The sequence below is a fragment of the Lutibacter sp. genome (genome assembly GCF_013139515.1).
Lineage (GTDB): Bacteria > Bacteroidota > Bacteroidia > Flavobacteriales > Flavobacteriaceae > Lutibacter.
Map to the genome: position 1 here is coordinate 1 of NZ_WTAR01000034.1, position 43,071 is coordinate 43,071.

A 43,071-nucleotide genomic window follows, 5' to 3' on the forward strand; every position below is an offset into this window, starting at 1 on the left:
TGATTACAATTAGCTATAAATCGAGTTGCTTTATCTGCTGAATCTGAATAGATTACACCGCCAAATTGCATTTCTTTTTTTGCATTTTTAACAACTTTGCGTTGGTTCGCAACAATTCCTACAGCCCAACCATCTATGCGTGCATATCCACAAATAATTGTTTTTCCGTAGTCTTTTTTATATTCTTCAATTTCAGAATTATCAACTATTCGTTTTATAATTTCGTGCATATCATATTGCTCACTTCTAGAAGAGGGTAATATCCCAAAAATATCTTCAGGGTTTTCAGTTGGCTTTTCAGCTTTAATTCTGTTAAAACCAGCTTTATCAAAATCACCAATTTTATCAACTATATTTCTAATTTTATCCAACGCATCATAATCGTCTTTTGCTTTGTAATCTGTAACCCCACTTACCTCACAATGTGTAGTTGCACCGCCTAAAGTTTCATTATCAATACTTTCTCCAATTGCTGCTTTTACTAAATAGCTTCCTGCTAAAAAAATACTTCCTGTTTTATCAACAATCATCGCTTCATCACTCATAATTGGTAAGTAAGCTCCGCCAGCAACACAACTTCCCATAACCGCAGCAATTTGAGTAATTCCCATACTACTCATAATAGCATTGTTTCTGAAAATTCGTCCAAAATGTTCTTTGTCAGGGAAAATTTCATCTTGCATTGGTAAATAAACACCAGCGCTATCTACTAAATAAATTATTGGTAATTTGTTTTCTATAGCAATTTCTTGAGCACGTAAATTCTTTTTCCCAGTAATTGGAAACCAAGCTCCGGCTTTTACAGTAGCATCATTTGCAACAACAACACATTGTTTTCCTTTTATATATCCAATTTTAACAACGACACCGCCAGAAGGACAGCCTCCATGTTCTTTATACATATCATCACCTGCAAATGCGGCTATTTCTAATGCTTCACTATTTTTATCTAGTAAATAAGTAATTCGTTCTCTAGCAGTTAGTTTTCCTTTTGCTTTGTGTTTTTCTATATTTTTAGTTCCTCCACCTTTATAAATTTTTAAAAGTTTCTTTTTAAGATTACTAGAGAGTAGCTTATTAAAATCTTCGTTTTTATTGAAGTTGATATCCATTATTTTTCGTGGTTTACTGAATGCTAAAGTACAAAATGAATGTTAAATTCTGTTAAATAATTACCGTAGTAATAAATACCTAGGTAAATAAAATATATTTTATGTATATTTGTACTATAAATTAAATAATCTAAACTAAAAAAATGAAAAATATTATAACAATTGGAGGTAGTAATAGTAAAAATTCTATCAATAAAATATTGGCTGAATACACGGGGAGTTTGTTAAATAATGTTCAATTAAGTAAAATTGATTTAAATGATTTTGAATTGCCTTTATTTTCTGTTGATGTTGAAAATGAACAAGGTTTTTCAGAAGGTTTAAAAAAATTAAATACAATTATTGATGAAGCTGATGGATTTATAATTTCTTTGGCTGAACATAATGGTGCTTATTCTGTAGCATTTAAAAATGCATTTGATTGGTTGTCTAGAATTGAAGGAAAAGTTTGGAGAGATAAACCAATGTTACTGCTAGCAACCTCACCAGGAGAACGAGGAGGTGAAACAGCACTTAACATAGCATTAGGAAGATTTCCATATATGGGTGGAAATATTATTGGAAGTATGTCATTTCCTTCATTTTTTGAAAATTTTAAAGAAGATGAGATAACAAATGCGGAACTTAAAGCAACACATTTAAAACTGGTTAATAAATTTCAAAACGCCATATAGTATGGGAGATATTGCGAAAGATATAAATTCAAAGTTTTCAAATGAATGGATAAAAGCTTTAATTAATATAAAATATACAGCAAATTGGTTAGATACTATTGGAAGCGAAGTTTTAAAACCTTACCAAATATCAATTCAGCAGTATAATATTTTAAGAATTTTACGAGGTGCTGAAAAAGCTATTACTGTAAATTCTGTTAAAGACAGAATGATTCAAAAGTCGCCTAATTCTACACGATTAATGGATAAATTGTGTGATAAAGGATTTATTGAAAGAGCGCGATGTGAAAATGATAGAAGAGTAGTTTATGTTGAAATTTCAGATAAAGGATTAAAATTATTATCAAAAATTAATATTGAAGAATTTGATAGTCATCTAAAATCTATAACTGAAGAAGAAGCAAAAATACTCAACAAAATTTTAGATAAAATTAGATAAGCAATGAAAAAAATAATACAAAGAGCCAATGAAAGAGGAACTGCAAATCACGGGTGGTTAAAGGCGAACTTTTCGTTTAGTTTTGCAAATTATTACAATCCAGATAAATTAAATTTTGGAGCATTAAGAGTTTTAAATGATGATACTATTGAGCCAGCAATGGGTTTTGGAAAGCATCCACATGATAATATGGAAATTATTACCATTCCGTTAGAAGGCGCTTTAAAACATAGAGATTCTATGAGTGATACTTGGCTTACTTTAGAAACAGGTGAAGTTCAAATTATGTCGGCTGGAAGCGGTTTAATGCATTCTGAAATGAATAACTCAACTACAGAACATTTAAATTTGTTTCAAATATGGATAGTACCAAATAAGAATGAAGTAACGCCACGTTACGATCAAAAAAGGTTTGATGCATCAGCCAGAAAAAACATATTACAAGTGTTAGTTTCTTCAATTGATAAGAATGAATCTACAGAGAGTCTAAAAATACATCAAGATGCTCAAATTTCAAGAATAGATTTAAGTGAGAATGCGGAATTTAATTATCAAATAAAATCGGAAAATCATGGAGTTTTTGTAATGGTTATTAGTGGTGAAATTACAATTGATAATGAAGTTTTAATAAAACGTGATACTGTTGAAATTTCACAAACTAAAACTATAAACTTCAAAGCTAAAAAGAACTCGGAACTTATTTTCATTGAAGTCCCAATGTTATTTTAATCTCTTTTATTTAAGATTTTCATCATTTCAATAGCGGCCACTTTTCCTTTTTCTTTTACAAAATCTCTTGGTGTTTCATCACCTATTTCGTAAGTAATTGCAGTCGCATTAAAAGTTCTTAAAAACCAACCTTTTGAAACAGGTTGCGTACTGTCGTCTCTAATTTCATTAGGTTTATAATTAGGGAAAGTTGTATCAATTGCACCAAACCAATCATCATAAAAATTTGGAATTGTTGTTCCTTCAATAGTATGACTTGTATAATATAAATCTTCTTGAGTTGAATGAAAATCAATTCCTAAAATAATTTTTCCTTTAGATGTTTTAGCGGCTTTTACAATAGCTTTTGTAACAGCTTTCACTTCTGGCTGTTTATAAAATCCCCAATCTCTATTTAAGTCTATTCCGTTTGCATTGTGCCTCCAATGTCCTAAATCTACACCATCAGGATTTACAATTGGAAATACTAAAACTCTATACTTTAAAAAAAAGGCTTTTGATTCTTCGGTGTTCATTAACATTGTTTCTAAAAAACTTTGAAATGCCATAAAGCCAGATATTTCTGGAGGATGTTGGCGAGAAAGTAACACTATAATTTCCTTATTTTTAGAATCTCCAATATATAAATCTAACATAGGAATTGGTTTTTTTAAAACAGATTTCCCAATAGTTTTATAATGAATCAAGTTTGTGTTTGAATTTATGAGTTCTGAATACCAATTTTTAGTATCGGTTGAAGTAATAATTTCTTGTGCAGCAACTGTTAAAGGCTTTTTAGTTAATGTTAATTTAATAGTATTAATGGAATCTAATAAAAATACATTTTCAGTTGAAATGGGTTTCCATTCAGTTGTTGAAGTTTTTAATTTTGGAATATATCTATGCTCATAATCTTTAGGATATTTAAACTGAACATACATGTTTTTACTAGTTTCAGCCCAAATTTTAAAAGCATAATGTGCGCTATTATTTATAGGTGCATTTTCAGGATAAATTGAAACTGCAATTATTGTATCATTTATTTTTTCAACATTATTTAAACGAGCACCATCAAATTTATTAGACAATTTAATACCTATAGTTTCTAAGTTATAATCTTTTTTAGGTTGAGTAAATATCTTTTTATTACTAGTATCAAAAGGCTTTTCAACAATTACCGGTTTAACAATAGAACAATTTGTAAATAAAAAGCTTAAAAATAAAAAAGAAATAAACTTTAAGGTTGATTTGGATATATTCATTTTAAAATAGATGTGAAGTTGATTTATATGCAATATAATTAAATTTAATTTTAAAATGTACTAATGATTTATACATTCTAATTAATAGTTGTTGAAAATTTGATTTAAAATTATCTTAATAAATCTGTTTTTGGGGTTTTCATTTTATATTTACGATATTTGCAATCAATTAATAAAATTGATAAAAATGAGTTTGATGAATAAAAATACGGTATTGGCTTGGGCAACAGCAGTTATGATAATAGTTGGCTTGGCATTAATTGCTCTTGGAGCATTTAGATATGATGATGTTGCTGGTTGGGGGTTTGCATCCGTAGGAATTGGGTTTTTTGCAATTGCCTGGGTATTTAACGCTTTAAAAGGTAGAGTATAATTAAATTTTAGGTTTCTAAATCAACTAAATAATAAAAAAATATATAATTAACAATGGCTGACGATAAGAAAGTTATTTTTTCAATGTCTGGTGTAAGTAAAACATACCAAGACGCAAATAAACAGGTTTTAAAAAATATTTATTTAAGCTTCTTTTATGGAGCTAAAATTGGAATTTTAGGGTTAAACGGTTCGGGAAAATCAACCTTACTTAAAATTATTGCAGGTCTAGAGAAAAATTATCAAGGAGATGTGGTTTTTTCACCAGGCTATTCTGTTGGATATTTATCTCAAGAGCCTCAATTAGATGAAACTAAAACTGTTTTAGATATTGTAAAAGAAGGTGTTGCTGAAACAGTAGCAATTTTAGATGAGTATAATAAAATTAACGACATGTTTGGCTTGGAAGAAGTATATTCTGATGCTGATAAAATGGATAAGTTAATGGCTCAGCAAGCAGTGCTTCAAGATAAAATTGATGCTGCAAATGCTTGGGAGTTAGATACAAAACTTGAAATAGCAATGGATGCTTTACGTACTCCTGAAGGTGATACGCCAATTAAAAACCTTTCAGGTGGTGAACGTAGAAGAGTAGCGTTGTGTAGATTGTTATTACAAGAACCAGATGTATTATTATTAGATGAACCTACAAACCATTTAGATGCTGAGTCTGTACATTGGTTAGAACATCATTTACAACAATATAGTGGAACTGTAATTGCAGTAACTCACGATAGATACTTTTTAGATAATGTTGCTGGTTGGATTTTAGAATTGGATAGGGGTGAAGGTATTCCTTGGAAAGGAAATTACTCATCTTGGTTAGATCAAAAATCAAAACGTTTAGCACAAGAATCTAAAACAGCATCTAAACGTCAAAAAACGTTAGAACGAGAGTTAGAATGGGTGAGAATGGCGCCAAAAGGTCGTCATGCAAAATCCAAAGCTCGTTTGGCTAATTATGATAAATTAATGAACCAGGATCAAAATAAGTTGGATGAAAAATTAGAAATCTACATTCCAAATGGTCCTCGTTTAGGAAATAATGTAATTGAAGCTAGTGGTGTTTCTAAAGCATTTGGTGATAAATTATTGTATGAAGATTTAAATTTTAATTTACCACAAGCAGGAATTGTTGGAATTATTGGTCCAAACGGAGCGGGTAAAACCACAATTTTTAGAATGATAATGGGAGAGGAAACTCCAGATAAAGGAGAATTCAAAGTTGGTGATACAGCTAAAATAGCCTACGTAGATCAAAGCCATTCAAATATTGATGCAGAGAAAACTATTTGGCAAAATTTTGCAGATGAACAAGAACTGATTTTAATGGGTGGAAAGCAAGTGAATTCTAGAGCTTATTTAAGTCGATTTAATTTCTCAGGAAGTGAACAGAATAAAAAAGTGAGTGCACTTTCAGGTGGTGAACGTAACCGTTTGCATTTAGCAATGACTTTACGTGAAGAAGGAAACGTTTTGTTATTAGATGAGCCAACAAATGATTTGGATGTAAATACGTTGCGTGCATTGGAAGAAGGTTTAGAAAATTTTGCTGGTTGTGCAGTTGTTATTAGTCACGATAGATGGTTTTTGGACAGAATTTGTACACATATATTGGCTTTTGAAGGAGATTCACAAGTATATTTCTTTGAAGGTTCTTTCTCTGATTATGAAGAAAATAAAAAAGCTAGACTTGGTGGTGATTTAATGCCGAAACGTATTAAATACAAAAAGCTGATTAGATAAATAATTAATATGAATTAACTCTCAATGAAAATTGGGAGTTTTTTATATCCATAAGCAATCAGCCGCATCAGTAATTATATGAAATAATAATCCAATAGCTATAATTCTTGTTTTTGGAAAAAACAGTAATCCAACATAAAGAAGTATAGCATAATAGGAGTGAAGTGGATGATAGTTGATACTGCATCGTGTTGCATCGAAAATTGGATTTGCAATTAAATGATCTAAATCAATTAGCATTGTTAGTATAAAAACTAACCATACTTTTTCCCAATTATTTTTGAAAAATAGATAAGCAATAATTCCAGGAACAACAAAATGCATTCCGTAATGTGTTATAAATCTTAAAGTTTCCAAAATTATAAGTTAACAGTTTGACTTTCCAAATAATTTAAAGCATTTGGACCTTCCATAAATAATAAATCTAAGATGCTTAAATTTGAAATAAACCCATGATTTTGTTCAAAAACCTGAATATATCTATTAAAGTTAAATTCATTATTAGACTTGGCTATTACTAAATTTCGTGCATCTAAAAAATCGACTTCTTTATGATATTCTGTAGTTTTTGAAGTTGAAATTTCTAATTGTAAAGCATCCATCATAAATTCATGGCACTTCAAATTTAAGTCTACTAAAAATAGATTTCTTTTTTCAAAAATAGGCAATAAATCATCTATATAAAATTCAAAAAAAGGAGAAGAACTGTAAGCTGTTTGCAATGTTTTTACATGCAGTTTATGCCAATCATCTTTATAATCTATTTTAGTGTCTTTACTTTTTTGTTTAACGCCTTTATTATGTTGTACTGGAACATTTAATAAATGTTTACCATTGGCAGTAGAAATATAACAGCGATTTCTATAGGTTTGTTTTTGATAATTATCTTCTACTTCAAAAACAATTTCTTTAGATTTTGCAATTGCAACGTATTGAATTATTGGTGAAAAATATGTTGGTTGTATTAAAGTCAAACGTTATTCTAATTTTTTACGTTTTCTATAAGAGCTAAATCCAAACCAAATTACAAGTGCTCCTAAAAAATAGTACAAGTACGAAACAGGTTTTCCGCTACCGTGAACAGTTGTAAAAACACGTTCCCATCTAATTTTTTCAGCCAAACCTTTACCGTTACTATTCCAACTAAACCATATAAATACTGGTTTACCAACTACATGGTCAAAAGGTACATAACCCCAAAAACGAGCATCTTCAGAGTTGTGGCGGTTGTCACCCATCATCCAATAATAATTTTGTTTAAAGGTGTATGAAGTAGCTAATTTACCATTAATGTAAATTTCATCACCATTTACTGTAACATTATTTTTTTCGTATTCTCCAATAATTCTTTTATATAAAGGTATTGATGCAGCATTTAATTCAACAGTTTTACCTTCTTCAGGAATATAAATGGGTCCAAAATTATCTCTAGACCAAGCGTATTGTTCGCTATGTGGAAAAACAGATGAATCATAATTCCCTTTAGGGAAAATATCTTTCACAACACTTTTAACATATGGATTGTTTTTAAGTTTTTTAGCATTTGCATCGGTCAGATTTACAGTATATATTCCATTATTACCACCACCTAATTCTGTAGAACCATATCTTGTAATTAAACTATTAGGGTTGAAACCTTCTTTAGCAGTTACAGTATTAAAATATTGTGGTTTTGCTCTGTCAGGTAGTTGTGTTCTATCACCATTAATATAAATATAACCATCTTTAATTTCTAATGAATCTCCAGGAATACCAACACAGCGTTTTACGTAATTAGATTTTTTATCAATTGGTTTATCTATATGAATACGTGATTGATCTCTAAAAAACCGAACGGTATCTGTAGGCCAGTTAAAAACTACAATTTCATTCCTTTTAATATTTTCAAACCCAGGAATTCTAAAATAAGGAAGTTGAGGTTTTTTCAAGTAAGATTTTGTACCAACAAATGGCAAAGAATCATGTACCATTGGTGCTGCAATAGTGGTCATAGGTGCTCTTGCTCCGTAATGAAATTTACTTACAAATAAGAAATCACCTACTAATAATGATTTTTCTAATGATGAAGTTGGAATGGTGTATGGTTGCATAAAATAAGTATGAACCAGTGTAGCAGCAACAATTGCAAAAACAATTGAACTTACCCATTCACCAAGTTCAGTTCTAGATTGTAAACTTCTATCTTCAATATAGTTAGCATCACTTAAATAATTTATGTAATACGTATAAAAACCTAATGTGAGTACTGCTAAAAAAGAATCAATTGTTGAATTTTTACCAAAGCTTCTAATCGTTTCAATCCAAATAACAGGGAACATTAGTAAATTAATGATGGGAATAAATAATAAAATAACCCACCAAGTAGGTCGGTTTATTATTTTCATAAGTACAATTGCATTATAAATAGGAACTATTGCTTCCCATGATTTTCTACCTGCTTTTACATATAGTTTCCAAGTTCCTATAAAATGAACTACTTGAATTATCAGAAAAAATAAAAACCATTGAAACATTGTCATAATTTGTAATTTTTTAATATTATTTAATACCTAAAACGTCTTTCATTGTAAAAACACCCTTTTTATTAACTAGCCATTCTGCAGCAATTACAGCTCCTAATGCAAAGCCATTTCTATTGTGAGCAGTATGCTTAATATCAACAGTGTCAACTTCAGATTTATATTCAATTGAATGTGTTCCTGGTACATCAGAAATACGTTTTGCTACTATAGGTATTTCGGTATCGCTTTTTGTTACATTTAGCGCCCAATTATTTTTTGAAGTATGTTCTATAATTCCTTCAGCCAGTGTAATTGCAGTTCCACTAGGTTCATCTAGTTTTTTTGTATGATGAATTTCTTCCATTGAAATTTGATACTGACTTAAGTTTTTCATCATTTTAGCTAAATACTCATTTAATTCAAAAAAGATGTTTACTCCTAAACTAAAATTTGATGCATATATAAAACCACCATCTTTATCATTGCAAATTTTCTTAGCATCTTCAAATTTATTTAACCATCCAGTAGTTCCACTTACTACAGGAACATTGTTATTTAAACAAGTTGAAATATTTCTAAATGCTACGGATGGGATACTAAAATCAATGGCTATGTCTGCTAGAGTTATATCGTAATTTTTGGTGTTTTCATCAACTTTTAACACAATTTCATGTCCCTTTTGTAACGCAATTTGTTCAATTGTTTTACCCATTCTACCATAACCTAAGAGTGCTATTTTCATGTGTATTTTTAAAATTTAAAATTAAGTTGCGCTCCAACAATTGTTCTGTTATTTGTTGTGTTTTTAATTAATTTAGGACTTATGGTTAAACTATTATCAACATTATGTTGTAATAAATGCGCATTAGTACTAGCTTCAATTATTTGTAAAACATATAAGCCAGCGGTTACTAGTAAAGATAAATCTCTATCTTTTTTATAACCTTTTTGAGCTGATATTAAAGCAGCTTCAGATAAAAATATATTTCCATTTAAACCGTCAAATTCATAAGGTTTTCCTGCTTTCATTAATTTAAAAGCTGTTCTAACTCTATTGTAATTTTTATTGTTTGTACTATAAAAATAAACTCCGGATCCTAGTGCTGCATATACAAAAGGAATTTTCCAATATTTTTTATTGTAAGCTTGCCCTAAGCCAGGTAATATTGCAGAGTAAAAAGCTGCTTTTGATGGCGAAAGAGGATCATAACCCAGTGAATTACCAAATACAGTATCTTTAATTTTTAACACTGCACTTTCTTGAGAGAAACTAGCATTTATAGTTAAATATGTAAGTAGTAAAAATGTATATAACTGTTTTTTAAACACTATTCTAATAATTTTTTAAGCCTATTAAAGTCTTCTTCAGAATGGAAAGGTATTATAATTTTACCTTTGTCTTTACCCGCTAATTTTATATCAATTTTATGACCAAAATATTCACTAAAACTTTTTAGACCTTTAGTAATAAATTTTGGAGTTTCAACAAGTTCAACAGGTTGTTTTTGCGCAGTTGATGTTCCTTCTTTAAGTGTTTTAACTAATTGCTCAGTTTCACGAACTGATAATTTTTGCTGAATTATTTTTTCGTAAATACTTAATTGTTCTTCAGTTTTTTCAATAGCTATTAATGCACGTCCATGTCCCATAGATAAGAAACCATCTCGCATACCTGTTTGAATAATTGGATCTAATTTTAATAATCGTAAATAATTAGTAATTGTAGATCGTTTTTTTCCAACACGTTGACTCATTTTTTCTTGAGTTAAATCAATTTCATCAATTAAACGTTGATAAGAAAGTGCAACTTCAATTGGGTCTAAATCTTTACGTTGTATGTTTTCAACCAATGCCATTTCTAGCATTTCTTGGTCGTTTGCAATTCTTATGTATGCTGGTATTGTTGTGTTTCCAATTAATTTTGAAGCTCTAAATCTTCTTTCACCAGAAACTAGTTGAAATTTATTACCTGTTAATTTTCTAACAGTAATAGGTTGAATTACGCCTAATTCTTTAATTGAACTTGCTAGTTCATTCAATGCTTCTTCATTAAAGTAGCTTCTTGGTTGAAAAGGGTTTACATCAATTAAGCCTAATTCAATTTCAACAATACTACCAACAATTTTATCAGCATTTTTGTCATTTGCTGAATTTATTTCAGAACTTGAATCGTTTAATAAGGCAGATAATCCTCTTCCAAGTGCTTGTTTTCTAACTGCTTTTGCCATCCTTATTATGTTGTTTTAAAATTTCATTCGCTAAATTAAGATAATTTACAGCTCCTTTACTCGTGGCATCATAAGAAATAATGCTTTCACCAAAACTTGGAGCTTCACTTAAACGAACATTTCGTTGAATTATAGTTTTAAAAACCATATTTTGAAAATGCTTATTTACTTCTTCAACAACTTGGTTTGAAAGACGTAAACGAGAATCGTACATGGTTAATAATAAGCCTTCTATGTCTAATTCTGAATTGTGTATTTTTTGTACGCTTTTTATAGTATTTAATAATTTACCTAAACCTTCTAATGCAAAATATTCACATTGTATTGGTATAATTACTGAATCTGCTGCAACAAGTGCGTTTAATGTTATTAAACCTAGTGATGGTGCGCAATCAATTAAAATATAATCGTAATCATTTTTAATTTCTGCAAGTGCTTCTTTTAATTTGTATTCTCTTTTCTCTTTATCAACCAATTCAATTTCAATAGCAACTAAATCTATATGAGCAGGAATTATATCAACATTAGGTGAGTTTGTTGGTACTATTGCTTTTTTGGCTGAAATTGTATGTTCTAATAATTGGTAACTGCCATTTTCTACTTCTTCAACAATAATTCCAAGACCGGATGAAGCATTTGCTTGAGGGTCTGCATCAATTAGCAATACTTTTTTTTCTAACACACCTAAAGAGGCCGCTAAATTAATAGTTGTAGTAGTTTTACCTACTCCACCTTTTTGATTCGCAATTGCAATAATTTTTCCCATAAAAGAATATAGCGTTATATAAAGATGTAAAAATACAATTATTTATGGTTTTTAAAAGCTAATAATGTTAACAAAGAGATAAAAAGCAAAAGAGGTTGAAAATTTTCAACCTCTTTTGCTTTTGTTAGTTTTTAGAAGGAATATTTTCTAAAATTGTAAGTAAATATTTCCAAAATTTTTGAGCTGATTTAATATTTGCTCTTTCATCGGGTGAATGGGCGCCTTGTATTGTTGGTCCAAATGAAATCATATCCATATCTGGATAATTTGTTCCTAAAATACCACATTCTAAACCTGCGTGGCAAGCAACAACATCAGCTTTACTTTCAAATAATTTTTCGTAAGTTTCAGTTAAAACGTTTAATATTTGAGAATTTACGTTAGGTTTCCATCCAGGATATGAACCTGAAAGTGTAACTTGGTAACCTCCTAATTCAAAAGCGGCTTTTAAAGTATTTGCTAAATCAGATTTTGAAGTTTCAACAGATGATCTTGTTAAACATAAAATGGTTATTTCTTCATCTTTAACAATTACACGAGCAACGTTATTTGAAGTTTCAACCAAGTCTTCCATATCATTACTCATTTTAAACACGCCGTTGTGTGCTGCGTAAATTGTATTAAGTAATGTAATTTGACTTATAGTTGTCATTACTTTTTTTGGAACTGTAGTTTCTGTAATTGCAATATCTAAATCAGCTTCAACAGCTTTAAAATCATTTTTTATATCATTAATTATTGAAGTCACTTTCTTTAAAAAAGTATCTTTTTTAGCTTTATAAACTGATATAGTTGCAAAACTTTCTCTAGGAATAGCATTTCTAAGGCTTCCTCCGTTTATTTCTGAAACTCTAATAATTTCTTGAGTTTTGTATAATAAACGATTCATAATTTTATTGGCATTTCCAAGTCCTTTATGAATATCCATTCCTGAATGTCCTCCATTTAAACCAGTTATAGCAATTGAATAACCAATACTATTTGAAGGTGTATGAACTTCATGATATACGTTTTTAGCTGTAATATCAATTCCACCGGCGCAACCAATATCAATTTCATCATCTTCTTCAGTATCTAAATTCAATAATATTTCTCCATCTAAATAACCAGCTTGTAATCCCATAGCGCCTGTCATTCCAGTTTCCTCATCAATAGTAAATAATGCTTCAACAGCGGGGTGTTTTATTTCTTTTGAAGCCAAAACACTCATAATTGCAGCAACACCTAAACCATTATCAGCTCCAAGAGTTGTTCCTTCAGCTTTAACCCAGCCATCTACCACTTTCATTTTAATACCTTCAGTATCGAAATTAAAAATAGTATCTGAATTTTTTTGATGTACCATATCTAAATGCGATTGCATTACAATGGTTTTACGACTTTCCATACCTTTTGAGGCAGGTTTTTTAATAATTACGTTTCCAACGTGATCAACAACTGTTTCTAGGTTTAGTTTTTTTCCAAAATCAACCATGAATTGAATCACTTTTTCTTCTTTTTTTGAACCTCTAGGAACTGCATTTAAATCTGCAAAATTATTCCAAAGTGTAGTTGGTTCAAGTAGTCTTATATCTTTATTCATTTCTTAATTGTTTTAATTATTGTATTTCTAGTACGCTTTCACTTAAAGGTTTTCTTACTTTTTTTAACCCATTCATTACATCGTCTTCGGCTCTAAAACCGACAGGAAGCAATAATACGGATTTTAAATTTAAAGCATTTAAATTTAATAATTCATCAACTTTTTCAGGTATAAAACCTTCCATTGGGCAAGCATCAATTTTTTCAACAGCACAAACGGTCATTAAGTTTCCTAATGTTATATATGCTTGATGTTTAGCAGAAAGTTGAATTTCTTCATTAGATTTGTTTTTGTACATTCCAATTAGTTGATCTCTAAATGTTGAAACAACTTCTTCAGAGGTTCCCCTAGTTTTAATTTCTAAATCAAAATATGCTTTAATATCATTAGTAGTTGTATTGTTTTCAATACATAAAACTAATAAGTGGGAGGCATCTGCAACTTGACGTTGATAATACGAAGCTTCTACAAATTTTTCTTGAAGTTCTTTATTTTGAATAACAATTAACTTAAGTGGTTGTAAACCAAACGAAGTAGCTGTTAAATTAAATGCTTTTTTTAGAGTTTCAATTTGCTGATTTGAAAGTTTTTTTGAAGGATCAAATTTTTTAGTAGCATATCTCCATTCTAAACTGTTAAGTATGTTCATTTTATAAAATTGTTTGCTCACAAAAATAATTTAAAAATACTAAAAACCGAGTAATTTTAGTGTTCAATTTTCATAACTAAAAGTTAATTTTTACTTTTATGAAGTTAAAAACTGCTATGAAAGAAAACTTACTTCAATTTATTTGGAAACTTAAACTGTTTTCATCTAAAAAAATGCGTATCACTAAAGGTAAATCTATTGAAATTATTTCAGTTGGAACTGAAAATTTGAATTCTGGTCCCGATTTTTTAAATGCTAAAATTAGAATTAACAATCAACTTTGGGCTGGAAATGTTGAAATTCATATCAATTCATCAGATTGGTACGTACATAATCATGAAATAGATGAGCGTTATGATGCGGTTATTTTACATGTAGTTTGGGAACATGATATTGAAATTTTTAGGAAAGCAAATTTAGAAATTCCAACGTTAGAACTTAAAAATTATATTTCAAAAAATGTATTGTATAAGCACTCACAACTTTTTTCAAAAGCTAAAAAATGGATTTATTGTGAAAATGATGTTACCGCAGTAGATTCATTTATTGTAAATCATTGGTTAGATCGTTTATATTTTGATAGGTTAGAGCAAAAAGCTATCCAAATTAAACAACTTTTGGCAAAAACTAATAATAATTGGGAGGCTACTTTATTTGTTTTGTTAGCCAAAAGTTTTGGTTTAAAAATTAATGCAGATGCATTTATAAATTTTGCTAATTCGTTTGATTTTTCATTAGTTAGAAAAGTTTCATCAAACAAAGAACAATTAGAAGCATTGTTTTTTGGACAAGCAGGTTTATTATCAAATAATCATGAATCGGAACATTTTAGGAAATTAAGACAGGAATATGATTATTTAAAGTTGAAGTTTAAGTTAACTCCAATTTCAACAGGACAGGTTCAATTTTTTAGATTGCGCCCAAATAATTTTCCAACTATTCGTTTATCGCAATTGGCTTCTTTATATAATTTACACCAAAGTTTATTTTCAAAAATAATAGAACTGAATACCATTGAAGAGTTTTATGAGTTGTTTTCAGTTTCAACTTCAATTTTTTGGGAAACACATTATACGTTTAATAAAACATCTAAGCGTAGCATAAAAAAAATAACAAAACCATTTGTTGATTTGTTGTTGATTAATACAATTATTCCTTTGAAATTCATGTATTTAAAAAGCATGGGGAAAGATGATTTCAGCTCTGTAATTAAAATTATTGAGCAAATTAAACCAGAAAAAAACACTATAATTTCTAAGTTTAAAGAACTCAAAATTAATTCATCAAACGCACTTCAAACACAATCTTTATTACAACTAAAAAATGAATATTGTAATAAACAACGTTGTTTGCAATGTTCAATTGGTAAGGAATTACTTAAAAATTAAGTTTATGATTTGTTAGAATTATAAAAATCTTTTACCCAAGCAACCATTTGATTTTCGGTTAATAGTTTTGAATTAGAAACGCCTTTTAATTTTTTTGCTAATTGCATATTGTTTTTAATTTCTTTTTCAAAAATATTTTTCATTTTTGAAGGACCAAATAGCACCAATGAGTTGCAAGTTTCAACCTCTTTGAAAAGGTTTTTTATAAATTGATTGGTTTGCTCGAGCTTACGGTTTAGTTTATTTTTTTCATAAGTCAAATATTGACCTCCAAATCGGCCAAATTTTTTAGATTCTCCAGCTACACGTTCTCGAGTCTCAATGTTAGATTCAATAATTTTTACGTTGTGGTTATTATTGGAGAGTTTAATAATAACAGCTTGTTTAGTGTCAATCCAAATTCCAATATTTCTTTCCATCATTGGTAATTTTATGTTAAACAATTAGTATTAAGTGTGTTAAAAATTGATATTATAAAATTACGAAAAAAACTGCTAATTTTATTATGAAACTGAAAAAAGCTGTAACAATTTATGTCACAGCTTTTATAGTATAATTTAATTGATTGAATTTGTTTAGAAACAATAGCTAGTTTCAGCAATTACTTTTTCAGCAATAATTTTACGTAATGCTATTGGATTTGGATTGTTTACATATTTTGTAAAACGTTTTAAGCCCATAAGCATCATTCTTTGCTCATCTCCTTCAGAGAAGTAGAGTACAGCTTCTTTTCCAAAATTATTTATTTTTTCAATAGCATTATATAAATTTAACTTTGCCATTGCTACTTGAATTTCTCCTTCTTTTTCAGAACTTAAACTAACAACTTTTTCAGCTTTTAAAATTGCAGATTCAGCCATGTAAATTTCAATCATAACTTCTGAAGCTGCTAAAATTAATTGTTGGTGATTGTCTAAATCAGCTCCATAAGATTGTACCGCTTTTCCTGCAATCATTAAGAAAGCTTTTTTCAACTTTTCAATCATTGCTTTTTCTTCTGATAATAATTCAGAAAAATCTGGAGTATCAAATGATGGTATTCCCATTAAACTATTTCCAACTTCCATGGCAGGTGTAATTAAATCAATTTCACCTTTCATTGCTTTTTTAAGCAGCATTCCAACAGTTAAAAGTCTGTTTATTTCATTAGTTCCTTCATAAATTCTTGTGATACGAGCATCTCTCCAAGCACTTTCCATTGGTGTATCTTTAGAGAATCCCATTCCTCCAAATATTTGAATACCTTCATCAGAAACATATTGTGATACTTCAGAACCAAATACTTTTATAATAGCACATTCAATTGCATATTCACTAAAAGCAGTTAACTCAGCTTCTTGATGAGATTTACCATCAACCAATAAAGTATCAATCATATTTTGAATATCTTTTGCAGCTCTATAAGATCCAGCATCAAGTGCGAATGTTTTGGTGCTCATTTCAGCATATTTTTTCTGAATAGCTCCAAAATTTGAAATTGCTGTTTTAAATTGTTTACGCTCATTACCATATTTAACAGACTCGGTAATAATTCTTCTACTTGCATCTAAACAAGCTGCGCCCAATTTAATACGACCAACATTTAATGAGTTTAAAGCTATTTTAAAACCTTCACCTCGGCCAGCTAACATATTTTCAACAGGCACCAAAGTATCATTAAAAAATACTTGACGAGTTGAAGATGATGAAATACCAAGTTTGTGTTCTTCTTCACCTAATGTTACGCCGTTTGGATTGTTTTTATCAAATTCTAAAATAAATGCAGTGATATTTTTATCATTTTCTATACGCCCAAAAACGATGAAGATTTCAGCAAAACCTGCATTTGAAATCCACATTTTTTGTCCGTTAATTTTATAATGTTTACCATCAGCAGTTAATTCAGCAGTTGTTTTTCCTGAATTTGCATCACTACCAGCGCCAGGTTCAGTTAAACAATAAGCTCCAAATTTTTCACCTGAAGTTAGATAAGGTAAATATTTTAATTTTTGTTCTTTAGTACCGTATAAGAAAATTGGCATAGTTCCAATACCTGTGTGTGCACCAAAAGCAGTTCCTAGTGAACCTGTTGCAGCTGAGATGTAGTCTGTAACTAACATTGTTGAAACAAATCCCATTCCTATTCCACCATATTCTTCAGGAATTGAAACACCTAAAAATCCCATTTCACCAGCTTTACGCATTACCTCTTCAGTTAAAGCATAATCTTTATTTTCAAAACGTTCTTTTAAAGGCCAAACTTCACGGTCAATAAATTCAATAACCGCATCTTTCATCATTTTTTGTTCTTCATTGAACTCTTCAGTGATAAATATATCTTCAGCTTTAATTTCTTTAATTAGGAATTCTCCTCCTTTTATTGTTGCCATTTTAAGTACTATTTAGATTTTTAGATGATTTATTTTAATAATTCGTAAACTCCAGCTGCACCTTGTCCGGTTCCAACACACATGGTAACAATACCATATTTGTTTTTTCTCCTGCGCATTTCGTTAAATAGTTGAACAGAAAGTTTTGCACCAGTACAACCTAGCGGATGACCTAATGCAATAGCTCCACCATTTACATTTACAATGTCTTGGTTAATACCAAGTTCTCTCATTACTGCTAAAGATTGAGACGCAAATGCTTCATTTAACTCAATTAAATCAATATCATTTAATGTAAGATTTGCTTGTTTTAATGCTTTAGGAATTGCTTTTACAGGTCCAATTCCCATAATGCGAGGTTCAACACCAACGGCAGCAAAAGAAACCATACGAGCAATAGGCTCAATGTTTAGTTCTTTCACCATTTCTTCACTCATTACTAAAACAAATGCAGCTCCATCACTCATTTGAGAAGAATTACCAGCAGTAACGCTTCCACCATTTGCAAAAACTGGTCGTAACTTCGCTAAAGCTTCAATTGAAGTTCCTTTACGTGGACCTTCATCAGCAGAAACAATGTAATTTTTTGTTTGTTTTTTTCCATTACCATCTAGAAAAATATTTTCAACAGTAATTGGTACAATGTCATCATCAAAAGTTCCGTTTGCTTGCGCTTCCAAAGCTTTCATATGTGATTTGAAAGAAAATTCATCTTGATCTTCACGAGAAACTTTAAATTGTTGTGCAACTGCTTCAGCAGTTAATCCCATTCCCCAATAATAATCTTCGTGGCCTTCTTTTGCCGATTTGTAGTTTGGAACTGGACGATAACCACCCATTGGAATATAACTCATACTTTCTACGCCACCTGCAATAATACAGTCGGCCATTCCAGATTGAATTTTAGCCACCGCAATACTTACAGTTTCTAATCCTGATGCGCAATATCTATTCACTGTCATTCCAGGAACATCTTCAACTTTTAATCCCATTAATGAAATTAAACGCCCTATATTTAAACCTTGTTCGGCCTCAGGCATTGCATTACCAACAATTACATCATCAATTCTATGTTTATCTAATTGTGGAACATCTTTTAATAAATGCTCAATTGTTTCAGCGGCTAATTCATCGGGTCTTTTAAATCGAAAAACACCTTTTGGAGCTTTACCAACTGCAGTTCTATATCCTTGTACTATATATGCTGTTTTCATTTTTTTAGTTTCTTAAAGGTTTACCAGTTTTTAACATGTGCTCAATACGCTCTAATGTTTTGCGTTCAGTAAATAAACTCATTATTGCTTCACGCTCAATATCTAATAAGTATTGTTCAGATACGTATGTTGGTTCAGATAAATCTCCACCAGCCATTACATAACCCAATTTATTAGCTATTTTTTTATCGTGTTCAGATGCATAACGTCCTTTTTCTAAACTATCAGTTCCAACTAAAAACATTCCTAATGCTTGTTGTCCGTAAACCAACGCTTTTTTAGGAGCAGGTTGTGTATAACCATCTTCTAATAGTTGAATTGCATGACGTTTTGCTGTTGCAATTTGTCGGTCTTTATTAACTACAACTAAATCTTTATGTTCTTTCAAGAAGCCTAAATCAAAGGCTTCATGAGCTGAAGTTGCAACTTTAGCCATTGCTATATTTATAAAATAATCTCGTAATTTATTTAGTTTTACATCATCTTTTAAAACTCCTTCTGAAGCTCTTAAAGCCATTTCTTTTGAACCAGCACCTCCAGGAATTATTCCTACACCAAATTCAACCAAGCCAATGTAAGTTTCAGCAGCAGCAACTACTTTATCTGCATGCATACTCATTTCACAAGCGCCCCCAAATGTATATCCGTGTGGAGCAATAATGGTTGGACACGATGAATAACGCAAACGCATTACCGTATCTTGAAAATATTTTACAGACATGTTTAACTCATCATATTCTTGCTCAACAGCCATCATAAATGCCATTGCTAAATTTGCTCCAACTGAAAAGTTTGGTGCTTGATTTCCTAATATAACCGCCTCGTATTCAGTTTCTGCTAAATCAATTCCTTTATTAATAGCTTGTAAAACTTCACCACCTAAAGTGTTCATTTTAGATTGGAATTCTATATTTAAAACTCCTTTCCCTAAATGTTGAATTGAAGCGCCTGCATTTGACCAAATTGTTTTTGCTTCTCTAATATTGTTAAGAATGATAAAACTATCTTGTCCAGGAATTTTTTCTTGTTTTTTTGAAGGAATTGAATAGTAATATTTAGCTCCATCTTGCACAGAATAGAAATTTTTATGACCATTTTCAAGCATTTCAGTTACCCAACTTGCTACAGAAATATTTTCGGCTTGGATTAACTCAATACCTTTTTCAATTCCAATGGAATCCCAAATTTCAAAAGGACCGTGTTCCCAACCAAAACCAGCTTTCATTGCGTCATCTAAACGATACAATTCATCTGAAATTTCAGGGATACGATTTTGAACATACCCAAACATTGCAGCAAAGTTTTTTCTGTAAAATTCACCTGCTTTGTCTTTTCCTTTTATCAATACTCTAAATCTATCAATAACATTATCAATAGTTTTAGTCATTTCAAGCGTTGCAAATTTTGCTCTTTTCTTTGGACGATATTCTAGCGTATCTAAGTCTAACGATAGAATTTCTTTTTTACCGTTTTCAACAACTCTTTTATAAAAACCTTGTTTAGTTTTACTTCCCAGCCATTTGTTTTCCATCATGGTACTGATGAATTTAGGAAGTTTAAACAAGTCATGAGATTCATCTTCAGTACAATTCTCATAAATCCCGTTTGAAACATGGACTAAGGTGTCTAAGCCAACAACATCAACAGTTCTAAAAGTTGCAGATTTTGGGCGACCAATAACAGGGCCGGTTAATTTATCAACTTCTTCAATAGTTAAACCTAGCTCTTTTACTTGGTGAAATAAACTCATTATTCCAAAAATACCAACTCTATTTCCAATAAATGCCGGTGTATCTTTAGCTAAAACGGAGGTTTTCCCTAAGAATTTTTCACCATACATCATTAAAAAGTCAGTAACTTCTTGTTTGCAACCTGGCCCTGGTACAACTTCAAATAATTTTAAATAACGTACTGGGTTAAAAAAGTGAGTAACAGCAAAATGTTGTTTAAAATCTTCACTTCTGCCTTCGCTCATAAATTTGATAGGAATACCAGAAGTATTTGATGAAACTAATGTGCCAGGTGTACGATATTTTTCAACTTTTTCAAAAACTAATTGTTTAATATCAAGTCGTTCAACAACAACTTCAATAATCCAATCTACATCTTTAATTTTAGAAATATCATCTTCTAAATTTCCTGTAGTAATTCTACTTGCAAATTTTTGATTGTAAATAGGCGATGGTTTAGATTTTAATGATGCTTTTAAACTACCATTAACTATCCTGTTTCGTACTACTTTACTTTCTAGTGTAAGTCCTTTTGCTTTTTCTACTGCGGTTAATTCACGAGGAATAATATCGAGTAACAAAACTTCTACACCAATGTTTGCAAAATGACAGGCAATACCTGATCCCATAATACCGGAACCAATTACTGCAACTTTTTTTATTGGTCTTTTCATTGTTTATTGGATTTATATTTTTATTTAGACGAATTAATACCAAAAACTTTTTTATCAATTATCAGCTTATTTATTGTTTCTGTAACTTCAAAAAAGTTTTTTATTTTTTCTTTAGAGATATTTTTTTTCACGGTTTCATTAAATTGAATCACATGTTCACGTGATGTTGTTCTTTTTTCAATGCCTAATTTTGTGAGTTTTATTAGAACGCTTCTGCCATCTTCAGGATTTTTTTCTCTATAAATAAATCCTTTTTCATCCATGTTTTTAAGAATACGAGAAAGGCTAGTTGGTTCCATTCCCATTAACGGACCTAAAGCTGTTGAAGGCGTTCCTTGCTCAATATCAACGTTTAACAAAACAAAAGCACTTGCCATTGTGCTATCAAATTTCCCCGCTACTTCATTGTACATTTTTGCAACTGCTTGCCATGTAGCTCTTAACGCATGATCTATGGTTTGTTCTTTTTGCATTTTCAAATATATAAAAAAATACTATGCACGCATAATAAATTAAAAAAATATTTGTGTAACGTTTTTACTTGTTTAATTAAAAAAAAAAGAATAAGTTTAAAATCACTTAACTTAAACTTAAATTTATGGGAACTAGAGAACTTATTGGAAAAGTAATTTTGCAAGAAAATGTTGATACGGTTGATGGAAATAAAATTCCAAAAACTTTTGTTATTAATGTTCCAGACCCATATAAATCATATTACAGTAGGTTTACAGATGTTGAAAAACCTATTTCGGTATTATTTGTTACTAAAAATCCAAATTCGTTTGAAAAAATATTGCGTGTTACACAAAAAATTAATGAGCAAAACAATTTAAAATTGTCTGGTGCGAAATGTGAAGTAACTATTAATTCAAGAAAATTAAATGCAATTAGGGTAAAAGGGATTAATAGATTTACTGAAGTTGAGAAAGTACAACAATTGTATAAAGATTCAGGTTTTGAATTTGTTAAAAGCGAAAAATTTACAAATACTGAAGCGGTTATAAGAGTAAATAGATTTTTTGAGATTAGTGAATTAGAAAAAGGGGTTTTTAAATCTGAAATTGAAGACGATGTTTTTTACGTTGAAACACCTAGATTTATTGAATGGAACGAATTTAAAAGAATTACAATTGAAGTAAAAAACAATATTACTGATAGTAATTATGATGTTGCAAAAGGTATATTTTACATAAATGGAAGTATAACTGAAATTATTCGTATTGTAAAACCAAAAGCTACTGTTGACTTTTTAAAAACAATTCAACAAAAATATATTGAAAGACTTTAGTAATTTTAGTAAAAGTTTAAGTCAATTTTAATAAAATAAAATTATTTTCGTTCTTGAATTAAAAGCTATAGGATGAAAAATATTTTAACCGTTGAGAATGTTTGTAAAAATTATGGGAATTTTACAGCATTAAACAACGTTTCAATTGCTGTGCCTGAAGGAAGTATTTTTGGTTTGTTAGGTCCAAATGGCGCAGGAAAAACTTCATTAATAAGAATTATTAACCAAATTACTTTACCAGATAGCGGAACTATTTATTTAGGTGATGAAAAATTACAACCGCATCATATTCAGTCTATTGGGTATTTACCCGAAGAACGTGGTTTGTATAAAAGTATGAAAGTTGGTGAACAGGTTTTATATTTAGCGCAACTTAAGGGAATGTCTAAAACTGAAGCTAAAAAAAAGCTACTGTATTGGTTTGAGAAATTTGAAATTACTGATTGGTGGAGCAAAAAAATTCAAGAACTTTCAAAAGGAATGGCTCAAAAAGTTCAATTTATAGTTACAGTACTTCACAGTCCAAAATTATTAATTTTTGATGAACCTTTTAGTGGTTTTGATCCAATAAATGCAAATTTAATTAAAGATGAAATTCTAAAACTTCGTGATGAAGGCGCAAGTATTATTTTTTCTACACACAGAATGGAATCTGTTGAAGAATTATGTGAATATATTGCTTTGATTGATAAATCGAATAAAATATTAGACGGTAAATTAAACGATATTAAGCAACAATTTAGAACCAATCAATTTGAAGTTGGATTGTTAAGTGATAATAAAGAAGTGTTATTTTCTGAAATTGAAACTAAATTTAAAGTTCAAAAATCAAAAGCATCAATTAATAATGATTTACGCCTTTTAATTGATTTAAAAAATGGAGAAACATCTACAGATTTGATTAATTATTTAAATAACAAATCGCAGATCACACATTTTACTGAGATTATTCCAAGTGCTAATGATATATTTTTAAAAGCCGTAGCAAACAATGGGTAAACTAAAACTAATTATAAAAAGAGAGTTTTTAGCAAAGGTTAAAAATAAATCGTTTATCATATTAACATTGTTAAGTCCTTTGTTAATGGCGGGTTTATTTTCGTTAATTATTTTTTTAAACGAAAAGAATAGTGAAGAGACAAGAACAATTGCTTTTGTTGATGAATCACATCAATTAGAAACTGTATTTACAGATTCTGAACATACAAAATATGTAAATTTAACAGCGTTAGGCTTAGAAATGGCTAAAGTTAAAACCAAAGAATTTTACTACGGTTTAATTTATATACCAAAAAATGATAGTTTAATTAACCTTTCAAAAGGAGTTGCCTTTTATTCGGAAGATACACCTAGTTTATCATTGCTATCAGATATTGAAAGTAAATTAGAAAAGAAAATAAGAAATCTAAAAATAGAACAACTTCATGTTGATGTTGAGAAGATAAAGGCCACTGAAACAAATGTAAATATAGCTTCAGAAAATTTCTCGGGAGAAAAATCATCTAAAATTGGAAGTTTGTTGCGCATGGCTGTTGGTGGAGGATTTGGGTATTTAATTTTTATGTTCATTATAATTTACGGCACATCAGTAATGAGAAGTGTAATTGAAGAAAAAACAAGTAGAATTATTGAAGTCATTATTTCATCTGTAAAACCATTTCAATTAATGTTGGGTAAAATAATTGGAAATGCATTAGCTGGTATTTTACAATTTATTATTTGGATGATTTCAGCTGGATTTTTAATGCTTCTTGTAACTTCAATTTTTGGGATAGAAACTGCAAGTTCAGCTACAAGTGTTGGGCAAATGAATCCAGAAATAGTACAACAAGTACAACAAACTTCAGCTAGTGAATTACAATTAGTGCTTCAAGAAATAAAAAGTTTGCCAATTTTAACGATGTTTTTTTCATTCATTATTTATTTTTTAGGAGGTTACCTAATTTACAGCTCAATTTATGCAGCAATTGGTGCTGCTGTTGATAGTGAAACAGACACACAGCAATTTATGATGCCGGTTTTAATGCCTTTGATTATTGCTATTTATGTTGGTTTTTCTGTAATTGAAAATCCACATGGCCCAATTGCCTTAGGGTTTTCATTATTTCCATTAACATCGCCAATAGTTATGTTAATGCGAATTCCATTTGGAGTGCCTTGGTGGCAAATTGTAACATCCATGTTATTGTTAATAATTACCTTTATTGCAATTGTTTGGTTTGCTGCTAAAATTTATAGAGTAGGTATTTTAATGTATGGCAAAAAACCAAGTTATAAAGAGTTGTATAAATGGTTAAAATATTAAGATATGGAAAAGCTTAGAAGTTTATTAAATTATACATTTCAATTAAGTGAAAATATTCATATTTCTGTAAAAACAATTTTAGTTTTAATAATTGCATTTTTTATAACAAGCGTGCTATTAAAAGTTGCACGAAGAATAATAAATAAACAACTAGAAGAAGAAGATAAGGGTAAGTTTAAAAGCATTTTTTCTTTTTTAAAATATTTTATATACCTACTTGTAATAATAATTGCCTTAGAATCTTCAGGAATTCAAGTAAGTGTGTTACTAGCTGGTTCTGCCGCATTACTTGTTGGTTTGGGATTAGGACTTCAAACATTATTTCAGGACATTATATCAGGTATTTTTATTTTATTAGATAAAACACTACACGTAAATGATATAATTGAAATTGAAGGAAAAGTTGGCAGAGTTTTTGAAATACGTTTAAGAACAACAAGAGCTGTAACGGTGAACGGTAGAGTTATAATAATTCCAAACCATAAATTTTTAACAAATAGTTTATATAATTGGACTCAAAATGGGACTTCAACCGTTGAAGCAATTAATATTGGTGTAGCTTATGGTTCTGATGTTGAGAAAGTAAAAAAAGTATTAATTGAAGTAGCACAAGCACACCCTAAGGTTTTAAAAACAAAAAAACCTGATGTGCTCTTTATGGATTTTGGGGATAGTGCTTTACTATTTAAGTTACTATTTACAATTAATGATAGTTTTTCTCAGCTAAAAATAAAAAGCGATTTGCGTTACGAAATAGATAAGAAATTTAGAGTTAATAATATAGAAATACCATTTCCACAAAGAGATGTACATTTAATACAAAACAAAGCATAAGATGTCAAAAATATTAATTATTGAAGATGAAGCTGCTATTCGCAGAGTATTGAAAAAAATAATTTCTGAAGAAAATGATACGTATCAAGTTGAAGAAGCTGAAGATGGTTTGAAGGGCATTGAAATGATTTCAAAATCAGATTTTGATTTGGTTTTATGCGATATAAAAATGCCAAAAATGGATGGTATTGAAGTTTTAGAAAAAATTAAAAAGTTGAAACCTGAAATTCCAATTGTAATGATTTCTGGTCATGGAGATTTAGATACTGCTGTAAATACAATGCGTTTAGGCGCTTTTGATTATATTTCTAAACCACCAGATTTAAACCGTTTATTAAATACAGTTCGTAACGCTTTAGACAAAAAAGAATTAGTTGTAGAAAATAAATTGTTAAAGAAAAAAGTAAGTAAAAAATATGAGATGATTGGTGAAAGTGAAGCCATTTCTCATATTAAAACAATGATTGAAAAAGTAGCGCCAACTGATGCACGTGTCTTTATTACAGGTCCAAATGGAACCGGAAAAGAATTAGTTGCACATTGGTTGCATGAAAAAAGTGAACGAACAAAAGGGCCAATGGTTGAGGTTAATTGCGCTGCAATTCCTTCTGAATTAATTGAAAGCGAGTTATTTGGTCATGTAAAAGGTTCGTTTACAGGCGCTAATAAAGATAGAGCAGGTAAATTTGAAGCCGCTAATGGAGGTACTATTTTTTTAGATGAAATAGGAGATATGAGTCTTCCTGCTCAAGCTAAAGTTCTAAGAGCTTTGCAAGAAAATAAAATTTCAAGAGTTGGAAGTGATAAGGATATAAAAGTTGATGTTAGGGTAGTAGCAGCAACTAATAAAAATTTAAAAGAGGAAATTTCTAAAGGGAATTTTAGAGAAGATTTATACCACAGGTTAGCAGTAATTTTAATTAATGTGCCATCTTTAAATGAAAGAAGAGAAGATATTCCTTTGTTAATTAATTTTTTCGCACAACAAATAGCAAGTGAGCAAGGTACTGCTGTAAAATCTTTTTCATCACAAGCAATAAAATTATTGCAAAATTATGATTGGACTGGGAATATACGTGAGCTAAGAAATGTAGTTGAAAGGCTTATTATTTTAGGAGAAAAGGAAGTCTCAGAAAGTGATGTAAAGCTATTTGCGAGTAAATAAAACAAAAAACCCAGCTTTAGCTGGGTTTTTTATTTAATATAATTTCTTGTATTTATTTGGGTCAACTTCTCGCATTATGCCATATATAGTTTCAAATATATCTTCAGCATTTGGTTTAGAAAAGTAATCTCCATCTGTGCCATAAGCTGCTCTATGTTCTTTAGCAGTTAAAGTTATTGGTTTACTATCTAAATATTCATAAGCATTCTGTTTTTCTAAAACCTCATTAAGCAAATATGCTGAAGCTCCTCCAGGAACATCTTCATCAATAACAATTAACCTATTTGTTTTTTGAATACTCTTTACAACATCTTGATTGGTATCAAAAGGAAGTAAACTTTGAGCATCAATAATCTCAATATTTATATCAACTTGTGCTAGGTTATTCACTGAATCTTCAATTATTTTTAGTGTTGATCCATATGATAATACAGTAATATCTGTACCTTCTTTTACAGTTTCTACAACACCAATAGGTGTTTTAAATTCACCAAAATTGTTTGGTAATTTTTCTTTAAGACGGTAACCGTTTAAATTTTCAACAATTAAACCAGGTTCATCACACGCTAATAATGTATTGTAGAATCCGGCGGCTTTTGTCATATTTCTTGGAACTAAAATATTCATTCCTCTTAACAAATGTATAATTGCTCCCATTGGTGAGCCTGAATGCCAAATACCTTCTAATCTATGACCACGAGTTCTAACAATTAATGGAGCTTTTTGTTTTCCTGCTGTTCTGTAATGAAGTGTTGCTAAATCGTCACTTAAAATTTGTAAACCGTATAATAAATAATCTAAATACTGAATTTCAGCTATTGGGCGCAAACCTCTTAAAGCCATTCCAATGCCTTGTCCTATAATTGTTGCTTCTCTAATTCCAGTATCTGAAACTCTTAGTTTTCCGTATTTTTCTTGAAGACCAACTAAACCTTGATTAACATCACCAATATTACCAGCGTCTTCTCCAAAAATAAATAAATTATGATGTTTTGAAAACAGCGTATCAAAATTATCTTTTATAATAATTCTTGCATCAACTAGTTCAGCATTGGAATTGTAAGTTGGTGAAATTTCCTCAGAAAGGCTAACTTTTTGGTCCGTTTCACTATATAAATGTGAACTATATTTAGGTTGTTTAGTTTTTATGTAATTTTTAATCCAGTTTTGTAACTGTTTCTTTTCAGATAAACTTTCATTTCTAACATAAACAGTTGCTTTTCTTGCAGTTGATAAAATATCTTTTCTTAAAGGCTCAAGAATTGAAGCTAAATCATTTTTTAATTTTAAAATAAAAGTTTTGTTATTGCTTTTTGCTGAAAGATTTTCAAGTAAGTTAACTAAAGTTTTTTGTTCTTCTTTTAATGGGTTTAAAAACGCGTTCCAAGCCTCTCTTTTAGCTTTGCTAACTTCTTTTTTAGCATCTTTTTCAATTTTAATTAATTCTTCTTCAGAATCAATAAATTGTAGCGTGTTGTTATTTTCATCTTTCAGATCAAATTCTATAATCCAATCACGCATTTTAGCAATACAATCGTTTTGCTTTTCCCAAATTAAACGTTCCTTAGATTTGTAACGTTCATGTGATCCAGAAGTTGAATGGCCTTGAGGTTGTGTTAAATCTTTTACGTGAATTAAAACAGGAACATGTTCTTCGCGAGAAATTTTAGATGCTTTGTTGTATATATCTATTAATTTAGGATAGTCCCAACCTTCAACAACAAAAATTTCATAACCATTAGCTTCATTATCACGTTGAAAGCCTTTTAGAATTTCAGAAATATTTTCTTTAGTTGTTTGATATTTTGCAGGAACAGAAATTCCATATGCATCATCCCAAACACTAATAATCATTGGTACTTGGAGAACACCTGCGGCATTAATTGTTTCAAAAAATATACCTTCGGAAGTACTTGCGTTTCCTATAGTTCCCCAAGAAATTTCATTTCCATTATTTGAGAATTTAGGGTTTTTAACTTCAGGTAATTCTCTAAATAATTTTGAGGCATAGGCAATACCTAATAATCGTGGCATTTGACCAGCCGTAGGTGAAATGTCACCACTTGAATTGTATTGTTCAGTTAAATTTTTAAAATGCCCATTTTCATCTAAACTATGTGTAGTAAAATGTCCGCCCATTTGACGTCCACCAGACATTGGATCAGCTTTAATATCTGCATGTGCATATAATCCTGCAAAAAATTGTTGAGGTGTTAATTCACCAATAGCCATCATAAATGTTTGATCTCTGTAATAACCAGATCTAAAATCACCTTTTTTAAAGGCTTTTGCCATGGCTAATTGAGGTACTTCTTTACCGTCACCAAAAATTCCAAATTTCGCTTTTCCAGTTAAAACTTCTCTTCTTCCTAAAATACTACATTCTCTACTTATTACAGCAATTTTATAATCGTGTAATACTTCTTTTTTAAATTGATTAAATGATAGGTTTTCTAGGTTTGTAGACGAAGATTTTACATTCATATTTTCGAAATTTTTAGTTTTGCAAATATACGAATTTTAAACGATATTTAAAAATAGTGCGAAGTAGTTGAATAATTGTGAAAATAAAATTGAAAAACCTCTTTATTATTAAGAATTGTTTAATAATGTTGATTTGCCTTAAGAGGTTTGTTAAATTAATAAAAACCTCTTTTCACAAAATTATAAATTCGTTTTGGTTTTATTACAAGAACAAATCTAATTTTAGAGCTATAATTTGGTTGAGATATTTCCCAACCTAAATTTGAATGTACTGGAAAATAAAGTTCTAAAATATCTTGTATAAAGTTTAGTCTAATACCATTTTCATGTGCAAAATAAGCTTTCTCATTTCGGTTTTTAATAAGCCCAATATCATTATAAACTTCAAGCCAACGCCATAATCCAACACTTGTGTTAAAAGTAGTAAGCCATTGATTTGCAAAGGCAACAGGAAGTTTAGATTTAAAACCACCTTCATTAATAATTATTTGTTGGCTAAAAAACCCAGACGTTTCTGATCTTCCCAAATAGTCGTATTTAAATAAATAATCACTTGGTCTATCTAAAGCGAAACTAAAAAAATCAGATTCAGTATTATTGGTTAAGAAAGCACCAGCAAAAAACCTAAAATCAAACTGCCTATTAGCATCAGTTAACTTTCTGTAATGTGCTGTTAGTGAAACTTTGCTAAATTTACTAGAAATTTGAAGGCCTGATGAAAAGCGAATATCTTCAATAATTTCAGGTTTGGCATAGCCATAACTTAAATTAAAAACTTTGTACTTATTAGTTTCAATATGGTCAGTTTGAGTTGGTGATTTTTCACGATTAACAAATGTGTAAGAAGCAGATAATGCATTTCTACTAACATCTCTTAAGTTTTTTCGTTTAAATTCAAGCATAGCGAATGGACTAAGTGCCGTGTAAGTTAAATTCTCAGCGTAATGGAAGTTGCTACCTATTAAACCAAATGCAAACCTATTTACTTTTTTATTTTCTGGAAGATGCTCATACAATAATGAAAATACTCCTGAAAGTGTTTTACTTTTTGTACTGTATGAAGGTGTTATTTTATAGTTAAAACTCTTTTTTAGTAATGTTTTATTTGAAATTGCCAATCCTAAAACTGCTCCGTCATAATAATTGAATCTGAATACAGGTGTGTAAAAAAATTGATTGTAATATGGGTTTTCAATATCTTTCATGAACTTTAGTTGAAGAGGTCTATTGAATAATTTTTTATCTACATTTTTCCAGTTGTTTCTTAAGTTATATTCAGGTAAAAACGATTCGTAATTTAATGAAAGTTTATCAAAACCATTTGTAGGAATTGTAATGGTTGTTATAGAATCAATATTTGTTAACCACTTTTTAAATTTAATTTCTTTGCCTTTAATTCCGTAAAGTTGAATAGGTGTTGTAAAATTTCTTTTATTTAAAATACTTACTTCAAGTGAATCGTTCTTTTTGGTAATTTTTTTAATGGTATAGTCTACCTTTTTTGTTGTTTTTAAATATTCATTTGTAAACCAAGAAATATCTTTAGTTGTTTTAATTTTTGTTAAAAATTGATTGCTATTTGTTTGTTGTTCTGAATTTTCTTTTGAAAAATTAGTGATAGAATTACTAATTACGTCTTCACCTAAGTAGATTTCTAAATATTTTAACCCTAACCCAGCTTTGTATTTATTTACAATTTTTCGATTAAAATTTGATAAAGAATCATTTTGAGATGTTAAAGCTTGATCTAAATTTTTACGGGCAGCAAATTGATAAACAAAAGGGTATTTATCATTAAAACTAATTTTAGCTAAGTTGAAATTTCTAATACCCCAAAGTTTTGAAACATTGCCTAGTGCTTTCATTTTAGGATAGTATTTTTCAATATATTTTATCATTAAATAGGTTTGTAAACCATCTGCAAGCCAAGCATCTTCTCTTTGATTAAACAAGAAAATAGAATGAATATATTTTTTTGAAAGTACTTTAAATAACTGTATGTCCCATTCAAAATTAGTATTGTAAGGAGCTAAAAATGAAGGGAGTTGATTAAAACCATAAACAGGGTTTTTATCATACTCAATTTTATTAATGAATAATTTTTCATGCGGAAATTCACCCAAGTATGATTTTATAAATTCTAGTTCTCTATTTAAAATGTCAGTTTTAATTGAAGTGCTTACATCTTCAGACGTTAAATTGGTAATTATTTTAGGATTTGATTTGTACTCAATAAAGTCGTTTTGTTGAGTTATGTTTAGTTCTACGTCTAATTTATTTTTGCCAATTAATGTGTACTTATTAAAATTAGATGTGGTTTTTGAAATTATTAAATCACTATTTACAATATAATTTATTGGTACTTTAATATTAATATGATAATTTGTATAATCAATATACAAATCATCTATATCTAAATTGTTATAAGTTTTCCATGAATTAGTGAAGATTGCTGGAGCTAAATACCAATAACGTAAATTATAGCTAACTGTGTTCACGCCGTACTTTGTGAATTTATCCTTAGGGATTTTTACAATATAAGTCGTTGTTATTCTAACAGAATCTTTAGGATTTAATTCTTGTGTTAAGTTTACTTTTAAAATATCAGGGTTTTCTTTAGTACTTTCCCAAGTGGTACTGTTTGAATTAATTGTTATATTTTTTATTGTTGAATTTCCTCTGTGTTTTTCGCTGGTGAAATGAAAAGATTTTGAATAATTTTCAATAAAACGTTTTGCTAAAGGTGTTTTTTTATCTTTATAAGCGTTAGCCCAATTATGAAAATAGACTTCATTTAATAAACTGTCAGACTTGTTGTGAAAAGTAGTTTCTTGTTCTATTTTAAGTTCATTAGTAGCTGTATTTAAAATTACAGACATTTTAATAGTATTAGTTTGACTATATGTAGTTAAACTAATAATACAGATTAAAAGCGCAAAAAATATATTATTTTTCAAGAGGGTTTTTATTAAAAATTAGGGCTTAAACTGTATTTTTTATAGAAGGTGTCAATTACTTCTAAAACTTCCTCTTCAGTATCAACAATTGAAATTAAATCTAAATCTTTTGGACTTATTGTTCCTTCTTCAAGTAGTGTGTTTTTAATCCAATCCATTAGTCCAGTCCAATATTTTCTTCCAACTAAAACAATTGGAAATTTACCAATCTTTTTAGTTTGAATTAGTGTAATTGCTTCAAAAAGTTCATCCATAGTTCCAAACCCACCAGGCATTACAACAAAACCCTGAGAGTATTTCATAAACATAACTTTACGAACAAAAAAGTAATCAAAATCTAAACTCTTATCTGAATCAATATATGGGTTGTCATGTTGTTCAAAAGGTAAATCAATATTTAAACCTACCGATATTCCTTTACCACGTGCAGCTCCTCTATTACCAGCTTCCATAATTCCAGGTCCACCACCAGTAACAACACCATAACCACTTTGTGTTAATTCAAAAGCTATGCTTTCAGCTAATTTATAATGTTTATGACCTGGTTTTGTACGTGCAGAACCAAAAATACTCACACAAGGACCAATTTTGCTTAAACGCTCAAAACCTTCAACAAATTCGGCCATAATTTTGAATATAGCCCAAGAATCATTTGTTTTAATTTCGTTCCAAGTTTTTTGCTTGAATTTTTCCCTTATTTTTCGATCTTCATTTGGTATCATAATTCTTTAAATCTCAATTTTAAGTTGCTAAATAACAGTTTTTTTTAGTAGCTAACTAATTTAATTCTTTTTTTAAAAATTGTGCAGTATAGCTTTTTTTATGCGTACTAATTTCTTCAGGTGTTCCAAAGCAAATTAGTTCTCCACCTTTTTTACCGCCTTCCATTCCAATATCAATAACATGGTCAGCTAGTTTTACAACATCTAAGTTATGTTCAATAACAAGTATTGTATTTCCTTTATTGGTTAATTTATTTAAAACGTCCATAAGTACTCTAATGTCTTCAAAATGAAGTCCTGTAGTTGGTTCGTCTAAAATATAAAAAGTATTTCCAGTATCTTTTTTTGATAACTCTGAAGCCAATTTAATACGTTGAGCCTCACCACCTGATAATGTTGTTGATTGTTGCCCTAAAGTAATATAACCCAAACCAACATCGTGTATTGTTTTTAGCTTTCTAAATATTTTTGGAATAAGTTCAAAAAATTCAACAGCATCATCAATAGTCATATTTAATGCGTCAGAAATTGATTTTCCTTTATATCTAATTTCTAATGTTTCTCTGTTAAAACGTTTACCTTGACACGTTTCACATTCTACATGAACATCAGGTAAAAAATTCATTTCAATAACACGAACACCACCACCTTGGCAAGTTTCACATCTTCCGCCTTTTACATTAAATGAGAATCTTCCAGGTTTGTAACCTCTAATTGCAGCTTCACTTGTTTTAGCAAATAAACTTCGTATTTCGCTAAAAACACCTGTGTAAGTTGCTGGGTTTGAACGTGGAGTTCTACCAATTGGAGATTGGTTTATGGCAATTACTTTATCAATATTTTCTAATCCTTTAATAGTTTTATAAGGCATTGGTTTTTTAACGCCTCTATAAATATGCTTGTTTAAAATTGGGTAAAGAGTTTCGTTTATTAAGGTAGATTTTCCGCTACCAGAAACACCCGTTACACAAATAAGTTTTCCTAAAGGGAAGTTGACAGTTAGGTTTTTTAAATTATTACCAGTTGCGCCTGTTAAAGTTATTTTTTTACCATTCCCTTTTCGTCTTTTTTTAGGAATTTCAATTTCTTTTGTGCCGTTTAAGTAATCTGCAGTTAGCGTATTGTGTTGTTTTAATTCTTCAAAAGTTCCTTCACTCACAATTTCACCACCAAAACGACCAGCGCCCGGACCAATATCAATCACATAATCGGCATGTTCAATCATATCCTTGTCGTGTTCCACAACAATAATTGAATTTCCAACATCTCTTAAATTAACTAATGAATTTATTAATTTCTGATTGTCGCGTTGGTGTAAACCAATACTTGGTTCATCTAAAATGTATAAGACACCAACTAATTGAGAACCAATTTGAGTTGCTAATCGAATTCGTTGTGCTTCACCACCCGATAAAGATTTTGAACTTCTATCTAAAGTTAAATAATCTAGCCCAACATTTAATAAAAATTGAATTCTTGTTCTAATTTCTTTTAATATTTCTGAAGCTATTTTGAGTTGTTTGTCACTTAATTTTTTTTCAATATTTGCAAACCATTCGGCAAGTTCTAAAATATCAAGCTGAGCTAATTCAGAAATGTTTTTTTTGTTTATTTTGAAATATAAAGCTTCTTTTTTAAGTCTTTTTCCCTCACAAGTTTCGCAATTTACTTCATCCATAAAATCTTTAGCCCAACGTTTTATGGAGGTAGATTCACTTAGTTTATATTGACTTTCAATAAAACTAATAATCCCCTCAAAATCAATTTCATAAGTGCGGGTTACACCCATTGCTTTTGAATCTATTTTAAACTTTTCATTTCCACCGTTTAAAATAATATCTAACGCTTCTTTTGGAATTTTTGAAATAGGATCGGTCAATTGAAATTTATAGCGGTCAGCAATTAATTGAAGTTGTTTAAAAATCCAACTGCTTTTTTGTTCGCCAAGCGGTGCAATTCCACCACTTTTAATTGAAATTTTATTATTTGGAATTATTTTTTGAAGATTTACTTTGTTAATTTTCCCTAGTCCGTTACAAGTTGAACAAGCTCCTTTTGGTGAGTTAAATGAAAAATTATTAGGTTCAGGATTTGGATACGAAATACCAGTTTTAGGACACATTAAATCGCGACTAAAATAGCGAGGAATATTAGTTTCGTGTTCTAAAACCATTAAAATATTTTCACCAGAATATAGTGCAGTTGTGATGGTTTCTTCTAATCTTTTTTCAGAAGAACTGTTTACTAATAATCTGTCAATTACAATTTCAATATCATGCATTTTGTAACGATCTAAACGCATTCCTTTTTCAATGTCTATAATTTCACCGTCAACACGAACTTTAACAAAGCCTTGTTTTGCAATTTGCTCAAAAAGTTCACGATAATGTCCTTTTCTAGATTTTATTATTGGCGCAAGAATTACAATTTTTTTATCTTTAAAATCTTTTAAAATCAACTCATTTATTTGCTCATCACTATAACTTACCATTTTTTTATTGGTGTTGTATGAATAAGCATCAGCAGCTCTTGAATAGAGTAAACGTAAAAAATCGTAAATTTCTGTAATTGTTCCAACGGTAGAGCGCGGACTTTTATTGGTGGTTTTTTGTTCAATAGAAATTACAGGAGAAAGCCCATCAATTTTGTCAACATCAGGTCGTTCCAATCCTCCTAAAAATTGACGTGCATATGCAGAAAAAGTTTCAATATATCTACGCTGGCCTTCAGCATAAATGGTATCAAAAGCTAATGACGATTTCCCACTACCACTTAAACCAGTTATAACAACTAATTTTTCTCTTGGAATGCGAACGTCAATATTTTTTAAATTATGAACACGAGCTCCAAGGACTTCAATATATTCTTCGTGTTTTGCCATTTGATTTTTGGAAAGTTGCAAAGTTAAAAAATTGTAACTACAATTTTGTTAAAGAGCTCTATCTTATTTTGGAAATTAGTATATTGCGTAAAAATTAGAGGCTTTTGAAGTGGATTGATTCTTTACGACATTATTTTGAAAAACATGGCTTTGCAGTTTCATCAAGATTTGCAGATAGATTGGGTATGCGTGTATCTAATGTGCGCTTGTTTTTTATTTATATTTCTTTTGTTACGTTTGGTTTTTCCTTCGGAATATACTTAACATTAGCATTTTTACTTCGATTGAAAGATATGATTTACACCAAAAGAAACTCTGTTTTTGATTTGTAATATAGTATGGTTGTAAAAACAAAATTATATATTTCGTTATTTCTGTTAGCCGTTGTGTTAATGATAGGAGTTGTTGGCTTCTTATTTATTTCAAATGAAACATTTATTGATTCATTATACATGACCATAATTACCATGTCTACAGTTGGTTTTGGTACGCTTCATGAATTAAATCAGACAGAAAAACTATTCACTATTGTTCTAATCATATTAAGTATTGGAGTTTATGGTTATTCAGTAACAGCATTGACAGAATATTTAGCAAACGATAATTTTTTTCAACGTATAAAATATAAAAAAATGCAACAAAAAATTCAAAAATTACAGAATCATACTGTTGTGTGTGGCTACGGAAGAAATGGTAGGCAAGCAGTAGCAAAACTTAAGAAATTTAACATGCCATGTGTTGTAATTGAAAAAAGTAAAACTATTATTGAAGAACTAGAATTAAATAATATTTTATATGTTGAAGGTGATGGAACTGATGATAAAGCTTTAAATGAAGCTGCAATTACTAATGCAAAAAGTTTAATTACAGCACTTCCTTCAGATGCTGATAATTTGTTTGTCGTGCTTTCAGCCAGACAAATAAATAAAGAGTTTATTATTATAAGCAGGGCCTCTAATGAATCTTCTTATAAAAAATTAAAAATTGCTGGAGCTACCAATGTTATAATGCCAAATAAAATTGGTGGTGAACATATGGCATCATTAGTTGTAACGCCAGATTTAGTTGAGTTTGTTGATAGACTAACAATTTCTGATGAATGTTCAACTAATTTAGAAGAAATTGCAATTGATGATTTACCCTCAGAATTTTTAAATAAAACATTATTAGATTTAGATTTAAGAAGAAAAACAGGTTGTAATGTAATTGGGTTTAAAACTTCTAAAAACGAATACATTATAAATCCTGAGGCTACTACAAAGCTTGAGCCGGGCACTAACCTTATTGTATTAGGTAGACCAAATCAGATTGAAAAATTACGTCAAATTTTATAGTAAATAAAAAGAGGTTAATTTCGGAATATCACAAGTTTAAAGTTAAAAATTTGTGGTAACCTCAATTTTTTACCATATTGCAACTTATTAAAAAAACACCTATAAATATGAAGAGCAAATTTCTTTCCTTTTTATTACTAATTGCGCCTATTATTTCATATTCCCAAGAAATGACTATTGATGAAAAGATTGAGGCAAGATTTAAGCCTTTTGCAGATTGGGTAAGTAGTATTGTTTTTTATCCAATATCAATAGTAGGGATAGATGTTCCTATTGTAATTATTATTTTGTTGTTAGGAGCACTGTTTTTTACGCTGTACTTCAATTTTGCGAATATAAGGCTGTTTGGAGTGGCTATTAAGGCTGCAAAAGGAAAGTATGACGATGTAGATCACCATTCAGTTGATGTTGTCGCAGGGGATTCAACTCCAGGAGGAGATGTTTTTGAGAGTGTTCAGTCAGAAGGTGTTGTAGGGGAAGTTACTCACTTTCAAGCTTTAACCGCAGCATTATCAGCTACCGTAGGTTTAGGAAATATAGCAGGAGTTGCAGTAGCTATTGCTATTGGTGGTCCAGGAGCAACAATTTGGATGATTTTAGCTGGGTTTTTAGGGATGTCAACTAAGTTAGTTGAGGCAACTTTAGGTGTTAAATATAGAGAGGTTGGTGAAGATGGAAAGATATATGGAGGTCCAATGTATTACCTGAGAAAAGGATTAAAAGAAAAGAATTTGACAGGTTTAGGAAAGGTCTTAGCTTTTTTATATGCAATATTTGTAGTTGGAGGATCTTTTGGAGGAGGAAACATGTTTCAATCCAATCAAGCGGCAGCACAATTTAAATTGCTGTTTGGCTTAGATTCTGGGTTTATTTTCGGTGTTTTAATGGCGATACTAGTTGGTGTTGTAATTATAGGAGGTATTAAAAGAATAGGTCGTGTTACAGAGAAAATAGTACCTTTTATGGGAATCATGTTTGTAGGAGCTTCCTTAGTTATTATTTTTATGAATATTGATGTGATACCAGCTGCATTAGTTCAAATATGGGAAGGAGCTTTTGCTAGTAATTCTATTATGGGTGGTGTAATTGGAGTAATGATTGTTGGGTTTCAAAGAGCGGCATTTTCTAATGAGGCAGGAGTTGGTTCAGCTTCAATTGCTCATGCGGCAGTGAAAACAAAATTTCCTGCAAGTGAAGGAATAGTTGCTTCTATTGGTCCATTTGTAGATACGGTTGTCATTTGTACAATGACTGCTTTGGTGATTGTAGTTACAAATCTTAAAAGTAATTTATTTGAATATTCTAATTTAGATGCTAGCAATAATGTAATAATGAACGGAACAGGAGAGCATTTAGGAGGTGTAGATTTAACATCAATAGCCTTTGATTCAGCTATTCCTAATTTTTCCATATTACTAACAATTGCTGTTATTTTATTTGCTTTTTCTACTATGTTATCTTGGTCTTATTACGGTATTCAAGGTTGGAAATATTTATTTGGAAAAAGTAAAATAGTTGATATTTCTTACAAAGCATTATTTTTAATATTTGTTGTGATTGGAGCTTCATCAAGTCTAGGATCGGTTATTGAGTTTTCAGATGCTATGATTTTTGCAATGGTATTTCCAAACATTATAGGGCTACTGTTGTTGGCTCCAAAAGTGAAAGTTGAAATGTCTAAATATTTATCAGCTATAAAATCTAGCAAAGAATAACATATAAAATATGAAATTTTTTAAATCCCATTTTAGCTACAATAAACGTCAGCGAAATGGGATTTTCTTTTTATTAATAATTATAGTCTCACTTCAGGTAGTTTTCTTTTTTGTTGATTTTTCTTCTGAAGAAATTATTAATTTTTCAAGCAAAGAGATTGCTTTATTTCAAAAAGAAATAGATTCTTTAAAAACTGTTGAAATAGAAAATAGAAAACCAAAAAGATATCCTTTTAATCCAAATTATATAACAGATTATAAAGGCTATCAACTAGGAATGAATACTGACGAAATTGATAGGCTTTTGGTGTTTAGATTAAAAGGAACATTTGTTAATTCAGCCAAGGATTTTCAAAAAATCACAAAAATTAGTGATAGTTTACTTCAAGTGATTAGTCCGTACTTTAAATTTCCAGATTGGGTAACTTCAAAAGTTAAGTCTTCAATTAAAAATTCAAAAAAAATAATTCATAAACCGTTAATTAAACGAGATATAAACCAAGCAAGTGCTTCAGATTTAAGAATTGTGAATGGTATTGGTGAAAAATTATCAGAAAGAATACTAAAGTATAGAGATAAGTTACAAGGGTTTTCTAACAATAATCAATTATATGAGGTTTGGAATTTGGAAAAAGAAGTGGTTGATAAAGTTTTACTTCATTTTAAAGTAATAGAACTTCCAATAATTTCAAAAATAAATGTAAACGAAGCAACTTTTAAACAAGTATTAGCAATTGTTTATATAGATTATGAATTGACCAAAAAAATATTTAATTATAGAGATGAAGTTGCTGAAATTCAATCTCTTGAAGAATTGAAAAAAATTGATGGATTTCCTATTGAAAAATTCGACAGAATAGCCTTATATTTGGTAGCTGAATAATTATCATTAATTTTAAGATGCTACCCATAATGAATAGTATGTATTTTACTGAAGAACATCAAGCATTTAGAGAGAGTTTTAGAGATTTTTTGCATAAAGAAGTAGTTCCTTATGTTGATACCTGGGAGAAAAATGGAACTATAGATCGTTTTATTTGGAATAAATTTGGAGAAATGGGTTATTTTGGGTTGAATTCACCAGAAGAATATGGCGGATTGAATTTAGATATATTTTATACAATTATATTTTTAGAAGAACTTCAAAAAATTAATTCAGGTGGTTTTGCAGCCGCTATGTGGGCGCATGTGTATTTGGCAATGACTCATGTTGATAAAGAGGGTGATGATAGTATAAAAAAGCAATACTTAGCGCCAAGTATAAATGGTGATAAAATTGGTTGTTTATGTATTACGGAACCATTTGGAGGGTCAGATGTTGCAGGTATGAGAACTACAGCTGTTAAAAAAGGAAATACCTATGTAATTAATGGTTCAAAAACATTTATTACCAACGGTGTATATTCAGATTATTTAGTGGTAGCGGCAAAAACAGATACAACTTCTAGAAATAAAGGGATTAGTATTTTTATGATTGATAGAGACACAATTGGGGTTTCAGCAACTAAACTTGATAAATTAGGTTGGAAAGCATCTGATACTGCTGAAATTGCTTTTGATAATGTAATAATTCCTGCAAGTAATTTATTAGGAGAAGAAGGTAAAGGGTTTCCTTATATTATGAGTCATTTTGCGCTAGAGCGTTTAGTTATGGGGGTAAATGCACATGCTAGAGCTGAATATGCATTAGAATATGCAATTAATTATATTTCAGAAAGACAAGCTTTTGGGAAATCATTAGATAAATTTCAAGCGTTAAGGCATAAAGTAGCAGATATGGCAAGTGAGGTTGAAATGTGTAAAGAGTTTAATTATTCTATTGCAAAAAGATTAAAAGAAGGACAATATATTGTAAAAGAAGCAAGTATGTCCAAATTACTTTCAACAAAAATGGCAGACTCAGTGATTAATGATTGTTTGCAGTTATTAGGTGGATATGGCTATATGGAAGAATATCCAATGGCCAGACTTTTAAGAGATAGCAGGCTAGGACAAATTGGTGGTGGAACATCTGAGATTCTAAGAGAAATAATTGCTAAAATGGTTATTGATAAAAAAGAATACAAGCCAGCAACTTAGTTTTTAGATAGTCTAAAAATAATTTCAATAAAAAAAACACTGAATAAGATAATTAATTATATCTTTGCAGTCCAAAATTTAAAAAGGAACAAGTTTGAAAGGAGGTGCCAAAATATGTTAATTATACCAGTTAAAGACGGAGAAAACATCGATAGAGCGTTAAAACGTTACAAAAGAAAATTTGATCGTACGAAAACAATGAAGAACTTACGTAACCGTAAACAATTCAATAAACCTTCAGTAGTGAAGCGTGCGCAAAACATAAAAGCTCAATATGTTCAAAAATTAAGAACAGCTGAAGAGCAAGGTTAAATTATTTAACCAAAAAAGTTAAACCGTTAGTAAATACAATTTACAATTTGTAAATTTGTATGCTAACGGTTTTTTTTATGCCTATTAATTCCTTCTTAAATTACTTAATATTAGAAAAAAAATATTCAAAGCACACTACAACTGCTTATTTGAATGATTTAAATTCGTTTCAGATGTTTTGTAATATTACGTATAGCAGCCAAAGCATTGTTGAAGTTAATTATGCTCAAATTAGAAATTGGATTGTTAGTTTAGTTGAAAGTAAAGTTTCAAACCGTACAATTAATAGGAAAGTTTCTTCATTAAAATCATTTTACAAATTTCTTCAAAAAATAAAAGAAATTGAAAGTAATCCTTTAGCAAAACACAAAGCTTTAAAAGTTCCTAAACAAGTGCAAATACCTTTTTCTGAAAAGGAAATTAAAAACGTTCTTCATTTGTTAGATGATGAAGTTAATTTTGAATCACTTCGAAATAAATTAATTGTTGAATTATTTTATTCAACAGGCATTAGAAGAAGTGAATTAATAAATATTAAAATTTCGGATATTGACTTTGCAAATGAGACCGTTAAAGTGTTAGGGAAAAGAAATAAAGAAAGATATATCCCGTTATTAAAATCAGTTCTGAAATCAATAGTAAATTACATTGAAGTTAGAAAAGAGATTACCACAAATGAAACTTATTTATTTCTCACTAAAAAAGGAAAAATAATATACGATACACTTGTATATCGAGTAATAAATAATTATTTTAGTACTGTGTCGTCAAAAGTTAAAAAAAGTCCTCACATTATAAGACATTCTTTTGCAACACATTTATTGAATGAAGGCGCTGATTTAAACTCAGTTAAAGAATTACTTGGACATTCTAGTTTGGCGTCTACACAAGTTTATACCCACAGCAGTTTGGGGAAGTTAAAGGAAGTATATAATCAAGCTCACCCAAGGAGCCAAAAAAACTAATTTATTATGAAAGTAAACGTACAGTCTGTAAATTTTAATGCCGATGCAAGTCTTATTGAATTTGTTGAAAAAAAAATAAATAGTTTAGAAAAATTTTATGACAAAATAGTTGATTCAGAAGTGTTTTTAAGAGTTCAGCAAACAAGTGATAAAGAAAATAAATTTGTAGACATTAAATTAAATATACCAGGGAATGATTTGGTTGTGAAAAAACAATGTAAAACTTTTGAGGAAGGTGTTATGCAGGCAGCGGATTCGTTGAAAAGACAGTTGACAAAAAAGAAGGAAAAAATAAGAGTGAAATAAATTAAAAAAAAATTAAAAAAGTTTTGTTTAAAATTAAAACTTTAATACATTTGCAGTCCGTTAGAAATAGCGGACTTCTTTTATGGAGTAAAATGCCGATGTAGCTCAGCTGGCTAGAGCAGCTGATTTGTAATCAGCAGGTCGTGGGTTCGAGTCCCTCCATCGGCTCAGGTCTTTGAAAATAATGGTGAGATACTCAAGTGGCCAACGAGGGCAGACTGTAAATCTGCTGCGCAAGCTTCGAAGGTTCGAATCCTTCTCTCACCACAATTTATTTATAGAGATATAAATAAGTTAGGAATTGAAAAAA

Annotated in this window: 39 protein-coding genes and 2 tRNA genes; 21 read left to right on the forward strand and 20 right to left on the reverse strand. The window is 29.8% G+C overall.

Annotation, left to right across the window (positions count from 1 at the left end; all coding sequences use genetic code 11):
- Window positions 1-1,112 (reverse strand): acyl-CoA carboxylase subunit beta (locus GQ540_RS04325; RefSeq protein ID WP_291797882.1); only part of this gene is annotated, 1,112 nt, incomplete at its 3' end.
- 143 nt (window positions 1,113-1,255) lie between these two features.
- Here GQ540_RS04325 and GQ540_RS04330 point away from each other — a divergent pair.
- The 3 genes from GQ540_RS04330 to GQ540_RS04340 are packed head-to-tail and all read left to right on the forward strand — an operon-like array spanning window position 1,256 to window position 2,954.
- A complete protein-coding gene (locus GQ540_RS04330) occupies window positions 1,256-1,786 on the forward strand; it encodes an NADPH-dependent FMN reductase (RefSeq protein ID WP_291797884.1) in 531 nt (176 codons plus the stop codon).
- A gap of 1 nt (window position 1,787) precedes the next feature.
- Entirely contained in the window at window positions 1,788-2,225 is a 438-nt protein-coding gene (locus GQ540_RS04335) for a MarR family transcriptional regulator (protein ID WP_291797888.1), read from the forward strand.
- Window positions 2,226-2,228: 3 nt separating this feature from the next.
- Window positions 2,229-2,954, forward strand: coding sequence for a pirin family protein (locus tag GQ540_RS04340; protein WP_291797891.1), 726 nt, complete (start codon window positions 2,229-2,231; stop codon window positions 2,952-2,954).
- Here GQ540_RS04340 and GQ540_RS04345 read toward each other — a convergent pair.
- On the reverse strand, window positions 2,951-4,195 hold the full coding sequence (locus GQ540_RS04345; RefSeq protein WP_291797894.1) for a M14 family metallopeptidase: 1,245 nt from the start codon (window positions 4,193-4,195) through the stop codon (window positions 2,951-2,953). The genes GQ540_RS04340 and GQ540_RS04345 overlap by 4 nt on opposite strands.
- A 196-nt stretch (window positions 4,196-4,391) precedes the next feature.
- Between GQ540_RS04345 and GQ540_RS04350 the strand changes: the two genes are divergently transcribed.
- Both GQ540_RS04350 and ettA read left to right on the forward strand, forming a co-directional pair.
- Entirely contained in the window at window positions 4,392-4,568 is a 177-nt protein-coding gene (locus tag GQ540_RS04350; RefSeq protein ID WP_291797897.1) for a CAL67264 family membrane protein, read from the forward strand.
- 53 nt (window positions 4,569-4,621) lie between these two features.
- The gene (gene ettA / locus GQ540_RS04355; protein WP_291797900.1) at window positions 4,622-6,313 is read left to right on the forward strand and encodes an energy-dependent translational throttle protein EttA; all 1,692 of its coding nucleotides are present in this window, start codon (window positions 4,622-4,624) and stop codon (window positions 6,311-6,313) included.
- A 42-nt stretch (window positions 6,314-6,355) separates the two neighbouring features.
- Here the strand turns inward: ettA and GQ540_RS04360 are convergent, their stop codons facing one another.
- The 9 genes from GQ540_RS04360 to GQ540_RS04400 form a co-directional block, all read right to left on the reverse strand.
- Window positions 6,356-6,670, reverse strand: coding sequence for a DUF6122 family protein (locus GQ540_RS04360; protein ID WP_367205921.1), 315 nt, complete (start codon window positions 6,668-6,670; stop codon window positions 6,356-6,358).
- 2 nt (window positions 6,671-6,672) lie between these two features.
- Window positions 6,673-7,287, reverse strand: coding sequence for a WbqC family protein (locus GQ540_RS04365; RefSeq protein WP_291797903.1), 615 nt, complete (start codon window positions 7,285-7,287; stop codon window positions 6,673-6,675).
- 3 nt (window positions 7,288-7,290) lie between these two features.
- Window positions 7,291-8,832, reverse strand: a complete 1,542-nt coding sequence (gene lepB, locus GQ540_RS04370) for a signal peptidase I (protein ID WP_291797906.1) — start codon at window positions 8,830-8,832, stop codon at window positions 7,291-7,293.
- A 19-nt stretch (window positions 8,833-8,851) separates the two neighbouring features.
- Complete coding sequence (gene dapB, locus GQ540_RS04375) at window positions 8,852-9,556, reverse strand: 4-hydroxy-tetrahydrodipicolinate reductase (RefSeq protein ID WP_291797909.1); 705 nt, start codon at window positions 9,554-9,556, stop codon at window positions 8,852-8,854.
- 8 nt (window positions 9,557-9,564) lie between these two features.
- A complete protein-coding gene (locus GQ540_RS04380; RefSeq protein WP_291797912.1) occupies window positions 9,565-10,143 on the reverse strand; it encodes a DUF5683 domain-containing protein in 579 nt (192 codons plus the stop codon).
- Window positions 10,143-11,042 (reverse strand): ParB/RepB/Spo0J family partition protein, encoded by a 900-nt coding sequence (locus GQ540_RS04385; protein ID WP_291797913.1) that lies wholly within the window; start codon window positions 11,040-11,042, stop codon window positions 10,143-10,145. The genes GQ540_RS04380 and GQ540_RS04385 overlap by 1 nt, the downstream gene beginning before the upstream one ends.
- On the reverse strand, window positions 11,026-11,808 hold the full coding sequence (locus GQ540_RS04390) for a ParA family protein (protein WP_291797916.1): 783 nt from the start codon (window positions 11,806-11,808) through the stop codon (window positions 11,026-11,028). Before GQ540_RS04390 ends, GQ540_RS04385 begins: the two co-directional genes overlap by 17 nt.
- Before the next feature lie 124 nt (window positions 11,809-11,932).
- A complete protein-coding gene (locus GQ540_RS04395; RefSeq protein ID WP_291797919.1) occupies window positions 11,933-13,390 on the reverse strand; it encodes an aminoacyl-histidine dipeptidase in 1,458 nt (485 codons plus the stop codon).
- Between the two features lie 16 nt (window positions 13,391-13,406).
- Window positions 13,407-14,039, reverse strand: coding sequence for an NAD(P)H-dependent oxidoreductase (locus GQ540_RS04400; protein WP_291797922.1), 633 nt, complete (start codon window positions 14,037-14,039; stop codon window positions 13,407-13,409).
- 98 nt (window positions 14,040-14,137) lie between these two features.
- Here GQ540_RS04400 and GQ540_RS04405 point away from each other — a divergent pair, with 98 nt between their 5' ends.
- Window positions 14,138-15,427, forward strand: coding sequence for a DUF2851 family protein (locus GQ540_RS04405; protein ID WP_291797925.1), 1,290 nt, complete (start codon window positions 14,138-14,140; stop codon window positions 15,425-15,427).
- 2 nt (window positions 15,428-15,429) lie between these two features.
- Here the strand turns inward: GQ540_RS04405 and GQ540_RS04410 are convergent, their stop codons facing one another.
- The 5 genes from GQ540_RS04410 to GQ540_RS04430 form a co-directional block, all read right to left on the reverse strand.
- Complete coding sequence (locus tag GQ540_RS04410) at window positions 15,430-15,849, reverse strand: hypothetical protein (RefSeq protein WP_291797927.1); 420 nt, start codon at window positions 15,847-15,849, stop codon at window positions 15,430-15,432.
- A gap of 153 nt (window positions 15,850-16,002) precedes the next feature.
- Window positions 16,003-17,796 carry an acyl-CoA dehydrogenase family protein gene (locus tag GQ540_RS04415; RefSeq protein ID WP_291797930.1) on the reverse strand — a complete coding sequence of 598 codons (1,794 nt, stop codon included), beginning with the start codon at window positions 17,794-17,796 and terminating at the stop codon, window positions 16,003-16,005.
- Window positions 17,797-17,825: 29 nt separating this feature from the next.
- On the reverse strand, window positions 17,826-19,010 hold the full coding sequence (locus GQ540_RS04420; protein WP_291797933.1) for an acetyl-CoA C-acyltransferase: 1,185 nt from the start codon (window positions 19,008-19,010) through the stop codon (window positions 17,826-17,828).
- 4 nt (window positions 19,011-19,014) lie between these two features.
- Window positions 19,015-21,414, reverse strand: coding sequence for a 3-hydroxyacyl-CoA dehydrogenase/enoyl-CoA hydratase family protein (locus GQ540_RS04425; RefSeq protein ID WP_291797936.1), 2,400 nt, complete (start codon window positions 21,412-21,414; stop codon window positions 19,015-19,017).
- Window positions 21,415-21,434: 20 nt separating this feature from the next.
- The gene (locus tag GQ540_RS04430; protein ID WP_291797940.1) at window positions 21,435-21,887 is read right to left on the reverse strand and encodes a MarR family transcriptional regulator; all 453 of its coding nucleotides are present in this window, start codon (window positions 21,885-21,887) and stop codon (window positions 21,435-21,437) included.
- Window positions 21,888-22,012: 125 nt separating this feature from the next.
- Here GQ540_RS04430 and GQ540_RS04435 point away from each other — a divergent pair, with 125 nt between their 5' ends.
- The 5 genes from GQ540_RS04435 (at window position 22,013) to GQ540_RS04455 (ending at window position 27,006) form a co-directional block, all read left to right on the forward strand.
- Window positions 22,013-22,702, forward strand: a complete 690-nt coding sequence (locus GQ540_RS04435) for a hypothetical protein (RefSeq protein ID WP_291797942.1) — start codon at window positions 22,013-22,015, stop codon at window positions 22,700-22,702.
- A 72-nt stretch (window positions 22,703-22,774) separates the two neighbouring features.
- Window positions 22,775-23,701, forward strand: coding sequence for an ABC transporter ATP-binding protein (locus GQ540_RS04440; protein WP_291797945.1), 927 nt, complete (start codon window positions 22,775-22,777; stop codon window positions 23,699-23,701).
- On the forward strand, window positions 23,694-25,007 hold the full coding sequence (locus GQ540_RS04445; RefSeq protein WP_291797948.1) for an ABC transporter permease: 1,314 nt from the start codon (window positions 23,694-23,696) through the stop codon (window positions 25,005-25,007). Before GQ540_RS04440 ends, GQ540_RS04445 begins: the two co-directional genes overlap by 8 nt.
- A 3-nt stretch (window positions 25,008-25,010) precedes the next feature.
- The gene (locus tag GQ540_RS04450) at window positions 25,011-25,841 is read left to right on the forward strand and encodes a mechanosensitive ion channel domain-containing protein (RefSeq protein ID WP_291797951.1); all 831 of its coding nucleotides are present in this window, start codon (window positions 25,011-25,013) and stop codon (window positions 25,839-25,841) included.
- A 1-nt stretch (window position 25,842) separates the two neighbouring features.
- On the forward strand, window positions 25,843-27,006 hold the full coding sequence (locus GQ540_RS04455) for a sigma-54 dependent transcriptional regulator (RefSeq protein WP_291797953.1): 1,164 nt from the start codon (window positions 25,843-25,845) through the stop codon (window positions 27,004-27,006).
- 33 nt (window positions 27,007-27,039) lie between these two features.
- On the opposite strand, the gene GQ540_RS04460 is transcribed toward GQ540_RS04455, so the two are convergent.
- The 4 genes from GQ540_RS04460 to uvrA form a co-directional block, all read right to left on the reverse strand.
- Window positions 27,040-29,490 carry a thiamine pyrophosphate-dependent enzyme gene (locus GQ540_RS04460; RefSeq protein ID WP_291797956.1) on the reverse strand — a complete coding sequence of 817 codons (2,451 nt, stop codon included), beginning with the start codon at window positions 29,488-29,490 and terminating at the stop codon, window positions 27,040-27,042.
- Window positions 29,491-29,645: 155 nt separating this feature from the next.
- The gene (locus GQ540_RS04465; protein WP_291797959.1) at window positions 29,646-32,369 is read right to left on the reverse strand and encodes an aminopeptidase; all 2,724 of its coding nucleotides are present in this window, start codon (window positions 32,367-32,369) and stop codon (window positions 29,646-29,648) included.
- 89 nt (window positions 32,370-32,458) lie between these two features.
- Window positions 32,459-33,169: a TIGR00730 family Rossman fold protein gene (locus GQ540_RS04470; protein WP_291797962.1), complete on the reverse strand. Its 711-nt coding sequence runs from the start codon at window positions 33,167-33,169 to the stop codon at window positions 32,459-32,461.
- Between the two features lie 55 nt (window positions 33,170-33,224).
- Window positions 33,225-36,050 carry an excinuclease ABC subunit UvrA gene (gene uvrA / locus GQ540_RS04475; protein WP_291797965.1) on the reverse strand — a complete coding sequence of 942 codons (2,826 nt, stop codon included), beginning with the start codon at window positions 36,048-36,050 and terminating at the stop codon, window positions 33,225-33,227.
- 104 nt (window positions 36,051-36,154) lie between these two features.
- Between uvrA and GQ540_RS04480 the strand changes: the two genes are divergently transcribed.
- The 10 genes from GQ540_RS04480 to GQ540_RS04525 all read left to right on the forward strand — a co-directional run bounded on the left by GQ540_RS04480 (window position 36,155) and on the right by GQ540_RS04525 (window position 43,028).
- Window positions 36,155-36,382: a PspC domain-containing protein gene (locus GQ540_RS04480; protein ID WP_291797969.1), complete on the forward strand. Its 228-nt coding sequence runs from the start codon at window positions 36,155-36,157 to the stop codon at window positions 36,380-36,382.
- Between the two features lie 6 nt (window positions 36,383-36,388).
- Window positions 36,389-37,384 (forward strand): TrkA family potassium uptake protein, encoded by a 996-nt coding sequence (locus GQ540_RS04485; RefSeq protein ID WP_291797972.1) that lies wholly within the window; start codon window positions 36,389-36,391, stop codon window positions 37,382-37,384.
- A gap of 107 nt (window positions 37,385-37,491) precedes the next feature.
- Window positions 37,492-39,099, forward strand: coding sequence for a sodium:alanine symporter family protein (locus GQ540_RS04490; protein ID WP_291797975.1), 1,608 nt, complete (start codon window positions 37,492-37,494; stop codon window positions 39,097-39,099).
- A 10-nt stretch (window positions 39,100-39,109) separates the two neighbouring features.
- Window positions 39,110-39,982, forward strand: a complete 873-nt coding sequence (locus GQ540_RS04495) for a helix-hairpin-helix domain-containing protein (protein ID WP_291797979.1) — start codon at window positions 39,110-39,112, stop codon at window positions 39,980-39,982.
- Between the two features lie 29 nt (window positions 39,983-40,011).
- Window positions 40,012-41,178: an acyl-CoA dehydrogenase family protein gene (locus tag GQ540_RS04500; protein WP_291797982.1), complete on the forward strand. Its 1,167-nt coding sequence runs from the start codon at window positions 40,012-40,014 to the stop codon at window positions 41,176-41,178.
- Window positions 41,179-41,292: 114 nt separating this feature from the next.
- Window positions 41,293-41,490, forward strand: a complete 198-nt coding sequence (rpsU, locus tag GQ540_RS04505; RefSeq protein WP_291797986.1) for a 30S ribosomal protein S21 — start codon at window positions 41,293-41,295, stop codon at window positions 41,488-41,490.
- Window positions 41,491-41,567: 77 nt separating this feature from the next.
- Window positions 41,568-42,455: a tyrosine-type recombinase/integrase gene (locus tag GQ540_RS04510; RefSeq protein WP_291797989.1), complete on the forward strand. Its 888-nt coding sequence runs from the start codon at window positions 41,568-41,570 to the stop codon at window positions 42,453-42,455.
- Window positions 42,456-42,461: 6 nt separating this feature from the next.
- Complete coding sequence (raiA, locus tag GQ540_RS04515) at window positions 42,462-42,761, forward strand: ribosome-associated translation inhibitor RaiA (RefSeq protein WP_291797992.1); 300 nt, start codon at window positions 42,462-42,464, stop codon at window positions 42,759-42,761.
- A gap of 94 nt (window positions 42,762-42,855) precedes the next feature.
- A tRNA-Thr gene (locus GQ540_RS04520) sits at window positions 42,856-42,929 on the forward strand.
- A gap of 18 nt (window positions 42,930-42,947) precedes the next feature.
- A tRNA-Tyr gene (locus tag GQ540_RS04525) sits at window positions 42,948-43,028 on the forward strand.
- Window positions 43,029-43,071: the final 43 nt, after the last annotated feature.

Coding starts and splice junctions, on each gene's coding strand:
- GQ540_RS04330 (WP_291797884.1), top strand. CDS start 1,256: ATGAAAAATATTATAACAATTGGAGGTAGTAATAGTAAAAATTCTATC.
- GQ540_RS04335 (WP_291797888.1), top strand. CDS start 1,788: ATGGGAGATATTGCGAAAGATATAAATTCAAAGTTTTCAAATGAATGG.
- GQ540_RS04340 (WP_291797891.1), top strand. CDS start 2,229: ATGAAAAAAATAATACAAAGAGCCAATGAAAGAGGAACTGCAAATCAC.
- GQ540_RS04345 (WP_291797894.1), bottom strand. CDS start 4,195: ATGAATATATCCAAATCAACCTTAAAGTTTATTTCTTTTTTATTTTTA.
- GQ540_RS04350 (WP_291797897.1), top strand. CDS start 4,392: ATGAATAAAAATACGGTATTGGCTTGGGCAACAGCAGTTATGATAATA.
- ettA (WP_291797900.1), top strand. CDS start 4,622: ATGGCTGACGATAAGAAAGTTATTTTTTCAATGTCTGGTGTAAGTAAA.
- lepB (WP_291797906.1), bottom strand. CDS start 8,832: ATGACAATGTTTCAATGGTTTTTATTTTTTCTGATAATTCAAGTAGTT.
- dapB (WP_291797909.1), bottom strand. CDS start 9,556: ATGAAAATAGCACTCTTAGGTTATGGTAGAATGGGTAAAACAATTGAA.
- GQ540_RS04385 (WP_291797913.1), bottom strand. CDS start 11,042: ATGGCAAAAGCAGTTAGAAAACAAGCACTTGGAAGAGGATTATCTGCC.
- GQ540_RS04390 (WP_291797916.1), bottom strand. CDS start 11,808: ATGGGAAAAATTATTGCAATTGCGAATCAAAAAGGTGGAGTAGGTAAA.
- GQ540_RS04395 (WP_291797919.1), bottom strand. CDS start 13,390: ATGAATAAAGATATAAGACTACTTGAACCAACTACACTTTGGAATAAT.
- GQ540_RS04400 (WP_291797922.1), bottom strand. CDS start 14,039: ATGAACATACTTAACAGTTTAGAATGGAGATATGCTACTAAAAAATTT.
- GQ540_RS04405 (WP_291797925.1), top strand. CDS start 14,138: ATGAAGTTAAAAACTGCTATGAAAGAAAACTTACTTCAATTTATTTGG.
- GQ540_RS04410 (WP_291797927.1), bottom strand. CDS start 15,849: ATGATGGAAAGAAATATTGGAATTTGGATTGACACTAAACAAGCTGTT.
- GQ540_RS04415 (WP_291797930.1), bottom strand. CDS start 17,796: ATGGCAACAATAAAAGGAGGAGAATTCCTAATTAAAGAAATTAAAGCT.
- GQ540_RS04420 (WP_291797933.1), bottom strand. CDS start 19,010: ATGAAAACAGCATATATAGTACAAGGATATAGAACTGCAGTTGGTAAA.
- GQ540_RS04425 (WP_291797936.1), bottom strand. CDS start 21,414: ATGAAAAGACCAATAAAAAAAGTTGCAGTAATTGGTTCCGGTATTATG.
- GQ540_RS04430 (WP_291797940.1), bottom strand. CDS start 21,887: ATGCAAAAAGAACAAACCATAGATCATGCGTTAAGAGCTACATGGCAA.
- GQ540_RS04435 (WP_291797942.1), top strand. CDS start 22,013: ATGGGAACTAGAGAACTTATTGGAAAAGTAATTTTGCAAGAAAATGTT.
- GQ540_RS04440 (WP_291797945.1), top strand. CDS start 22,775: ATGAAAAATATTTTAACCGTTGAGAATGTTTGTAAAAATTATGGGAAT.
- GQ540_RS04445 (WP_291797948.1), top strand. CDS start 23,694: ATGGGTAAACTAAAACTAATTATAAAAAGAGAGTTTTTAGCAAAGGTT.
- GQ540_RS04450 (WP_291797951.1), top strand. CDS start 25,011: ATGGAAAAGCTTAGAAGTTTATTAAATTATACATTTCAATTAAGTGAA.
- GQ540_RS04455 (WP_291797953.1), top strand. CDS start 25,843: ATGTCAAAAATATTAATTATTGAAGATGAAGCTGCTATTCGCAGAGTA.
- GQ540_RS04460 (WP_291797956.1), bottom strand. CDS start 29,490: ATGAATGTAAAATCTTCGTCTACAAACCTAGAAAACCTATCATTTAAT.
- GQ540_RS04465 (WP_291797959.1), bottom strand. CDS start 32,369: ATGTCTGTAATTTTAAATACAGCTACTAATGAACTTAAAATAGAACAA.
- GQ540_RS04470 (WP_291797962.1), bottom strand. CDS start 33,169: ATGATACCAAATGAAGATCGAAAAATAAGGGAAAAATTCAAGCAAAAA.
- uvrA (WP_291797965.1), bottom strand. CDS start 36,050: ATGGCAAAACACGAAGAATATATTGAAGTCCTTGGAGCTCGTGTTCAT.
- GQ540_RS04485 (WP_291797972.1), top strand. CDS start 36,389: ATGGTTGTAAAAACAAAATTATATATTTCGTTATTTCTGTTAGCCGTT.
- GQ540_RS04490 (WP_291797975.1), top strand. CDS start 37,492: ATGAAGAGCAAATTTCTTTCCTTTTTATTACTAATTGCGCCTATTATT.
- GQ540_RS04495 (WP_291797979.1), top strand. CDS start 39,110: ATGAAATTTTTTAAATCCCATTTTAGCTACAATAAACGTCAGCGAAAT.
- GQ540_RS04500 (WP_291797982.1), top strand. CDS start 40,012: ATGAATAGTATGTATTTTACTGAAGAACATCAAGCATTTAGAGAGAGT.
- rpsU (WP_291797986.1), top strand. CDS start 41,293: ATGTTAATTATACCAGTTAAAGACGGAGAAAACATCGATAGAGCGTTA.
- GQ540_RS04510 (WP_291797989.1), top strand. CDS start 41,568: ATGCCTATTAATTCCTTCTTAAATTACTTAATATTAGAAAAAAAATAT.
- raiA (WP_291797992.1), top strand. CDS start 42,462: ATGAAAGTAAACGTACAGTCTGTAAATTTTAATGCCGATGCAAGTCTT.